The organism is Parapedobacter indicus (assembly GCF_900113765.1).
Taxonomy (GTDB): Bacteria; Bacteroidota; Bacteroidia; order Sphingobacteriales; family Sphingobacteriaceae; genus Parapedobacter; species Parapedobacter indicus.
The window spans coordinates 57,672-115,342 of the sequence record NZ_FOQO01000013.1 but is presented as its reverse complement, the minus strand read 5'-3'; the positions used below and the strand labels follow the sequence as shown (position 1 = coordinate 115,342).

Genomic DNA, 57,671 nt, shown 5'->3' with positions numbered 1-57,671 from the left:
CCGTATGCAGGCCGAAGCGCGGGTAGCTTCTTGGCTGAAAATCGGATTTACCGGCCACTTGAACAATTCCAACCAATTTTCGCCGAATAATGCGGCGTTCCGGCAGGCCTATTTTGCGTCGCCGCTGTATCCGGTGTATGATCCCAGCCTGGAGCTGGCCAAGCCCGTTAAGTTCGGTACCAGTTCTTCCCTTGGCATTCCGACAGGTTTCTGGTTTAACAATCCGATAGCCACGGCCTACTACAATCACAATGAGAGCAAGGGATTCCAGATTCTGCCCAGTGCTTACTTGGAAGCTAACTTTTGGGATAATAAGCTGACCTTTCGGTCACAATTAAGCCAACGCTATCAGTCCGCGCATGCGATCGGCTACACGCCGGTGTATTATATTGACAACGATCAGCGGAGCGATCGCTCTTATTTGCGGTCGGCGCAGACCCGCAATACCAATTACATTCTCGACAACCTCCTCACCTACAGAGATGAAGCCGGTTCCCATCATTGGACCGTATTGCTGGGGCAATCTGCCCGTGAAGAACGCTGGCGCGAAACGTGGGTATCGGCGAACGACGTGCCTGAATCTTCGGAATTCTGGTATGTAGGGCAGGGTGCGCAAGGAACAGGCTCTGCTACCGGATACGGTGAAGGGGGCTTCCGCAATGCCGGAATTTCTTACTTCGCAAGAGGTACGTACGACTACGATAGCAAATACCTGCTTACTGCCACGTTCCGGGCCGACGGTAGCTCCAAATACCAAACCAAGTGGGGGTATTTCCCGTCACTGGGTTTAGGATGGGTACTGAGCCGCGAAAAATTCATGGAAAATCAGTCGCTGTTCGATCTGCTGAAAGTGCGTGGCAGCTGGGGGCTTTTGGGGAACGACGGTATCCAGCCCAACGCCGGCTATGCCATTGTCAACTCAGGCAACAACTACTCCGCGATATTTGGCAGTATGGGATCGACCTATGGAAGCCGCATTCCCGGTTACCGCGTTGGCCGATTTTTTACGCAAGTACGATGGGAAATGGTCGAAGAATGGGATGGAGGTATCGATTTCGCATTGCTTGATAACCGGTTGAGCGGTGCGGTGGACTACTACTACCGCAAGACCAAGGATCTGGCGTTTGATCGCCCAATTCCATTTATGTGGGATCGGGTTTACGGCAACTGGGGAAGTGTAGCAAACAGCGGTTGGGAAATCGGACTCGACTGGAAAGATCAGGCCGGCGAATTCGCCTATTCCATCGGAGTCAATGCGACCACGCTTAAAAACAAAGTCGTTGATCTGGGAGGACTTGCCAACATCATGAATGGCTTTCCGGAATGGTCGGCCGAATTTCCGGCACGCATAGAAGAAGGCCAACCCATTAACTATTACTACGGATACGAGGTAGCCGGTGTTTACCAAAGCCAGGCAGAGATCGATGCCGATCCGATTGCACGGCAATACAATGAGGCAAACCCGGGAAGCCCCATATTGCCTGGATACCTGCGGTATAAGGATCAGAATAGCAACGGAGAGCTGGACGAAGCCGATCGTGTGAACCTGGGAAATTACCTGCCTAAGTTGACCTACGGGCTTAACATCGGGTTGAGTTACAAGCAATTCGATTTCAGTGTGGCCCTTCAGGGAGTTGCTGGCAATAAAATACATAACCTCAACCGGGCTATGCGGCGCAAATATCCGCAGATGAACATGGATCAGGCGTTTTACGAAGGTCTTTGGACAGGCGAGGGATCAACGAACGCGTATCCGTCGGCGCAGGGCAGCGTGGCCTCCTGGAACCTACAAGCGAGTTCTTTCTTTGTTGAAAGCGGTGCTTACCTGCGTGTGCAGAACATCCAGGCGGGCTACCGGTTTAACATCCAGGGAGCGATACCTGTACGCATCTTTGCCACGGCCGATCGGCCCTTTATCTTCACGCGCTATAATGGATTTACCCCCGAAATTACGGGCATGGGATACGATGCAAATGTGTATCCGGTATCGTCCACGTATAGTTTGGGCCTAAACGTTTCGTTTTAATAGTGATGACAGTAAGTAAAATAGCCATGAAGAAATATCAATATATCGTAGTAGGCGGATGCATCGGTATGGCATCCCTGTTAAGTGGTTGTGAGAAATTCCTGGATAAGCCCCTGGAAAACCAACAGCGATCTGAAGAAATCGATTATACCGACCTTTCGTTGATGTATGCGCCGGTGTCGGGCGTGTACCGGGCCGCATCCGATGACAACCTGGTGCACTGGATCGATCTTTCCATCCGTTGCGTGCGCGAGGACGATTATGAACGGGGGGCACCGAGCCCTAACGACAATCCCGAATTGATGGCCATCAAGCATTTCCAGCGGGATGTAACCATCCAATCCTACTGGGGGCTCAACCAATCGTGGATCAGTTATTATAGTTTGGCCATCGCAGCCAATAGCGCGTTGACGGAGCTGGGCCACTTTGCCGAGGCCATACCTTCGGGAAATACAGCGGACGCCGCATTAAACCGGCAATATCAGGCGGAAGTGAGGTTTTTGCGGGCCTACGCCCATTTAATGGCTTCACGCTTATTTGGCGATGTGCCGATCCTGTCGGATAGCGATGACATCGCGCGGCTCACGACCATCGAGAAGAGTACCGTTGCCGAGGTTCGGCAATTCATTATTGACGAAATGGATGCCTGTGCGGCGGATCTGGAGGATGCCCGGCCCAACCAGTCCATCCATGTGGGTGCGGTGACCAAATATTCTGCGCTGCTGTTGAAAGCTAAGGCAGCCGCCGACCTGGCAGGCAATGACAGCGCAAGTCCGTATTGGGATGTAGTGCTGGATGCAACCAACCAGATCATCGAAAGCAATAAGTTTTCGCTCTACCCCGATTTCTATCAGCTGTTCAAGCTTCCGGGCAAATTGTCCGACGAATCGCTGTTTGAATTGCAATTTTCAGACTTCGGACTTCCGGCCGGCGATATTGTGCGTCCGGGAATCGATTGGGGAACCTTTTTCCGGTGGCAGGGGCCGGCCGGTGATCAGCGCGGAAGTGCCATTTCTGGTGCAGGGTGGGTTCCCCCATCTCAAGATATTGTTAATTTTCTTACAAACCGTGGCGATGATACGCGTCTAAAGACAACCATCCTATACTGCGGCGAAGATGGCGATCCGGATACCTATGTCGAGACACCCAGTGGCGACCGTGTGTATGGAAATCCGTTTGGTACGAAGTATTTCAACGGCAAGACCTATCTGCCCGTATCGCAGATGACCGAGGGCCGGCTCGAGTACGGCGCCAACAACAACGTCCGCATCCTGCGTTATGCAGATGTACTGTTGCTGAATGCGGAGGCCAAAGTACGTAAAGGGCAAAATGGCGACGAGCCTTTCCGGTTGATCCGTGAACGGGCAGATATGGAGCCCATTACCGGCGTTACGCTGGATCAGATCCTGGACGAGCGGCGGGCCGAATTTGCCTGTGAATGGTGGGGCGAGCGCTTTAACGACCTGGTGCGCACCGGACGGGCACAGCAAGTGTTCGGATCGGAATTCGTACCCGGACAGAGCGAGTACGTGCCTATCCCGCAGACACAGATTGATGCCAACACGAATTTCAGATAGCCGGAAGGAGCACCGGCACCGGTTGAACGGGCTTGTCGCGGCGCGGTATTTTGACCCATCGCGGCAACCCGGCCCAACCCGGTCTTTTTTTACATAAGAAACGTAACGTAAAATCGATTGCCATGAATTTTTCCAGGTTAGTGAGTTGGATGCTGCCAAGTTTATTCTTAATTGTCCCGGGTGCTTCGGCACAAGCCGACAAACCGATCAAAGTGGAGATACGAAAACAGGATGACGGCTTCGCGCTGCTGCGGGATGGAAAGCCGTATTTCATTAAGGGTGCTGGCGGTACCAATTACATGGATCGGCTGAAAGCCTATGGTGGAAACTCTATCCGCACGTGGAGCACCCACGCGGGGCAGCAGGTGCTGGATGAAGCTCAAAGGTTGGGGCTGACCGTAACGATGGGCCTAGCTGTGGCGACCGAGCGCCACGGATTTGACTATAACGACGAAGCGGCTGTTGCAGCGCAGCTGAAGCGCCTCCGGGCGGACGTGTTGAAATACAAAAACCACCCTGCATTGCTTGCGTGGGGTATCGGCAACGAGCTGAATCTCCATTATTCAAACCCTAAAGTATGGGATGCGGTTAATGAAATCGCGGAGATGATCCATGAGGAGGATCCCAATCATTTGGTTACCACCATGCTGGCTGGGATCAACCAAAAGGAAATCGACTATATCAAAGCGAAATGTCCGGCACTTGATCTGATTTCCGTTCAGGTATATGGCGGGCTTGCCTCCGTACCGGAGAAAATCCGGTCTACGGGCTGGGAAAAAGCCTATATGGTGACCGAGTGGGGGCCTACCGGTCATTGGGAAGGCCCGCAAACCCCTTGGAAGGCCTCGGTAGAAGAAACCAGCAGCGAAAAAGCTGCGGTCTATAAAAGCCGGTATGAAGCTTCCATCGCCGCAGATAAACACTGCCTGGGATCGTATGTGTTTCTGTGGGGGCAAAAGCAGGAGCGCACGCCCACCTGGTATGGGCTTTTCACCGAGGCAGGGGAAGAAAATGAAGTGGTTGATGCGATGCAATACCTATGGACGGGACAGTGGCCGGAAAACCGGGCGCCTCACCTGGATTCCGTGTTGCTGGATGGAAAAAAGGTACTGGATTTTATTTACCTGAAGCCGGGACAGACCTATGTTACCGATGTATACGTCTCTGATCCGGATGGCGATCCCTTGACGGCACGCTGGGAGCTGCTGCCGGAAAGTACAGACTTGAAAGAAGGAGGCGACCGCGAGAGCAGGCCGAAGGCTATTCCCGGACGGGTGCGCAGCGCATCGGTCGATAAAGCGATGTTGACCGCGCCTACCAAAGAGGGAGCATACCGGTTATTTCTGTATGTATCAGACGGCAACAACAACGTGGCAACGGCAAACATACCTTTCTTCGTAAGTAAATAATGTGCTGCAACAACTGGTTTGCCGCGCTGAACGATCAGTTTGGCAGCCAATGCGTAAAACTGTCGGTCGTATCCTGTCATTTTTTCGGTATGGTTAAGGTTTCTTCATGGAATTGTTAAAAAATGCTAAAACTTACTGCCGCATGTAAACACTGCACTGGATTTGCCGTTAACAAAGCGTATGAAGAAACTATTGATGATCCTGACATCCCACGCTGATCTGGCAGACGAAAAAGAACAGACCGGCGTATGGTTGAGTACGTTTACCGATGCATACTATGCATTTATAGAAGCTGGATTTGAAATTACTGTTGCCAGCCCCAATGGCGGCAGGCCCCCCATCGACCCCCTAAGTGAGCAAAATGAGTATGCTACGGACGAAGTAAAAACCTATCGCGATGATTTCATGGCCCAGATGGAAATGGGCAACACGTGGAGTCTGGAAGAAGTGGGATCAACGGTTTTTGATGCCCTATATATAGCCGATGGACACGGAGCATTATGGGATTTGTCGGATAATCGACAATTGGGAAAACTGTTGTATGAGGCCCTCTTAAATGACAGTCCCATCGCAATGGTAGGACACGGTGTAACGGCCATGCTGTCGTTGGCGAAGCTTCGTCCGGACGTATTGAACGGGTTACGGGTTACCGGCTTTACCGATACTGAAGAAGCCTTGTTAAAAAAGCACCGTTACCTGCCGTTCGGCCTCACGGACCGGCTGAAAGCATCCGGTGCCCAGTTCAGCCACGCCATCATACCGTTTACCCCGCATGTTGAGACGGATGGCATCTTTATTACCGGACAGAACCCTGCTTCTGCAGCAATGGCCGCCCATGCGCTCGTCGAGCGGATTGCGGTGGAACAGCTTTGTTACGATTAGGTGGCTTGCTGCATAATGCCGTGTCGGGATACTACTGTTGATTGGTGAATTTTTAGTAGCTTAGCACACCAAGAGCTACGAAATGACCCTAAAGAGACGAACATTCCTGAAATCAGCTGGCTTTGGCGTGATAGGTGCTGCATTGCCGGAGCATATTATTGCCGGCCCCCGGCCTTTTGAAGCCAAAGAAGGCAGCGTTTCATTGACTGGAAACCATGTCCAATGGCACCTCCCGCAATTAAAGCAGCCGGTTAACGTCTTTTTCATTTCAGATACTCATCTCTGGCAAAGCGACGAACGGGAGTTGCCTTTCACGCGGTACAGCGGCCGCATGGCTAAGGCATACAATCGGACTCATCATTTTCAGACCGGGGCGGAGACCTCTCCTCAGGAAGCGTTTGTGTCGACGTTGGCACTGGCCAGGGAGCAAAAAGCCGATATGTTGCTGCTGGGCGGTGATATTTTCAGTTATCCTTCCGAAGCCGCCATCGAATGGGCTGCCCAACAGCTTTCGAAAGCGGCTATTCCATATGTTTATACTACCGGCAACCATGATTGGCACTACGAGGGCATGCCGGGGCCGTTACATACGTTGCGTGATACTTGGATCAATAAGCGTTTACTACCGCTCTATCAGGGAAACAATCCACTGATGCACACGGTGGACGTCCAAGGCATCCGGTTTGTTGTATTGGATAATTCTACCTATGAGATTTTACCGGAACAGCTCGACTTTTTCCGTAAATCCTTGCAGACGGATTTGCCCATTGTATTAGCCATGCATATTCCGTTGTATGCACCCGGAAGATCGGTCGGATTTGGATGTGGCCATCCGGAATGGAAGGCAGAAAACGACCGGAATTTCGAACTGGAACGCCGTGAGCGCTGGCCCGCCGGGGGACATACCGCTACAACCCTGAATTTCCACCGGGAGGTATTTGCTGCCTCCAATATAATCGGCGTCATTGCCGGGCATATTCATACCACATCGGTCGACATGTGGAATGGTGTGCCGCAGGTTGTTGCGCCGGCCAACGCCCTGGGAGGATATTTGAGTTTGGAATTTGTATGTTTATAAAAAGAAGAAATGAAAACAAATGTAACTACACTGTTTCTGATCGTATTGGCCAGCTTTTCACTGCAAGCCCAGCCAGGTATCAACTACGATGAGTCAAAGGTGCCCGATTATGTATTGCCTGAACTCCTGGTTACCCAAAAAGGGGAGATGATAACATCTGTACGCCAGTGGGAGAACGTGCGGCGCCCCGAATTGATGGAACTTTTCAGTTCGCAGATGTATGGCCGTACGCCGGATGATGCAGGTATTAAGGTGCGCTATGAACTGCTGACTGAAAATCCGGCTGCATTGGGCGGAAAAGCTACCAGTAAACAGGTGAAATTTATTTTCAGCAATGGAAAAAAAGAACTGGAAGCGCTGTTGTTTTTATTGATCCCAAATGGAAGTACAGGCAAGGTTCCGGTGTTTGTAGGCTATAACTTCAAGGGCAACCATAGCACCCTCAACGACACGACTATATTATATTCCAAAAACTTCGCGTTGGTCAAAGAGCCGGGGCATCCCGATTGGGAGCGAGGCTGTCAAGCCAGCCGGTGGTCGTATGATGATATTATCGGTCGTGGGTATGCGGTAGCCACGATGTGCTATCACGATATCTTTCCCGATAGGCCGGGCCTTAAGGATTACAGTGTAGTATCCCTGTTTGAGGGTTACGGTACCGGGTCTAAAGCGCCGGATGAATGGCAGGCTATCGGAGCATGGGCATGGGGGTCAAGCCGCATCGTTGATTACCTTGCTACCGAGCCGGTTATCGATACCGATAAAATTGCGATTATGGGCCACTCTCGGCAAGGCAAGGCCGCTTTATGGGCCGGCGCACAGGACACGCGGTTTAAGGTCGTCATTTCCAATGACTCGGGCGAAGGCGGCGCCGCCCTGTCGCGTCGCGAATATGGAGAGAGCATCGCACGGGTAAGCAGCATCCAACCAGCGTGGTTCTGCCGGGCGTTTAATCAATACCGGGGTAAAGAGCAGGAGCGACCGATCGATCAGCATGAGCTGATCGCACTGATGGCGCCTCGGGCAGTCTATGTGGCCAGTGCAGTGAAAGACCAATGGGCAGATCCCAAAGGGGAATACCTGGGGGCCTTTTATGCCGGTCCGGTTTACCAGCTATATGGCCTAAAAGGGCTGGAATCCGATGAAATGCCCGGTATCCATCAACCGATCATGAATGACGTCGGCTACCACATACGCGAAGGCAAACACGATGTGACGCGGTACGATTGGTTGCGCTTTCTGGATTTTGCAGATCAGCATTTTGGAAAACGATAGTCGATGCAACCCCCTACATAAAAATGTAATTGAATACATTTTCATGTAGGGGGGATATGTTTTTAGGAGCCTGATCAATCCACGCCGCCGCCTAAACTCCGATACAGCAACACATAGGCTTCGATCTGCTGGCGTTTCAGGTCAGCCAGTTCCAGTTCGCTTTGCAGTGCATTTTGCTGGGCGGTGATCACTTCCAGGTAAGAAGCCATGCCATTCGTGAATAGCAGCTGCGCGTTAGGGATGGCCTTTTCGAGCTTATTTTTCTGCGACTGGGTGATCTCGATCTGTTCCCTCAGCTTGTCGAGCTGTGCGAGGGCATCCGATACTTCGCCCACGGCATTCAACACGGTTTGCCGGAAACGGATCACCGCATTCTCCCGTTGTATCTTGGCTGCTTCAAACTGCGTTTTCAGTTTGCGGCTATTGAATACGGGCTGCATCACGTTTCCAGCCAGGTTGCCAAACAGGGAGGCAGGCATAACAAACCAGTTGCTAGCCTGAAAGGCATTCAGCCCGCCGGCTGCGGTGATGCGCAACGCCGGATAGCGGTTGGCCTGTGCAATCCCCACCTGGGCATCGGCAATCTCAAGTGCATATTCGCTTTCTTTGACGTCCGGGCGGCGGCTCACCATCGCTGCCGGTATGCCAATGGCAAACCGTTGGGGTATTGCAAAACTTTGCAACGGCGCGCTGGCGGCAATCTCCCGTGGTTCGCTGGCCATCAGGATGCTCAGGGCGTTTTCCTGCATGAGCAGCGCCTGTTCGAGTTTGGGTATCCATGCTTTTGTCTTCTCCAGTTGCACTTCGGCCTGCTGCACCGCCAGGATAGATGCCTGTCCGGCCGTGTATTGCAGGCGGACGGCCCGTAGCGTGCTGTCACTCAGTGCAATATTACGCCGGGTGATGCCGAGCTGCTCGTGCAGCATCAGCAAGGTATAATAAGCGGAGGCCGATGCGGTAATCAGGCGGGTTTGCAGGGATTTTACCGCTTCCGTGCTTTGCAGGTAAGCCGCCAGGGAAGCCTGCTTCTGCTGCCGTATCTTACCCCATACATCCACCTCCCAGCTCACCCCTACGGCCGCGGTATAGTCTTCGATGTGGTTGGTGCCGACAAAATCAGCCAGGTTCAAGCCATTCAGGCTATTTTGTGAGGGCCGCGATGTGTTGGCGGATAGGTCGGCCTGCACCACGGGCAGCCAGGTCGCTTTGGCCTGTTTCAGGTAGGCCTCATTCAGCGTAATGGTGTTCAGGGCCACCTGCATGTCGAAGTTGCGGGCCAATACGCTGTCGATGATTCGTTGCAGGGCTGTATCGGTAAAAAACTGCTTCCATTCCAGCTGGGCAATGCTGGTGGAGTCGGCTGCAGGCAAGTCGCTTGTGGCTGCGTCAGCCGGAGTGGCCGCTACTGTCCGGAACGTATCCGGCACCGCCCCGGTGGTGTGGACGGTCTCCCTGCCGGTGCTGCAGGAGTAGGCCAGGACCGATGCTGCCAGCAGGAGTACAGCCGGTTGCAGGGCCAGTTTGCCGCTGCGTTTGGCACTCACCCGTTCTTGCAGGTATTGGAAAATCACGAAGAGTACCGGGATGGCAAATACGCCTAGCAACACCCCGGTAAGCATTCCACCTACGGCTCCGGCGCCAATGGAGTGGTTGCCCAACGCTGACCCACCCGTTGCGCGCAGCAGGGGAATCATGCCCACGATAAAGGCAAAAGAGGTCATCAGTATGGGGCGTAGCCGCAGCCGCGAAGCTTCCAGTGCCGATTCAAGGAGCCCCATTCCCGCCCTTCGCCGTTGCAGGGCATATTCCACGATGAGGATGGCATTTTTCGCCAGCAAGCCGATCAGCATGATCATTGCTACCTGCACATAAATGTTGTTTTCGATGCCCATCAGGTTGATGAACAGCATGACTCCGAAGATTCCCAGCGGGATGGTGGTAACCACCGCCAGGGGCAGGATGTAACTTTCATACTGCGCTGCCAGCAGGAAGAAGACAAACACCAGGCTCATGATGAAGATAACGGTGAGCTGCGACCCGGCACTTTTTTCCTCGCGGGTCATGCCCGTCCATTCGTAGGCGAAGTTGCGGGGCAGCACCTCGCGGGCCGTTTCTTCAATGGCCACGATGGCATCCCCTGTGCTGTACCCCACGTTTGGCTTGCCATTGATGGTCACGGCATTGTAGAGGTTGTTGCGGGTTACCGTTTCGGGCCCATATACGCGGTTCAGCGTCACCATCGTATTGGCTGCCACCATACCGCCGTCGGCATTTTTTACGTAAATCTCATTGAGTGACGATGCATTGGCCCGGTAGGGAATGTCGGCCTGTGCAATTACCCGGTAGAATTTCCCGAAGCGGTTGAAGTCTGACACAAACGTGCTTCCGAAATAAATCTGCACCGTTTGCAGCAGGTCGCTTACGTTGACACCCAGTTGCTTGGCTTTTTCGTCATCGATTACCAGTTCGTATTGCGGATTATTTGCTGCAAACGTGGTAAAGGCAAAGGCAATTTCCTCCCGTTTCGACAAGGCAGCGATAAACTCCTTTGCGGTGGCGTCGAGTTTTTGCAGCGACCCATTGCCACGGTCCTGCAGCATGAATTCGAAGCCATCCACATTGCCGAAACCGGATACCGTAGGGAAGGTGAAGAATACCGCCTGCGCACCTTTTACCTCGGCCGCCACTTTCTGGGTGAGGCTTGCCGCGATGGCTTCGTAGTCTTTGATGGGACCGCGCTGGTCTTTCGGCTTGGTACGGATAAATCCGGCACCATAGGGTGCAGCATTCGCATTTGAGATGAAGTTGAGACCATCCACCTGGTAGTGGTTGAGGGTAAACGGCTCATTGGCCACGATTTCCTCGATCTGCTTCATTGCCCGTTCCGTCCGGGCCAGCGAGCTGCCCGGCGGCGTATTCACGGCGTACAGTACAAAACCCTGGTCTTCCGTGGGAATAAATCCCGTGGGGGTGCGCTGGATCATGAACACCGTCACGGCAGTCACCAGCGCCAGGCCCGATACCACCACCCATTTGCGGCGCATCAGCAGCTGAAGGGATTTCACATACTTGTCGGTGATGGCTGTAAATGCCACGTTGAAGGCCGAAAAAAACCGTTTCAGGAACCCACCCTTATTGCCGGGTTCAGCACCCGTTTCAGTGCCCTCGCTATGTGGGTTTTTCAGGAACAGGGCACATAATGCCGGGCTGAGTGTGAGGGCGTTCAGCGCCGAGATGCCGATAGCTACCGCCAACGTAAAGGCAAACTGCGTATAAAACACACCGGCAGGCCCCTGCATGAAGGTAACCGGTACGAATACGGCCACCATCACCAGCGTGATGGAAACGATGGCCCCGGATATCTCTTTCATCGACTCCTGGGTGGCGTCCCTGGGGGAGAGACCCGTCCGTTCCATTTTCGAATGGACGGCCTCTACCACCACAATGGCGTCGTCGACCACGATGCCGATGGCCAGCACCAGGGCAAACAACGTAAGTAAATTGATGCTGAATCCGAAAAGCTGCATGAAGAAAAACGTGCCGATGATGGCTACGGGCACGGCGATGGCCGGTATGAGCGTCGAGCGGAAATCCTGCAGGAAGATGAACACAACCAGGAACACCAGGATGAAAGCCTCGATGAGGGTATGGTTCACCTGGCTGATCGATTCATCAAGGAAATCCTTGGCGTTGAACATAACGATCGGCTCAATGCCTTTGGGCAGCGCCTCCTTCAGCACTTCGATCTGCTTTTTCGCTTCGATGAGGATTTCGTTGGCATTGGAACCGGCGGTCTGTAGCAGGGCTATGCCCGAGGTGGCTCCTCCGTTCAGGCGGCTGTTGGCCGCATAGGAAAACGAACCGAATGATACCCGGGCCACATCTTTCAGGCGGATGAGCTGCCCATCGTTGGTGGCCGTGATGATCATGTTTTCGTAGTCCTGGTTTTCGTTGAGCTTGCCCTTGTATTTCAGTACGTATTCAAACATCTCCGGGCTGCTTTGTCCCAGCCTACCCGGCGCTGCTTCCACGTTTTGGTCGGCAATGGCGCGCATCACATCCTGGGGCGACAGGTTGTAAGCCATGAGGCGGTCCGGCTGCAGCCAGATACGCATCGCGTATTCGCGGCCACCGAAAGGCTGCACCTCTGCCACGCCCGGTATCCGTTGCATCTGCGGAATCACGTTTATCTTGAGGTAATTCTGTATAAACGCTTCGTCGTATAGGCTGTCTTTGCTGGTGAGCGCCACGAACATCAAAAAACTGTTTTGCTGTTTCTGTGTGGATATACCCGCCTGGATCACCTCCTGCGGAATTTTGTTGCTCGCCTTGGACACCCGGTTCTGCACGTTTACGGCCGCGATATCCGGATCGGTGCCCTGTTTGAAGAACACGGTCAGGGTCATACTCCCGTCGTTGCTGGAGTTGGAGGTCATGTAGGTCATGTTTTCCACCCCGTTTACTGCCTCCTCGATGGGTGTGGCCACCGAGCGGGCCACGGTTTCTGCATTGGCCCCGGGATAGGACGCCGTTACCACCACGGTGGGTGGAGCGATGTCGGGGAACTGGGAAATGGGTAATGTAAGGGCCGAAATCGTGCCGAGTATCACCAATAAGATGGATATGACGGTCGACAGCACCGGCCGTTCGATAAATTTTTGTAACATCGAATCGCGTTGTTTTAACTAAGAAAAATAAATATGCCCGCGTTATTTTACAGCGCCGCTCGGGCAATCAAGCTGTCCGGAGCCACGGGCTCCGGTATGATGTGCGCACCGTCTTGCAGGCGGTCCAATCCGGCATACACAATGCGGTCGCCCGGCTTCACACCATTTTCGACGAGGTAATACGTACCGCTCCTGCCCGCAATGGGGATAGGCCGGCTCTCTACGCGATTGCTATCCGCCAGGGCAAATACGAACACCTTATCCTGCAGCTCGAAAGTGGCTTCCTGGGGAACAAGGATGACCGATGGCGACACATTCGGAATCCGGATTTTTCCCGTGTTGCCCGAACGCAGCAAACCCGCTTCGTTGGGGAACACCGCCCGGAAGGTAATGGTACCCGTACGGTCGTCAAACTGTCCGGACACGACCTCCACTTTCCCTTTTTGGGCATAAATGCTTCCGTCGGATAATACCAGCTCCACCGGTGGCAGGTGGCTGATTTTGTCAGCAATCGTGCTGCCTTCCACCCGGTTTTTAAACCCGATGAAGTCATTCTCGCTCAGGGAGAAGTAGGCAAATACATTGCGGATTTCCGAAAGCACGGTGAGCGGCTGGGGCGTCGTGGTACCCACCAGGCTGCCCATTTTAAACGGGATACGGCCGATGTAACCTGCTACCGGGGCCGAAATTACCGTATAGCCCAGGTTGATCTGTGCGCTTTCCACCACGGCTTTCGCTTGGAGCACATTGGCTTCGGCCACCCGTTCTGCGGCCAGGGCGGCATCCAGTTGCACGTCCGAGAGCACCTGGTTTTTCACCAGCGGCGTCAGTTTGCCTACATCGATGCGCGCATTGGTCAGGTTCGCCTCCGCCGCGGCCAATGTTGCTTTGGCGTTGTTGAGCTGCTCGGTATATACGCGGGCGTTGATGCGGAAGAGGGGCTGGCCCTGTTGTACATAGGCCCCTTCGTCTACATAAATGTGTTCGAGCTGGCCTTCCACCTGCGGGCGAATCTCGATGTCCTTACTGCCTTCAAGGGCGGCGGGGTATTCGTCGTAAGTGGTCGCTGATTGCGGATGCAGCGTTAGCACCGGCAAACGTTGCGGCGCATTCGCCGGCTGTTCGCTTCCTGTGGACGTGCTGCACGCCTGGGCAACGACCAGCAGGGACAGCCCGACGAGCGGCAATAGGTACCGGACTGGATTATATTTCGCTTGAGTTGGTAAGATACTATTCATGACTTATTTATTATTATTGATGATGTAAACGATTATTGTTATTTAGTTCCTATCGCTATTATATTTCCTAACACTGTTAGGGGGTTAGGCAAAAAAAATTAAGACTTCAGATTTTTGATAAATCCGGTGATGGCGTCGTCGAGCACCAATTTATTGAGCTGCTCGGTATCGTCCGCAGGTGCCACCATCTTGATGGAAATCAATCCGTGCAGGATAGACCAAAAGGTATGGTACTTCAGGCAGGCGTTGGTTTCTGCGTCGCCATGTTTTGCCTTTTCAATGATTTCGATCATCGGGCCCATCACTAGATCCCGGAATACCGAACGTTCCGGCATGCATTTGTCCATTTCGCAGGTGGGAGCGCCCATTCCCCACATCAGCTGGTAGTATTCCTTATTCCGGAAGGCAAATGCCCAATATGCATCGGCGATTGCTTTGAGCTGCTCGGCTGGATCCGTAGAACTGGCCTTTGCCGACTTCAGCTTTTTTATGACCAGTTCAAAACCCTGTTTGCCAAACTCGAGCAAAATAGCTTCCTTATTGTCAAAGTAATCGTAGATCACGGGCACGCTGTACTGGATCGCATCGGCAATCTTACGGATGGATAGCGACTGCCACCCTTCTTCCTTCACGATCTGCCACGCCGTGGTCAGGATGTTGGTCCGCATGGCCTCCTTTTCTCGTATTCTCCGTTCAGCGATAATGCTCATCTGCTTCCTTTACCTAACAGTGTTAGCAAAAGTAACAGGGTTTGGTTTCCTGTGCAAGGAATTTTTGAAAACCTGAAGATTAGGTGACATTTCTTACCAAGCGCAACACATCAGGGTTCAGCAATGAAGCCATGGCTACATGAGTCATCGGGTACCTGCCCACCGAAGCGGAAGGCCAGCGCTATCGTTGTACGGGGAAAAACCTGGTTTTCGAGGGGAGTAGCACTGCTTTCAATGATATGAAACGCCTTGATATAAGGCTACAATAGGGGGCAGGGGATGTAGGTTTCCATCGTCATCTACTTCACCAAAGTAGCAGATTGCTTATCAGTATTAGGAATGGTCATGTAATTTTTCGTTTTTTTTACGGTTTGTGACAATTAGCCTATATTTGCGCCCTAATCAGTCTCATCGCTTCAATATTTTTTAAACATCTACCATGAACAAACAGTTACTGTTAATGCTGCTGATAGGCCTGTGTGCTTTCAGCTCCCCATTCGATTTACAAGCCCAAGTGGGTGTCGGTATCGAGGTGCCGCACGAATCTGCCCAATTGGAAGTGCTTTCCGACAGCAAAGGAATACTGATTCCGCGCATGCCAAAAGTCAATCGACCCGCGGCGCCTGCGGAAGGTTTGCTGATCTACCAAACCGATGACGAACCGGGATTTTATTATTTTACGGGCAGCACGTGGCAACGTCTCGGCGCGGGTGAAAACCCCTTTGCCAACACGGTGGAATTTGATGCCGGCGAAGCAGCTGACTACCAGGCGGGACAGGTGGTGACGTATGGCGGGTCGACGTATGTTGCAGCCACCGATGCACCGACGGGAACTCCGGGGGGTAGCGCTGCATACATGCTGATTGCCGCGCAGGGTTTACCGGGTGTTCCGGGCGCCACAGGTGTGGCTGGACCGGCAGGCCCTCAGGGGTTGCAAGGTAACCCCGGACCACAAGGCTCAATCGGACCCATCGGTCCGCAAGGATTGCAGGGTGACCCCGGCATTCAAGGATTACAAGGCGATCCCGGTCTCCCAGGTCCAGTTGGGCCTATCGGTCCGCAAGGCGTTCAAGGCGACCCCGGCATTCAAGGCGACCCTGGTCCCGCAGGTCCACAAGGGCCAGCCGGTCCTGTCGGCCCACAAGGGGGATTATACAACCTCGTGGTTTTCAATCCAGGGGATGCTCCGACCTATCCAATCGGGCAGCCTGTTTCGTACAATGGATCGACCTATACGGTGAGCGTTGCCGCACCTACCGGAATTCCGGGCACCAGCCCGGATTATGCATTGGTGGCCGCCAAGGGAGATACCGGGCCTGTAGGGCCTGCGGGCACTTCAGGGGGTGGCGCCATCATTCCGTTTGCCTCCGGTGTACCCGTCACGATGACGACTGTGCTGGGTGGTCTTACTGGCACGTCTGCGGCGTTGGGTTTCGGAAATTCCGCATCGGGCATACAGAATTTCGGCGGTGGTATCGATTTGACTGGTGCAAGTGGGACGAACCTAAACATGGCCTTTTCGGTACCACGGGATGGAACCATCACCTCGCTATATGCCTTCTTTAGCACGACAACAGCGTTGTCGCTCGTTGGTAGTACCGTTACGGTGACGGCACAGCTGTACCAAAGCTCTACGCCAGACAACATGTTTCATCCGGTACCGGGTGCAGTGGTCACATTGGCACCTACCTTTACCGGAATTGTATCCATCGGGGCTATCGCTGATGGCAAAACCACGGGTCTCAGCATCCCCGTCACCGCCGGATCGCGGCTGTTACTGGTCTTCTCTACTAATGTTACTGCAGGCATTGATATGGCGATTGCGTTATCCGGCTATGCAAGCGCCGGCCTGGCGATTGACTAACGGAGGATATGACGATGACTAATCAACTCCGAACACTGCACCGACGGCTGCGGGTCTTGGCCGCCGTCGCGTTGCTCGCTTGGCTGGCCCCGCCGGAGGCGCTGGCGCAGGTCAGCGCAGGAAATGAAGGCCTATCCATACGGCCAACCGACTGGTTTTCTTCGGAAGGCTTGGCTTTCCAACCGACAGCGCGGCATCCCGTACCGATTGTGCAGAACCGCCTGTCGCGAAGTGCCACAGCGGTATCCATCGGGCCGGGTTCCTCCTTGCCGCAGGTGTACCGATTTGCTGAGCCTGTAAATTTTTCGGGCACTATCCGCATCCGGTACCGTGAGGCGGACGTAGCCGGCCATGACGAAGCGAACCTGTGGGTGTTCGCGCAATCGGCAACCGATGAACCCTTTCGGCCGCTAGCCAGCATGCGCAATATCGATGAACGGTTTGTACAAACAATACTGAATAACCAGCCACTGCACGCGCTCACGTTGGCAGATCCTACGACGGTAGGCTACGTCCTGAAACCCGAAACGCCCGATGTATCTGCGATCACCCAGCAGGGCTTTACATTGGAGTGGCTACCGGTTGCCGGCACAACGGACTACCGCATAGAAGTAGCTACCACGCCCGATTTCATGACATTGGTACCGGGAATGGATCCGCTCATCGTAGGGGAACAGATCTCAGTAGCCCTCGATGGACTGGAGGCGGGCAGGCAATACCATTTCCGGCTCGTAGCCGTGGATGGAGCGGGTGGTACGCAGGTATCCCCGGCAGGAACAGCACAGACTGAATACTGGAAGCTGGAACGCATCGATCCGTTTGAACCCATTACCGTCGACTATGGCACCCCACTTGGCGACCTGCCCTTGCCAGAAACCGCAGCGGTCTCTCTTGAAAATGGCGATGAACAGCAATGGGCAGTCAATTGGGATGGCGGCACACCCGCTTATCATGCCACAGCACCGGCAACTTATTTGTTTGAAGGCACAGTCGTTCCAACGGATGGCACGTTCAACCCGGACAACATAAAGGCTTCCATTGCAGTAACGGTGGAAAGAGGGTCGCTGGCCGGTGTGACGTTGGAGCCTGCCACGACGGCTTACGATGGCAAAACCCATGCATTGGCGGTACAAAACCTACCAACCGCAGCAACGGTGCGCTATACAATTCAGCTTGAAGGTGATGAACCGACGGCAGGCAATGCCGCTACCGACGCCGGTGTATATACGGTAACTGCGCGTATCGAGCTGGATGGATTTGATGAGCTGACGCTTAGCGCGCGCTTGGTTATCACTCCTGCCGTCCGTACCCTGGATTTCCCGGTCATCGGCGACAAGGTATATGGCGACGATGATTTCAATGCAGGAGCCACCTCCAGCAGTGGGGAGGCCGTGGTGTACACCAGCGACAACACATCGGTAGTGGAGGTAACCGATAACGGGCTGATCCGCATCACGGGTGCTGGTACAGCCACCCTCACGGCGGCGGTGGCAGCAAATGCGAATTACGCCAACCAGCCGTCTTTCAGTCGGGTACTGACGGTTCAGAAAGCCAGGCAGACCATCCAATTCGATGCGCCTGCGGAAGTGAACCGAGACGCGGGTAGTATAGCGCTCAATGTAAGTGCCAGCAGCGGCCTGCCGGTGACATTGAGGTTGGACGATGAGCAGGTAGCAATGCTGGATGCCACTACGCTGACCATCCTCCGGCTGGGCACGGTACGCATCACAGCCACACAGGCGGGCGATGGTAATCACGAAGCGGCCGAGCCGGTAACGGCGACGGTACGTGTGGTGGATCCCTCCTCGGACTTCCCGGTGCGTGTACATCCTGCGGTATCGCGCAATGCAGATGGAATCAACGAATTCCTGATGATTGAGGGAATCCGCGATTACCCTGAGAACCGCGTAAACATCTTCAACCGCAACGGCACGGTGGTATATGAGGCCAGTGGCTACGACAACGACCGCGTGGCGTTCCGGGGTGTCGGAACCGGCCAGCTGCTCTTGCCCGCAGGTACGTATTTCTATATTGTAGAGCTAAAAGACGGCAGCACGTGGAAGTACCGGAAAGGGTATTTCGTGTTGCGGTATTAACGGGCGAATGAATTAAGAATTGACTATTAAAAAGTAAGAATCAGAATAGAATGAAACGATTGTTAATTATACTGATCTGCTGTGCATGGCTGCGGGGGCTACACGCTCAGCAGCCCCTTACACACACGCAGCACGGCCAGCTGCGCACGGTAATCAACCCTGCGGCGAGCCTGATGAGCCCGGGCGGAGAAGTGTCGGTCATTGGCCGGCGGCAGTGGGTAGGTCTGGATGGTGCGCCGACGGCGTTCTGGGGCAGCGGCCATGTGGGCTTTGCATCGTTCGGTGCGACGGCGGGTTTGAACATCCGCCACGAAAGCCTGGCGGTGGAGAAGTTAACGGAGGCAAGTGCCTTTTTTGCCAAGAGCGTGCGGATATCGGAAACGGAATACGTAGGCCTTTCGCTGAATGCAGGTGTCAGCTACATGGACGGTCGCTTCTCGCAGCTGGATCCCATGGATCCGGCCTTCCGGGAGGATGTAAAGGAAACGGATGCGCTGGTAGGTTTCGGTGTGATGCTGTACCGCCCCGAGCGGTATTATGTCGGCCTGTCACTTCCACGGCTGATGCTGGGAAGCCTCGGTGTGGATTCGGACAGCCGCTATAATTTCCGCAACCTGTACCACCTGACTGCGGGCGCGCTGTTTAACCTGGGAACGGACTTCCAGTTCCGGCCGAGTGTGCTGGTGACGTACTCCGAGAGCCTTCGTCCACAGGCGGAGGCTTCGGCACTGGTGTTCATCAAGCGGGTGTTTGGCATCGGCGCGAATGTGCGGAGTTACGGCGAGTTTGCGGGTATTGCGCAGTTCAACTTCGGAGGCTTCGGGCTGGGCTACAGCTACCAGTTCAATCCGGGTAGTCAGCCACTCAACCGGCGCATCAGCAACACCACCCACGAGATTGGGCTGCAATACCGGTTTACCGGGATAAGTAGCCTGCTCTGATACACAGAATTTTTTGGAGACGCGCTCCAGTTTTTGGGGCGCGTTTTTTACAGCGTTTTTATATTCCTACCTTTGTATCATGGCATCTGTACAGGAAGTGGATTTGCATCTCCGTGCATTCATGCGTAATACCTCGGGCCTCAGCGGCGAAGACATGGTACAGCTGAGCATTGAACGCATGCGTACCGCACTGGATAACGCCATCGAAGACGGTCAGCAAGAAATCCGCTTCATCCACGGTCACGGCACAGGCGCATTGCGCGAGCGGGTGTACCACGAATTGCGCGTCTATGAACAAAGGGGCCTAATCGAATCGTTCGAGCCATCGTTTTTCAATCCAGGGATGGTGAATGTAATTATCCGGTATTCATAACGAACGAATTCCCCATCCTGGCGGCGGTATCGAACACTAAATCGCGGTTGAAAATCAATATGCACACAGCCTTGATGCGCCTAAATTGAGCAACCGTTTGCGTGCTGATTCCCCTTGATATATTGGATTTTTTTCCCCATAATTGTCTTGTAATAGCGATATGCACCCATCATAGGTGCGATTTTCACTAATCCAATTAGAACTCGGTTGCATCGTGATCAGCAGGTTGTTTGTTAACGTAAGATAAGCCATGGAAGCACTCAAAAGCCTCACAGATTCCGAGTTGATGGCGCTATTACGCATCGATAATCACCATGCATTTTCAGCGCTTTATGAACGTTATTGGAAAAAGCTGCTGTATTTCGCCGCGCAGCGGACCACTGAGTTTGCTGACGCCGAAAATATCGTACAGGACATTTTTGTGTCCTTGTGGGAAAAACGTGCCACGCTGCAACTTACGTCGACGCTGGATAACTACCTCTACGTGTCTGTCAAATACCGCATCATCAAGTTGCTGGACAGTCAGCGTACACGACGTCTCCATGCGGAAATGCAGGCGGTGAGCGGTGACCTACTTGATGATTCCACGCAGGAATACCTGAATTTCGAAGAACTCCGGCAGCGGCTCGAGGAGTTCATCGGTACCTTGCCGGCGCAGAGTAGGCTAATCTACCTAATGCGCAAAGAGGAAGGCAGGTCCCATCACGAGATTGCCGAAAAACTCGGCTTATCTGAGAAAGCAGTCAATGCCCGACTGGTCCGGATAAAAAAGCAATTACGCACCGGGCTGGATACCTTCCTTACGGGATTTTTGCTTTAATTATCGAATTGTTATCCAGCGAGTTGTATTTTTTTTAAGGGAGTGGTGTGTCATTTGCCGTGTTCGGGGTACCTATTGGTAAAGGCTCGAACAGAAATATGGCAAAACAAGCAGATGCGGTCCGGTTGCAAGAGTTAGCCAATAAATGGCTTACCGGCACGCTCAGTAACGAAGAACAGCAGGAATTTGAGCAGTGGTTTAACGAAGCTAGCGATGCACCCATTGACGTTCCGCCCTTCCATGCCCAAAGTGATGAGGAGCACAAGCAACGGCTATATAGCCGTATTTTAGACCGGATCAATGGCAGGGAGCCTAAGCGGAAAATCATCCGGTGGCTCCCTTATGCCGCGGCCGCAATTCTCGTTGCCACTGCCGTAACGTGGAGTTTCCTAGAGAAAACGCCCAGCAACGTATTGATAACCCTCAACGCGCAGGACGTTGCACCGGGTGGCAATCGAGCGACCCTTACCTTGGCAAATGGACACACGATAAGCCTCAGCGAGGCTCAGTCTGGGATCGTTGTGGGCGACAACGGCATTACCTACCAAAATCAGTCTGAAGAAATCGTAGACCTGACGGCTGGTGTAGTCAAGCAGCTAGCACTGTCTACGCCGAGGGGCGGCACCTATCAATTAACCTTGCCGGATGGTACAATCGTATGGCTAAACGCCGCTTCCACCTTACACTATCCCAGCAAATTCACCGGTGATGAGCGTGTAGTCGAACTTGAGGGAGAAGGGTATTTCGAAGTGACCAAGTCGACGGTGCCTTTCAAAGTAAAAAGCTCGGGTCAGGAAGTAGAGGTACTGGGTACCGCATTCAACATTTCTGCCTATCCAAATCAACAGGAAACAAAAACCACCTTGGTGGAAGGCCGGGTAAAGGTGACGTTACTTAACGGTAATTCCGACAGCGGAACGGGGCCGTCACATATCCTGGCACCCGGTCAGCAAACCACCAAATCCGGTTCGGCCCTGGCACTACATACGGTTGACGCCGACAGCTATACCGCTTGGAAAGAAGGATACTTCAATTTCGATGGTCTTACGCCCGAAGCAGCGTTTACACAACTTGAGCGCTGGTATGATATTGACGTGATTTACCAGGGAAAAGTTCCCACGATGCGGTTTTTCGGTGTGTTCAAGCGCGACAAGCAGCTGTCGTCGGTATTGGATATGTTAAGAGAAAGCGGATTAGATTTTAAGATAACGGAACAAGGCGGCAAAAGGCAGCTGCTCGTCATTAACGAGTAAATTTAATAACCAATAGGTTAAACCAAAATCATAACATATGGAAAGAGAAACTTAACACAAACAAGCAGGAGTAATTAGGCCAAGAAAGCCGGACGGTGCAGCCACACCATCCGGAAAGATGTCTGATATGGCTCCGGCAGTTATTGCAACTGCGACAGAAAACTGAATTATAACCATTCAAACAATACAAATATATGATTTTTATACCATCTGTTAAAGGCATGTCATGGCCTTTGACAATTCGAATATTCATCATGATGAAGTTAGTGGCTTTTTTAATTCTAGGGTTCGTTTTACAGACCTCCGCAGATGTAAAAGCACAACACATTACCTTACATGTGCAAGGTAAGACGCTGCGCGATGTGATGAAGCAGATCCAGGTGCAACAAGGCTATTCGTTTTTTTTCCGTGGAGACCGCATTGCGCAAACCCGGGTCAGCGTACATGTAGAACACGTAAATCTGGAAGAGGCCATGGCCGCTATCCTGGCCGATGAGCAACTGGAATGGGCATTGAAAGACGGCATCATCGTCATCAAGCCGAAAGCCACCACCAAACGCCCGGGTTCAGCCCCTCCAGCAGCGGAACTCCAGCAACGTGAAATCACCGGTAGAGTAGCCGATGCGCAGGGAACGCCCCTTTCCGGTGTTACCGTATCGGTAAAAGGCGGCAACTCCGTCACTACGACAGACGCCCAGGGAAATTTCAGGCTCACTTTGCCGCAGGGCAATTTGACATTGGTGTTCAGCAACGTCGGTTTTGAATCCCAAGAGGTAGACGTTTCCAATCAACGTTCGGTGCAGGTTACGCTGACGAATTCCGTCAGCGACCTGGATGAGGTAGTCGTGGTGGGATACGGTACACAACGAAAGGCCAACCTCTCCGGTGCTGTGGAAATGGTAGACGGTGAGCGGCTTGCAGACCGCCCCATCGGCAATGTGAGCCAGGCGTTGCAGGGCATAAGCCCCGGCCTCAATGTATTTACCAATAATTCAGGAGGCCAGCCCGATGCCACCATGAACTTCAATATCCGGGGGATGGGCAATCCGCTGGTGTTGGTGGATGGGTTGCCGGTAGATATCAACCTGGTCAACCCCGAAGACATAGCGAGCATTTCGGTTATCAAAGACGCCTCTTCAGCGGCTATCTACGGTGCGAACGCACCCTATGGGGTCATCCTTATCACCACAAAAAAAGGGCAATTCAGCGAAGGGAAACCTCGGTTTAACTATAACAACACCCTCTCCATGGGTGCGCCGACGCGGTTGCCGCACCCGGTGAATTCATTGGATTTTTCGACGTACCTTAATGCCGCCACGGTCAATGCTGGCAGCGCTCCGTTATTTTCCGACGAGGTGATTGAGCGAATCAAACAGTACATGCAAGACCCAACCAGTATCCCCGCCGTGGGGCCGGATCCGTTGGACCCATCAAAGTGGGCAAAGCGCGAAAACGCCAATGGCAATACCAATTGGTATGACGAAATCCTCAAGCCCTGGGCATTGCGCCAGAAGCACGACCTCAGCATGAACGGCGGTGGCCAGCATTTCAACTACTATGTTTCGCTAGGACTCTTTGACCACCGTGGACAAATGCGTTATGCCAACGAAGGCTATAAGCGGTATAACATCGATGCGAAGATCAGCGCTACGATCACCGATTGGATGCGCATAAATTTCCTGACCAAGTTTTCCAACAGCGATATAGACTACCCCAACGACGGGTACGGTCTGGACCGCTCGGTGATGTGGCACGATTTCCCGCGGCGGTTTCCAACAGACCCGGTAAGATATCCCAATGGTACCTGGAGTGAAATGTCACGCTTCCAGGTTTTTGAGGATGGGGGAAGGGAAAAGCACGTCACGAACGATTTCTGGACGAAGATAGAGGCCGAATTTGAGCCCATCAAAGGTTGGTTAATCAAGGGCGATTACGGCTGGAACAACAAAGCTTCGACCTCTTCGCTCCACCGTGCCAAAGTGGATGCAGTGGGGCCCGATGGAACGTTGTACACCCATTTTGATACCACGCCCCTCAATAGCCTGACTAAAACTTATGCGCGCAACAACTATTGGAATGCCAATATTTATTCTTCCTATGAAACGCGTGTTTCAGACCATAATTTCAAGCTGCTCGTGGGCCATCAGCGTGAATTCGGCAGATTTGAGGACCTTTCGGGCTATCGCGACAACCTGTTGACGGATTACGTTCCGGCCATATTGCTTGCCACCGGATCGACCCGTTTGTACGATCATATGAATGAGTGGGCGACCATGGGAACGTTTGCGCGGCTCAATTACGATTATCGCGACAAATACCTGTTGGAGTTCAATGGCCGTTACCAAGGCAGTTCCCGGTTCGACGAAGCGTCGCGTTTCGGGTTTTTTCCATCGGTTTCGGTGGCGTATCGCCTTTCCGAGGAAAACTATTGGGCGCCACTTAAGCAGACCGTCAACGAGTTTAAGCTAAGGGCTTCCTACGGTTCACTGGGCAATCACAACGTTGCCAACTTCCTCTACCTTCCCGTCATGCCGGTAAATCCGCAGGTATCGTGGGTAGCCGGCAATACGCCGGTGATCGGAATCAATGCCCCGGGCATCGTGAGTTCCGCGCTCACTTGGGAAACGATCAGTACCACGAACGTTGGTTTCGATGCAGGGTTGATGAACAATCGGATTTTGGTTACGTTCGATTTGTTTAAGCGGGAGATTTCGGACATGATCGGCACACCCAATCCCTTGCCCGCAACGTTGGGCACCGGCGTGCCTCAGGAAAACAATGCCGCGCAAAAGAACACCGGATGGGAGCTCAGCGTTACCTACAAGGGAAAGATACAGGAAGACTTCCACTACGACCTCACGGTTGGCCTTACCGACTACAAGACGGTCATCACCCGGTGGAATAATCCCAACCGTGTACTTTCCCAGAACTACGAGGGCCGCGTACTGGGCGAAATATGGGGCTATCATTCAAACGGGCTGTTCCAATCGGACGAAGAAATTGCTTCGGCACCGGATCAGTCGCGCTTTTTCGGGGTATGGAAGCCCGGCGACGTACGGTATGAAGACGTAGATGGGAATGGTGAAATAGGCCCGGGTCTTAATACGGTTGACAATTCGGGCGACCTGCGCATCATTGGCAATTCGAACCCACGGTATTTATACAGCCTGAATCTGGGCATGAACTATAAACGGTTCGACTTCAATATGTTTTGGACCGGCGTAGGGAAACGGGATGTCGATTTTTCGGGCGGCGGCGATTGGCTTTTCTGGGGCCATGCGGACAATGTATGGGGCACGAGTGTATTTGAGCAACATATGGATTATTACCGGGCGGATAATCCGGATGGCTATTGGCCGAACCCCTATATCAGTGCCGAAACGCATAAGAATCGGCAAACGTCAACGCGATACCTACAGAACGCGGCCTATGCCCGGTTGAAGAACTTGTCGCTGGGCTACACGTTGCCAGCACAATTGACCAATCGGCTGTCCATTTCCCAAACCCGGATTTTCTTCAATGCTGAAAACTTGCTGACATTTTCGGGCATCGAGCGGTTTCTCGATCCAGAAGGTACCGACGGCAATTTCGGCAGGGGCAAGGTTTACCCGATTCAGAAAACGCTCTCCCTCGGGTTGAACATCAATTTTTAACGAAAAGATTATGAAAACAACATACATCGTACTTTTTGCTTTTTTTGCCACGTTGCTATCGTGTGAGAAAAGTGAATTTTTGAATAAAACGCCGCTCGACGCGATTACCGAAGTCAACTTCTGGAAGACCAGCCAAGACCTGGCGCTTTTCCTCAATCCCTTTTACGAGTTATTCCCTGGATGGTCATCTCACGATGGCGGTCCCTTCTGGCGGGACAACAACAGTGACAACATGGTGCCGAGCGTCTACAATACACGGTTAGGTGGCGTCCGGGCCCTGCCGCAGACCGGTGGCGGATGGGCTTGGAACAATGTGCGCAACATCAACGTATTTCATGCCAACTACCAGCGGGTTATCGATAATATGGGTGGGCGGACGGCCGATGTTGACCAATACATAGGCGAAGGATTCTTTTTCCGGGCTTATATTTACTTCGATTTGCTGCAGCGCTTCGGTGGCGTGCCCTGGTATGACCAACCGCTGGGTACGGCCGATGAGGCATTGTACAATCCGCGTGAACCGCGCAATGTCATCGCAGACCGGATATTGGCAGACTTGGACCAAGCCATCCAATACCTGAAGCCAGATGCGCCGGATTTCCGGATCAACAAATACGTAGCGTTGGCGTTAAAATCACGCGTTGCCTTGTACGAAGGTACATGGCAAAAATATCATGCCGGTACGCCGTTTGGCGTCCAGAATGCCACCCCTGAAACCTATTTGCAGCAAGCTGTAGATGCCTCGTTACAAATAATGAATGCCGGAAGGTACCAAGTGGCGGGCAGCAGCGTAGCCGATTACGTTTCGCTGTTCAACCAGAGTGATCTGGGCGCCAATCCGGAGGTGATTTTCTGGAAGCGTTATATCCTGGGTTTCAACGCGCATAACGGGCAGCGTTTCCTTTCCATCATCGGCGGTGCCACGGGGGTAAGCAAATCGCTGGTTGACGCCTACCTGTGTACCGATGGAAAACCCATCGCAGTCAGTTCCTCGTACGAAGGCGATGCGAACCTTACCACTGAGTTCCGGAATAGAGACCCGCGTTTGGATGCCATCGTCTTTGCACCGGGCGATCCGATCAATGAAGACCTGGTTTTTGAGCGAGCGCCCGTACATCTCGGTGGAGAAGCGAATACCACCACCGGGTACCAGATTCAAAAGGGAGCGTTGCCCAACAAGCAATTGCAGCAAGCCGATTTTGGATCGACCACGGCAGCCATCATCTTCCGCTATGCCGAAGTATTGCTCAACTATGCCGAGGCCAAGGCCGAGCTGGGATCGTTAAATCAGGATGACATCAATAAATCGATCAACTTGCTGCGCCGACGCGTACAAATGCCCGATCTGACGATGGGATCCATTACGGTCGACCCCAGGTGGGATTTCCCCGCGCTGACACCGCTGCTGAATGAAATACGCCGCGAGCGGCGCGTGGAGCTGGCCTGTGAAGGATACCGTCTCGCCGATTTAATGCGGTGGCGCGCACACGATCTTTTTGTCAATAAGCGACCCAAAGGTGCTAAATTCAACGCGTCAGACTACCCCGGTTTCAGCAATATCAACCTCGATGAAAACGGGTACATCGACTATTATCAGGATATCCTGCCCAATGGATACCAGTTCAAGGCAGACCGCGACTATCTCGATCCACTACCGGTAAATGAGTTGCTCATCAATGAAAACCTCATCCAAAATCCCGGCTGGCCGAATCAATAACAAGCAATAGGATACTCATCAAATAGCAATAAAATGAAATACTACGTAAATCGAATCCGTTTACTGTTAACATCTTTTGTGCCCGTACTTTTAATTCTTGGCACACTCAATTCCTGCTCTACGCAGGCTGAAAAGAAGGAGGCAAGCCCTTTCAAAACGCGTGGATTGGTGCTTGATGTCAATGACCTGAGTACCGTAGATTGGCCAAGGCGTGCCAAGGAGGCCGGCCTTACAACATTGGCCACGCATATCACTCCCAGTCAGGTTGCCGAATTTATCCAATCCGAGCGTGGCCAGCAGTTTCTTGAAGAATGCAAGACATATGGCATCGAGGTTGAGCACGAGTTGCATTCGATGGGCGATCTGTTGCCGAGGAGCCTGTTTGAAGAAGATTCAACGATGTTTCGGATGAATGCGGAAGGAAAGCGCGTTGCCGACTACAACCTTTGCGTGCATTCCGAAAAGGCCGTCAAGACCGTGTGCGATAACGCGGTGAAATACGCCAAAATCCTTGCCCCTACCACCGGCAGGTACTTTTATTGGATTGATGATGCGGTACCTATGTGCCGATGCCCGGAATGCGATCCCTATTCCGACAGCGAGCAGGCCCTGCTTCTCGAAAATGCAATCGTGAAAGCATTGCGGGAAGAAGTAGATCCCGAGGCTATGCTGGCACACCTGGCATACGTTAATACCCTCGAACCACCCGTGAAGGTAAAACCGGCAGACGGAATTTTCCTCGAATTTGCACCTATCTATCGGAGGTGGGACAAACCCCTGCTCGATACGGGTGCTACCGGCTGGAATGCCACACAAACAATCACCCATGGCGAACACTTGAGGTTACTGGATGAAAACTTAAAAGTATTTCCCGTAGAAACGGCACAAGTACTCGAGTACTGGCTGGATGTATCGTTATTTAGCGGGTGGAAAAAACCGGCTGTCGCACTGCCGTGGCACAATCAGGTTTTTTTGGAAGATATCGATGTTTATGCCAAGCGGGGCATCCAGCATATCACCAGCTTCGGCGTGTATATTGACGGCCAATACATCAAGGACCATCCCGACCTAACTTTTCTTGATGAATATGGAAAAGGATTGGCGCATTATCGGTTAAGTCAATAAGCTCGTCCGGATGCAAAGCCAAATGCGATACCTAACGATGGTGCTTCTGCTGGGGGCCATGCTGGCCTGTTCGCCGCGGGAATCGGATCGATTGCCGTCCGTTCCCGCGGTTGCTCATGCTCCCCTGGCCGTAGATGGATACCTGCAGGATTGGGCGGCGCTCGATACGGTCTTTGAAGTCAGCGACTTCCATTCGCCATGGCGCGCTACGCCGTTCGGCCCCACCCGGTTCCGCGCCATCGCGGACTCCGCGTGGCTTTACTTCAATTTCGAGGTAGCGGACAGCCTGCTGGTAGCGCTTCCCTTTGCTCAGGAATCGGATGTTGCTTCGGGAGACCGGGTGGAAATTTTCCTTTCGGCCGACAGCACATTGGGCAATTATTATTGCCTTGAAATGGGTCCGCGCGGTGACGTGCTGGATTACCGGGCGGCCTACTACCGCCAGTTTGACGACACCTGGGATTTGCCCGCCCTGGCTGTCGCTACACAGGCTACCACCGGGGGGTATGTAGTGGAAGGCCGGATACCCCTCCGTTTTCTTCGCGGGCTGTCCGAGGATATCCCACCTACCGGAACTTTCACCCTCTACATGGGGTTATACCGCGCCGAATACGACAAAGCCCATACCGAAGCTGACCCCGTGCAGTGGCTTACCTGGATTGATCCAAACACCGCCGATCCCGATTTCCATGTGGGCGCTTCTTTCCATCCGATCCAAATCCAAGAACCAGAAAGCAGATAAATCATGACCAATATCCTATCCAGAAGAAAATTTATACGCAACACCACTGCTGCGGCGAGCTTTTCGATTGTTTCCAGCCATGTGCTGGGCAGCGTAACCGGCCACGTGGCGCCCAGTGACAAGCTCAACATCGCTGGTATCGGCGTGGGCGGTATGGGGCGCCGCAATTTAGCCAACATGGCCACCGAAAACATTGTGGCACTCTGCGATGTCGACTGGCGGTATGCCGCCAAAACTTTTGACGACTATCCCCATGCGCGCCGTTTCAAAGACTGGCGGGTGATGTTTGACGAGCTGGGGAAGTCTATCGACGCCGTGATGGTGGCTACGCCCGACCATACCCACGCAGGTGTCACCGCCCATGCCATCACGCTGGGCAAGCATACCTACACCCAGAAACCGCTCACCCACTCGGTCTATGAATCACGGTTGCTGACCAAACTGGCCAAGAAGTACCGGGTGGCCACGCAGATGGGCAATCAGGGAAACTCGTTCGACTGGTGCCGGCGGATCACCGAGTGGATCCAATCCGGCGTAATCGGCGACGTGCATGAGGTTCACTGTTGGACAGACCGCCCCATCTGGCCGCAAGGGCTTATTGCGCCCACCGCAGGCCAACCCGTGCCCAGCACGCTCGATTGGGGCCTGTTTTTGGGGCCAGCCGTTAAACGGCCCTATCATTCGGTATACACCCCCTGGAATTGGCGCGGGTGGTGGGATTTTGGCACCGGAGCCCTTGGCGACATGGCTTGCCATATCATGGATCCAATTTATTGGGCACTTGACCTGCAATACCCGATTAAGGTAAGCGGTAGCTCCACACTTAGTAATCTCTATTCGCCGCCGCATGCGCAGAAAGTACATTATACCTTTCCGGCGCGCCCGGCAAAAGATAAGGTAAACATGCCCGAGGTGAAGGTTACGTGGTACGACGGCGGCTTGCTGCCCGAACGTCCTGCAGAACTTGCGCCCGGCCAGATGATGGGCGACCCCAATGGGGGTATCCTCTTCGTTGGTTCCAAAGGGAAAATCATGACCGGTTGTTTTGGTATGAATCCGACGCTGCTGCCGGTAGCTGAGATGGCCCATTTTGAAGAGCCAACACCGTGGATACCCCGAATACCTGGCGGAAACGGAGACATTTGGGCAACAAATGCCCACGAACAGGATTGGATACGGGCAGCGAAAGAATCTCCACGCCGCCGAAAAGAAGCGTCCTCCCATTTCGGATTCTCAGGTCCTTTCAACGAAACCGTTGTCATGGGCGTATTAGCGGTTAGGTTACAGGGGCTGTACCGTGAACTCCAATGGGATGGTGAGCGCATGGCGTTTACCAATATCGATCCCGGGGAGAAAATCCAGGTAGTCTCCGTCGATAAGTTTGAGGTGATTGATGGCGATCCCCGTTTTGACCGGCAGTTTACTGAACTGAATGCCGCCGATGCCGCCAAGGAATGGATCAACCACACGTATCATAACGGTTTCAGCCTGCCGGCCATGCCGGGGGATTAGCAAGTAAACGATGTGCAACAAGTTTATTATCTCGATGATCACCATGGCGCTATCTGCGTGGTCGTGCGGTAGCTCCCAACAGGGGGTGAGCCGCACGGCAACGGGCGCGCCAGCCATTGGAAAGGACGGGTGGCAGCCGTTGATCGGCAAAACCCCGGCAAGCCATTGGCACAATTACCTGCGGAAAGATGTTGCCGGATGGGAGATTGCCAACGGCATCCTGTTCAGCGGTGGAAATAACGGCGACCTGGTTAGTAACGACCTCTTTGACCAGTTCGAACTATACGTCGAGTGGAAGATCGAAAAAGGCGGTAATAGCGGTATTTTTTATCATGTTTCTGAAGAGGCGCAGTATGCAGGAATGTACCAAACCGGGCCCGAGTTTCAGCTTATCGACAACGACCATTACGCAGAGCCCCTGCAGGCAAACCAAGTTACGGGATCGGCCTCCGACGTGCTGGCGCCTACGCTTAACGCCACGCGCCCAGCCGGATCTTGGAACACGACACGGATCCTCGTAGATCGAGGGAAGGTGGGCCATTGGCTCAATGGAAAAAAGATACTGACATACGATCTGAACTCGGAACACTGGAAGGCTGCCGTTGCCCGTAGCAAATTCCAGGCGTTTGACTACGCCATTGTCCGGAGCGGGCGGCTCGGGCTGCAAGATCATGGTCACCCTGTTTGGTTCCGCAACATTCGCGTGCGGCGCATTTCCAACGTTTGGCCAGGTCCGTAACAGGTTGGCGGCCTAGCGCTGCTGCCACCGAAGGGGGCCGTGAAGTTACCTGTCAGGTAGTTCGTGGCTGGGAAATATGGTAATCCGTTTGAGCAAATCATGCTATTTCTTTAAAATAGACTTGGAATAAACGGACAATAGTTTTACATTGGCTACAATTACACAGATCAATACCCAGTCATGAATAAACGCGAATTCTTAAAAACCAGTGCATTAGGTGCTTTGGGAGTCATGTTGGCACCCTCTTTATTGAAAGCTTTCCCCGCCGGGAAACGTTTACGGACCGCTCATATAGGGGTGGGGGGCATGGGAGCCGAAGACCTGAAGGCCATTTCCTCCCATGCGGATGTGGATGTGTTTGCCCTTTGCGACGTGGATGCCCGGAATTTATCCGCGGCGCATAAACTCCACCCGCGGGCCCGCGTGTTTTCGGATTACCGGGAGATGTTGAAAGAACTGGGCGATGAGATTGACGCAGTTGTCGTGTCGACACCGGATCATACCCACGCCCCGGCGGCCATGCTGGCCATGCAGCAGAACAAACCTGTTTATTGCCAGAAACCGCTTACCCATTACGTGTCTGAAGCGCGGGATATGAAAAAGCTAGCCGCCGATAAGGGATTGGTTACCCAGATGGGTATTCAGGTGCACTCGTTTTACGACTACAAGTTAGCCACGCTATTGATCCAATCCGGCATTATCGGTAAGGTACACACGGTCTACGCGTGGTCACCGAAGAACCACGGGTACGACGGTCCGCGTCCGGTGGGTGAAGATCCGATCCCGGAATACCTGGACTGGAACCTGTGGGCGGGCACCTCGCCCAAGCCGCCCTACAAAGAAGGGGTGTATCACCCCGGCGTATGGCGGAAATTAATGGACTACGGCTGCGGTACCCTGGGCGATATGGGGGTGCATATTTTTGATACGCCCTACAATGCGCTGCAGTTGGATGTGCCGCGCACGATCACCAACGAATGCCGGCCCACCAATGGATTCGGCTTTCCGGAACACAATGCGGTAACCTATGAATTTCCGGGCACCGAATACACCACCCGGTCGTTAAAATGGGTCTGGTATGACGGCCCCGGCGCACCGCCGATGCACAAAGACCTGATGTTGCCGGGCATGGAAGCCAAAACCGACGAAAAGAAGACGGTTAAGGGCGTGGATAGCGAGGGTAAAGTTTCGCTGGATCCGATGGTCGCGGCCGACAACCAACTGCCGGATCAAGGAGCCATGTTTGTGGGCAGGAAAGGCCGTTTGTTGTTGCCCCACTTTATGCAGCTGCCCAAAAAGATTGTCCGGGGTAAGTACGTCGATATTTCCGAGGAAATCGCCGAGGTGAGCAAAGCGAATGGTCTGGGCGAGCCCATCCGCAACTACGATACCGAAGGCCCCAAGCACTACCACCAGTTTGTGGATGCCTGCTTGGGTAAAGGCGAATGCTCGGCACCGTTTGAATATGCCTCACGGCTCACGGAAACCATTCTGTTGGGTACTATTGCCGGGCGCTTCCCGGGCGAAACCCTGCATTGGGATGCCGAAACGGCCAAATTCAAGGAGGAAAAAGCCAATCAATATTTAACCGGCGAATACCGGAAGTTCTGAAGTTGAACCAGCGGAGTTCCTTCCATAAATAGCTTGCAGCTACCACGATAGTTGCAAGCTATTTTGTTTATTGCGGTAAACAAAAATTTAAATATTTGTTCATTGGAGTAAACAAAATTTTTCGTGACGGCATTTTAACACAATTTAACAGTTTATAATTGTAATGACACCGGGTATTTTATAATTTTCGGCCCCAAAAAATTCAGTCTGAATGGAAGAAACAACGATCAACACACCGCCGACCGGCTTACCTACGGATATCCGGGCCTTGAATGAGCGGATACAGCAAGAGAGCGCTTTTATCGACCTGTTGCTCTTGGAGATGGACAAAGTAATCGTGGGGCAGCGTTACATGGTAGAACGGCTGATCATCGGCTTGCTGGCCGACGGACACATCCTGCTGGAGGGGGTGCCGGGCCTAGCGAAAACATTGGCCATCAATACGTTGTCGAAAGCGATTGATGCCGGTTTCAGCCGCATCCAGTTTACGCCGGACCTCCTGCCTGCCGACCTCCTGGGCACGATGATCTACAATCAGAAACAGGAGACCTTTATCGTACGGAAAGGGCCTGTTTTCTCCAATTTCATCCTGGCTGACGAGATCAACCGCGCACCTGCCAAGGTACAAAGTGCCCTGCTGGAAGCCATGCAGGAACGCCAGGTCACCATCGGCGATCAGACGTTTCCGTTGCCCTCGCCCTTTTTGGTGCTGGCTACGCAGAACCCCATCGAACAGGAAGGCACCTATCCGCTGCCGGAAGCCCAGGTAGACCGTTTCATGCTCAAGCTGGTGATCGGCTACCCCAAAAAGGAAGATGAAAAACGCATCATGCGGGCCAACATTGCTCCGCAGGGGATGCCCCAGCCTGCGAAAATCCTGCATCCGGATACGATTCTCAAGGCCCGGAAGGTGGTGCGCGAGGTGTATATGGATGAGAAAATCGAGCAGTATATCATCGATATTGTCTTTGCCACGCGGTTTCCCGACCAATATAACCTGGCCGATTACCAAAACCTGATCGGCTTCGGTGCGTCGCCCCGGGCCAGCATCAGTTTGGCCATGGCCGCCAAGGCGTATGCCTTCATCAAGCGCCGCGGATATGTCATCCCGGAAGATGTGCGGGCGGTGTGCCACGATGTGTTGCGGCACCGGATCGGGCTTACCTATGAGGCCGAGGCCGAAAATGTCACCACCGAAACAATTATTACCGGAATTTTGAATGCCGTAGAAGTACCGTGAGCCCATGGATACGAAGGAGCTGATAAAAAAAGTACGCAAAATAGAAATCCGTACCCGCGGACTCAGCAATCAGATTTTCTCGGGCGAATACCACAGCGCCTTCAAGGGGCGCGGCATGGCATTCAGCGAAGTGCGCGAATATCAGGTGGGCGACGAAATCCGGACCATCGACTGGAACGTGACCGCCCGTTTCAACCACCCCTACGTCAAAGAATTCGAAGAGGAGCGTGAAATGACCGTGATGTTGCTGGTAGACGTCAGCGCGTCGGGCAATTTCGGTACCACGAACCAGCAGAAACGCGAATTGGCTACTGAGCTGTGTGCGGTACTTGCGTTTTCAGCCATTCAGAACAACGATAAAGTGGGCATCCTGTTTTTCAGCGATCGCGTGGAAAAATTCATCCCACCGAAAAAAGGGCGCAGCCACATCCTGATGATCATCCGTGAGCTGATTGATTTCCAGCCGGCACATCCGGGCACCGACATCGCCGAAGCACTGCGCTATTTCACCGGTGTCATCAAAAAACGGAGTACTGCTTTTCTGATGTCCGATTTCATGGGTACCGGCTTTGAAAAGGAGTTGAAAACGGCCAACCGGAAGCACGACCTGGTGGCGTTGCGCCTGTACGACCGGCGCGAGGAGGAGCTGGCCGATCTGGGGCTGATCCCGGTGAAGGATGCCGAATCCGGCCAATTGCGATGGGTGAATACCGGCGACAAAAAAGTCAGGTTGGCCTTCAAAGCAGCAGCCCTGGAGCGCAATGATCAGCTGGATACGCTATTCAGACGTTCCGGGGTCGATTTTGCGCGGCTTGGTACCCACGAACCTTACACGAAACCATTGATGACCTTATTCAAGCGACGTGGAGCGAAACGATAACCGAACGATGCAGATCCTACGAAAACAACTGTTTTCTTACGTTTTGGGCGGGCTGATGCTGCTATCCGCGGGCGGTCCTGCCCAGGCACAGGAAATCCGTGTATCGGCACAGCTGGATACATCGACCATTGCGTTGGGCGACCAGACGACGCTCCGCCTGCGCGCCGAGATACCCGCCGGTACCGACGTGCGCTTTCCGCAACTGGCCGATACGCTCTCGGCAAAAGTACCCATCGTGGAGGCGGGCACCACCGATACCGTGCAGACCGGGCCCGGCCAGCAATCCGTTACACAGACCTATCTCATCACCTCGTTTGATGCCGGCATGCAGGTCATTCCGGAGTTTGAAATTACGGTCGGCGACTCGGCATACCGCACCGAAGCGTTGCCGCTGCAAGTCCAAGCTGTCGCCGTGGATACCACCAAAGCCATCTACGACATCAAGCAGCCGCTGGAAGTTTCCTACAGCTGGCTGGACTGGCTGCGCGACAATCTGTTGTGGGTAGCACTGGCCGTGGTGGTACTCGTGGCCGCAGGCGTGGGTTGGTTCGTCTTAAAGAAACGCAAGAAAGCGCCCGCCCCGCCGCCCGCCGAAACGCTGCCGGATATCCCGCCACACGAGCTGGCTCTGGGAAAATTGCAGGCACTGCGCGACCGGAAACTATGGCAGCAGGGCGCAGTGAAGCCCTATCACAGCGAGTTGTCCGACATCCTGCGCGATTTTCTGGAACGTCGCTACCGCATACCGGCGATGGAACAGACCACCGACGAAATTTTTGTGGCACTGGCCGCCACCGATCTGCCCGACGGGCAAAAAACCCGCTTACGGCAGGTGCTTACGCTTGCCGACCTGGTGAAGTTTGCCCGCGAGCAGCCCCTGCATACTGACAACGAGCAGAGCATGGAGCAGGCCATCGCCTTTGTAAAGGAGGGAGCCGTATGAGCCTGTTTGAGGGAATCACCTTTGCCAACCCGAATCTACTCTGGTTGCTGCTCCTGCTTCCCGTACTGCCGGCTTGGGCCATCTGGCGGCGCAGGAAACAACAGGGAAGCCTGGTGGTATCCACACTGGGCGGCTTGCAGCACATCAAACCGGCCTATCCCATCCTGAGGCATGCGGGTACGGTGCTCCGGCTGCTGGCGGCGGCATTGCTGATCGTTGCCCTCGCCCGGCCGCAGTCTGCGCTGAGCTGGGAAGATTCCACCACGGAAGGCATCGATATCGTCATTGCCACGGATATTTCCGGAAGCATGCTTTCCGAAGACCTGAAACCCAACCGGCTGGAAGCCGGAAAGAACATCGCCATGGAGTTTATCAAAGGGCGACCCTACGACCGGATCGGACTGGTGGTATTCAGCGGGGAAAGTTTCACCCAATGCCCGCTTACCATCGACCACGATGTGCTGATCAACCTGTTCGGCGATATCAGCAACGGCATGATCCGCGACGGTACGGCCATCGGCATGGGCCTGGCCACGGCCGTAAACCGCCTGAAGGAAAGCGATGCGAAAAGCAAAGTGGTGATTCTGCTCACCGATGGATCCAATACCACCGGATCCATTGCGCCGGTTACCGCTGCCGAAATCGCGAAGGAGTTCAATGTGCGGGTCTACACGGTGGGGGTGGGTACCGAAGGTTACGCCCCGTATCCGGTGCAGACACCGTTTGGCATCCAGTACCAACAAGTGCCCGTTACCATCGATGAAGAAGCACTCACGAAAATCGCCGATCTCACCGGCGGCAAATACTTCCGGGCTACGGACAATGAAAAGCTAAAGGCCATCTACGGGCAGATCGACCAATTGGAGAAGGCGAAGATCGCGGTGACGCATTACCAGCAGAAAACCGAGCGCTTTTTCCCGTTTGCGCTGGCCGCCCTGCTGCTGTTGCTGATGGATTTCGCGTTGCGCCAAACGGTGCTGAAAGGAGCGTTGACATGATCCGATTTGAACATCCGGCTATGCTCTGGGCCCTGGCCCTGCTGCCCGTCCTGTTGCTGGTATTCCTGCTGTACAGGCGCTGGCGGCGCAAGGCACTCCGGGGTTTCGGCGACGACCGGCTCGTGAAGCGCATGATGCCCGACGTGGCATTCAGCCGCCCGGGATGGAAGTTTTCGATTTACCTGCTGGCCGTGGCCTCACTCATCATCGGCCTGGCCAACCCGCAGGTGGGCACCGTTGCCGTAGAGGGAGAGCGGAAGGGAGCCGATCTGATGATCCTGCTGGATGTGTCCAACAGCATGATGGCGGGCGACCTGCCGCCGAACCGGCTTGAAAATGCCAAACGCGGGATCTCCCAGTTGATCGATCAGTTGCGGAGCGACCGCATCGGCCTCATCGTCTTTGCCGGCGAGTCGTACGTGCAACTTCCCATCACCTCCGATTATGCAGCCGCCAAGCTATTCCTCAACCACATCAGCACCGATATGGTCCCCACGCAGGGTACCGCCGTCGGTGCCGCCATCGACATGGCGATGAAGACGTTTGATCAGGTGAGCGGCACTAGCAAAGCCATGATCGTCATGACCGATGGCGAGAACCACGAAGACGATGCCGTCGCCGCAGCCAGGCGGGCACAAAGTGCCGGCGTGGTGGTGCACGTGGTTGGCCTTGGATCGCCCGAAGGGGCTCCGATACCGATTTTTCAGCAGGGCAATCCCGTGGGCTTTATCAAGGATGAAAAGGGAGAGACGGTAGTGAGCAAACTGAACGAAAGCATGTGCCGGGAAATCGCTGCGGCGTCGGGCGGTATATACGTACGGGCCTCCACGGGCGGGAGCGGCCTGGATGTGGTGATGGACCAGGTAGATAAAATGGAGAAGAAAGCGGTAGACACCAAGCTGTTCAAAAGCTACGAAGACCGCTTTCAGCTATTTGTCGGCTTTGCCCTGTTGCTCGTGCTGCTGGAGTTTTTCATCTCCAACCGCAAGAGCCGCAAACTGAGTGCGTTGAATTTATTTGAGGTAACGAAATGAGGAACCGAAAACTATTCCTGTTAATGACGATCCTACTGCCCGCTGTTGCGCAGGCCCAGCAGGACAAAAAGTCGATCCTGCAAGGAAACGAATACTATCGCCAGCAGCAATACGACGAAGCTGCGGCGGCCTACCAACGGTCGTTGGGCAACAATGGCCTGGAATCCGTCGTGGGAAATTTCAACCTCGGTGCGGCATGGTATAAACAGAAGAAACTGGACGATGCCGTTCAGCAATTTACCGATATTGCCGGGTCTGCTACCGACAAAACCCTCAAGGCGAAAGCCTACCACAACCTGGGCAATGCCCTGTTGGAGTCGCAGAAACTGGAAGAGAGCATCGAAGCGTACAAAAAGTCGCTCCTGAACAATCCCAAAGACGACGAAACCCGGTACAACCTGGCCTATGCGCAGGAAAAACTGAAGCAACAGCAGCAACAGCAAAACAACCAGGATCAGCAGAACGACAAGAAAGATCAGGATAATAAGGATCAAAACCAGAACAATAAAGACCAAGACAATAAAGATCAGGACAACAAAGACCCGGATCAGGATAAAAAAGATCAAGATCAAAATAAAGACAACCCGAACGACAAAAACGATTCAGACAACGGTAAAAACGATCAGCAGCAGTCCCAACCGGGCCAGTTATCGAAAGCAGATGCCGAGCGTCTATTGGAAGCCATGAACCAGGAAGAAAAGAACACACAGGAGAAGTTAAAAAAGAAAAAAGGCACCGGCCAGGGAAAGGTGGTAAAACAATGGTGATGCGGTACGTCGTCATCCTTTGTTTGCTGTGGGCTCACGCGGCCCGGAGCCAGGAGCTGACGGTAACTGCCTCCGTGAGCCAAACGGCCGTCACGACCGGTGTTCCGTTTGAAGTCCGCTTCACCGTAAACGGACAGGCCGAAAAATTTGACCCGCCGTCTTTCGAAGGCTTCCGGGTAGTTTCCGGCCCCAACCAGTCGACCAGCATGCGCTCCATCAACGGCAAAACCACCGTGAGCACATCAGTGGGGTATGGGTTGGTGGCTGAAAAGGAAGGCAAGTACACCATTCAGCCGGCGGCGGTGGAGGCCGACGGAAAAACGGTTCGTTCCAATGCACTCACCATCACCGTGCAGAAAGGCACTGCCAGCAGTTCGGGTGGCAGTAGTGGTACCGGCGGCAGCAATAGCGACCGTGCGAATGCCCGTCGGTCTGCCAGTGCCAGCAAGCAGATTTTCATCCGGGCCGTGCCCGACAAGCGGGAAGTCTACCAGGGCCAGCAGCTGACGGTTTCGTACAAACTGTACACCAACGTGCAGATCACCGGCAACATGCCCGGAAAAATGCCCGCCCTCAACGGTTTCTGGAGCCGGCCGCTGGAGTCAACCGATCAACGGACGGAATGGACCGAAGAAGTCGTCGATGGCGTGCGTTACCAGGTAACCGTGCTGCAGCAATACATCCTCTTTCCGGAGCGCAGCGGAAAGTTGCAGATCGATCCGATGGAAATGACCTTCGTAATCCGTGAGCCGATTGCGACCAACGACCCCTTCGAACGGTTCTTCGGCGGCTCGTACCGCGAGGTTGAGCAGGACTTAAAAAGCCCGGCCATACCCATCACCGTCCGTCCGCTGCCTACCGACGGCAAACCGGAAGGTTTCGAGGGTGCGGTGGGCAATTTCTCGTTCACCACGGCGGTAGACCGCACGGAACTGAAGGCAAACGAGGCGGTGAACTATACGCTGAAAATTTCGGGATCGGGCAACCTGCAGCTGATCGATGCACCTCCTGTGCGCATACCCGAAACCATCGAGCAATACGATCCCAAGGTCAACGATCAACTCACCGAATCGGCGTCCGGCGTATCCGGCAGCCGGGAATTCACCTACCTGATGATTCCCCGGCATGAGGGGAGCTACCCATTGCCCCCGGTGTCGTTTTCCTATTTTGACCCTGTCGCCAAGCGTTATGTAACCCTGCAGGGCGACCCGTATACGCTGCAGGTAGCCAAAGGCGACGGCTCGCAGCCCACGGTAGGCTTCGCTCCCGGCGCGCAGCGGGATGTGAAGGTACTTGACAACGATATCCGCTACATCAAAACGCGCACGCCGCGGTTCAGCAAAGAGGGCAGTGGCTTCTGGGGGTCGGGCGGGTTCGTGGTGCTGCTGCTGGCAGGGCCGGTACTTTTCGCTGCGGCCTGGGTGTACCGCAACCGGCAGCGCGCGCAAAATCGGGATGCGGGTTTGGTCCGCAACCGGAAAGCCAACAAAGCGGCCGCCAAACACCTGGCCGCAGCGCGCAAGCACCTGAATGCAGGCGACAAAAAGCTGTTTTATGAAGCCGTATATAAGGGACTGTACGGGTATGTGGCCGACAAGCTGAACATCCCCGGCGCCGCACTCAACAAGGCCTACATCTCCGAACAATTGCGCGAACGCGGTGTTGCCGAAGAAATCATCGCACGGGTGGAAGAAACGTTTGATCTGTGCGAGATGACCCGGTTTGCCCCACTTTCGGGTATTTCCGAGGCCGACGTATATGAAAAAGCAAAGCAGCTCATTAATGATATGGAACATGGGAAGATTTAATTGGATGTCCGTCTGGCTGCTCCTGCTACCCGCGTTTGCGGCAGCGGCCGAACACCCGGATTCGTTATTTGCGAAAGGCAACCGCCTGTATGCCGCGGGCGACTATGAAGGCGCGGCCACATGCTACGAAACGCTCGTGACCGACGGCTACCAGGAAGCCGCCGTGTACTACAACCTGGGCAATACCCATTTTAAACTGAGCAACCTTGCCTCATCCATTCTGTATTACGAAAAAGCGCGGAAGCTTGACCCCAGTGACCCGGATATCCGGGAGAATCTTGCTTTTGTAAACCTGGGCATTACGGATCGCATCCAGCCGCTTCCCGAGTTTTTCATCGATTCGTGGTGGCGCGGACTGCTGTTTTCCGCGTCGCTCACTACGTGGTCGGTTGTCGCGGTGGTCTGCTGGCTGGTGGCCTTTGGGCTGCTTATCTGGTACCTATACGCATGGCAACCCCGGGTTAAGCGCGCTTCTTTTTACAGCGGCGTTGCTACGATGGCACTCGCCCTCTTGCTGCTGGTGGTGGCCTATTCGCAGCATCGCATGCAGGTTGATCACAATGGCGCTGTGGTTTTCAGCGGCCAGGCCACGGTGCGGAGCGCCCCGTCGGAAAGTGAAAAGACGCTGTTCGTCATCCACGAAGGAACCAAGGTACAGGTCGTCGGACAGGTGAAGGATTGGCTGCGGGTTTCCCTGCCGAATGGCCATCAGGGGTGGATTAAATCGGAGGCGGTGAAAATGATCTAGTACTATTCCAATCCGCCCCGGCGCTAAACCTAATTGCCGGCATTTTTGCTTTATGAATAGATCAATAGCTGTTAAATATGCTTTATGTGTAGAGCATATTTGTCTAGAATTGTTATATTTGTAGAGCATTATTGGCGATATATGGATGAACTTATCATAAAATCAAGCAAAATTACAGCCGTCCAAGCCCTTGGTTTCAAGCGAACCCTTTATGAAGCGATCGATTGGAACGATCGATTAATCGGGATTATGGGGGCAAGGGGAACGGGGAAGACCACTTTGATGCTGCAACGGCTTAAGACCCTCGGCTTAAGTGGTGCAGAAGCAATTTACCTGTCGTTAGACGATATTTATTTCACCCGGCATAACCTAACGGAAGTGGTAGAAATATTTACATCAAAAGGAGGTAAATATCTTTTTTTGGACGAGGTTCATAAATATCCAGAATGGCATCGCGAAATCAAGAACATCTTTGATTTCAACCGGGAAGTCAATATTATCTTCACCGGTTCGTCTATTATCGATATGCTCCGTTTGCCAGTCGATTTAAGTAGAAGGGCTGTTGTCTATCAATTAACGGGTCTTTCGTTCCGTGAATTTTTGCATTACGATCAGGGGGTTGAATTCAGAAAGCTATCACTTACCGATGTTTTGGAGAATCACGAGCGTGTGGCAATAGATATTATCCAGCAATTAAAGCCATTGCAACATTTTAGTCGCTATCTAAGCTATGGTTATTATCCTTTTTATAAAGAAAACACCAACACGTATCATACACGGTTGGAAGAAGTGATCAAGTTAATCATTGAGTATGACCTTGCCTTCATGGAGCATATCGACTATCAGAATATCCGAAAGATTCTGCAGCTGATGGCTATTTTGGCTGAACACGTTCCATTTACTCCTAATATTACCGATTTGGGAAAGAAACTGGCAATGGGGCGTAACACCGTGATCCAATACTTTCATTATTTGGAAAAAGCTCGGCTAATCAATAATCTGTATGCTGGAGGCAAAGGATATGGTAAACTGGAGAAGCCAGGCAAGGTTCTGCTTGAAAATCCTAATCTGTTTGAAGCATTGGCTATCTCGCATCCAGACCGGGGAAGTGTACGTGAGTCATTTTTTGTTAGCCAATTTCTGGATGGGGGGCATCATATTTCGTTGCATGAGAAAGGCGACTTTGAAATTGATGGCAAATTTGTTTTTGAAGTCGGTGGTAAAAACAAGGGATTCAAACAGATTGCCGGATTAGCCAATTCTTTTATTGCTGCCGATGACTTGGAAGTAGGGACTGGCCATAAAATTCCACTGTGGCTCTTTGGCTTTTTGTATTAGCCTTACGAGCAAGCACCGGCGTAATATCTCCAAGCCATCCAGGCTGCACGCTCCGGATAACATGCCGAGATTGAGTTTCGGCCACAGCCTATCGGCCATGGAGAACCCCCAGCGCGGGCCAATGCCAGGCTCCAGTTTACGGGAAATACGCTGGCCATGGGTTTGGCCGTAACGATTTGCAGGGCCACATCGAGTTCTGCTGCGAATGGCGTATGCTTAGTCCGAGAATAATGCTTATTTCGTTTGCGTTTATCACAACTTTTGTGCTTTTCATGGTTTGAAAGATTTAGGCCCTGACGAAAAAGGCCCGGGTCCATTGATCAAAAGCCGTTAAACCAATGCTTACAACGTTAGCGTGCGATTCGAGGAGGAAGGGTTTTTCTGCTCGCATCATATGATTATCATTTGAATGGATAATGGGAAAAGTTATAATCATAATTATAACTTTGTACAAGTAGCGCCAAAGCACGCCTTCAATACCACTTCCAGCGGGATGCCCGAATACACGGAAAACTCTTCGTACGTGACCGCTTGATGATGTTTTTTACCAAGTTCCGCTAATATCTGTCGTCTATAGCGTTGCGCCTGGCGTATGCTTAGTCCGAGAATAATGCTTATTTCGTGTGCGTTTATCACAACTTTTGTGCTTTTCATGGTTTGAAAGATTTAGGCCCTGGCGAAAAGGGCCAGGGGTCCGCTGATCAAAAGCCGCATCGGCGTCAAAGGTGCCTCCCACCCCCGTTTTACCGCCTTCCCTACGCTTACGTATCGCTATCCTACCGCTTTTTACTTTTTTTAGCGGATATACAGCGGCGCATATGCGGCGCATGGGCGGATAGGGGGCGAATGGGCTACGGCCAAGGGGGGCTTATTCCCCGGATGTACGACGGTTTACTATTCACAAATATAAGCGAGCCATCCAAACCAACCAAGAGACAAAAGCGACAATCGGGTACTCCCGCGGCAATAACGCCAATTGCGCCACATGCGGCGCAGGGCGACATGCGCCAAATCCACTATGCGGAACTTTGTCGTGTTGTTAACAAAGTCATATCATGGCACAACAAGACAGTTTCTTAAAATTAAAAGGAAGAATCGGGGATTTGACCTTTTACAAAACCAAGAACGGGCATCAGGTACGTGAAAAGGGCGGGGTAACCGCCCAGCGCATTGCCACGGACCCGAAGTACCAGCGCACGCGCGAAAACAATGCGGATTTCCGCACGGCCTCGCTGGCGGCGAAGCACCTGCGCGATGCGCTGCGTCCGCTCATCCTGTTTACGTATGATCCGGGTATGCCCAACCGGTTGGGCAGCCGGATGGTGCGCGTGGTGCGTGCCGATTCCGAAAACGTGCGGGGCGAGGGGCAGGTGCAGCCGGCCAACCTGGCCATTCTGCACCGTTTCAACTTCAACGCAGCCACCTCGTTGGCCAACACGCTGTTTGCCAAGCTCTCCACCTCGGTGGATGCCGAGAGCGGCGAGGTGCAGGTAACGGTGCCGGCCATCGATCCGAAGGTGCGGCTGGCCAAGCCCAAGGAGGCTACGCACTTTCAATTCGTTGCGGGTGCCGTAGCGTTGGATTTCAGCGAGGAGGGCGAGTCTACGCTATCCATGGCCTCAAGTGCGGAACTTACCGTTAAAGAGCCGGTTGTGGAGGATACGGTGTTATCGTTGCCGTTGCCACCGGCTGCCGGGCTCCCCATCGCGGTGATATTCGGTGTGGCGTTTTACATTGAAGACCGCGGGGCCATTTATCCGCTCAACAACGGGGCCTACAACCCGATGTCTGTGATTCACTTCACCAGCTGATGACGGAGCTGCGACTTATCCGGACGTATCATCCTGACGGCACCAACGGTGTGCTGCAGCATGACGGGAAGCCGATCTGCCAGACCATCGAGCTTCCCTGGCGCAACAACCGGCGGATGATCAGCTGCATTCCCGAGGGACGTTACCGGCTCATCCGGCGGGAGCACTTCAAGCATGGCGACCAGCTTGCCGTATCCGGCGTACCGGGGCGTGAGGCCATCCTCATCCATCCGGCCAATTTCGCTCTATCCGAGCTGCAGGGATGCATCGCACCGGTAACGAAGGTGATAGCCCCGGGCAAGGGCGTGTTCAGCCGTGTGGCGCTTGAGCGCCTCAAGGACATCGCCTATCCCGCACTGGAAGCAGGTGAGGAAGTGTGGCTTACCATCGTGCAGGAGGGGGTGCTATGAGTGCGGGGGTATCGTGGTACCAGCGGGTCAAAAGCGGGTTGGCCGTGGCCGCGCAGGCCATCCTTGCCGCACCGCTGAAGCTGCCGCCCAAGGTGGTGGCCGGAGCGCGTTACGTAGCCCTGATCATCGGCGTGCTTGACGCTCTGGAGGCGGATCCGCCCGAGCGGCCGCCCGGGGAGCAGCTGTCCGAAGGCAGGGGGGAGGCGCCGCCTGATGCCTAGCGATGGCCGGTTGCTGGCCGGCATCCTGGGAGGCACGCTGCTCAGCGCCTTCCGCTTTCCGCCCTGGGCGGATGTGCTGCACACCGCCGTGCTGGCGGCGGTGGGTGCCACGGTAAGCTTCCTTACCGCCTGGTTGCTGCAACGCCTCGCACGTAGGCGAAGGCGGTAACCCTTAAGGTCGTCCCGATCCGGGGCGACCTTTTTTTGCCATCAACTCTGTGTACCGATCATGCACTTTACGTGCCTTATTTTTGTGTATCTTGATGTAGTACCGTTGCACTTCCTCTTCCGTTCCGGACGGTACTACCTGTATTTGAGGCACCGGTTCGATGCCCGGCTTCAGGGCAATGAGCATTGGCCCATCACCTCCCCGTACAAGATGCGTAATGCCTTCAAGCGCAAAACCGTAGAAGGGCGACAGCCAATAAAATCCATGCGCTTTGGAAAACCCCCGCAGGTCCTCTTTCGTGGTGGGCAACCGGTATTTCCGGCCATCGTAGGTATAGCAGGTGGCCTTCTGTTTTCGGTATTCAATCAGCCCGATCCGGTGTACCGGCAGGGTATGCAGTTCGTTTTTGAAGTAGTGTTGCACCTGGATGGCCGCCACCTCCGGTTGTTCCGGAGCCACCGATGAAGGCTCCACCGTAGGCTGTTCGCTGAGCACCTGCGCTTTGAACGCTTCAAATGCGTAGCGTTCTTCCCCTTCGCTTACCACAAAGCACAGTATATCGAAGCTGCTGTATAGCAGTACAAGACAGAAAACCCCGCCTATTACGAAGAAGAATTCATTGGAAAAATAACCCCGTTGGGCGATGCTGGTATGGTTGAATACATAATATACAGCCACCGCCAGCAATACAAATACCAGCGGCGGCAGGAAATTCCACAGCCATTGCTTTGACAGGCGTTTCAACACCCCGTCATGTATGCCATATTGTTTGCCGAAGCGCACGGTATTGAACTTGATGTAGCCCGTTACGATCAGTGCACATACCCAGGTAAATCCCAACGCTATCCAATAGCCTTTCATGTGCATGAGCTCCCATGCCGATTCGCGTCGATGGAAAACGGTAATGGCATGCGAGTAAAAGGGAAGAAGGATGAAGATTAATACATCGAAGAATACAGGTTTTCTGCATAAGAAATGAATGAAGCGGATCATTTGGTTTTGTGTTTGGTTATGCGTGTTCAACGGGTAAACATGCAAAGCATTCTCAAAAATGCCGTCAAGATTCTCAAAATCCAGCCGATTGCAGTTAGGCGCTTGACGGTTTAGTGAGGCTAATATAGTTTTATTTCCCGAAATAATATGTTTAATCACTTAAAATTATCAACATCATGGAAAAACAACCCTTAACACCTACGGGCGTTCAGGCTTTGCTGGACGAATTGTATGCGCTCCCCGATGAACAATTGCAGCAGGAAGCGCAGGCGCTTGCTGTGGATTTCAGCGGATGGCTGTCCACTCATTTTGAGCTAACGGCCTATCAGGTGCAATTCATCGACGATGAATTATCCGCTTCCTTTATCTCCTTCGTTTCTTCGCGGGTACCCTTTGTGATGGAGCGCCGCTTGCCCATCACCTACAGCGTGTTCAAAAATCCACCCGAAGAAGAAGAGGAGGAGTGGGGCAAAATCGTTACCACTACCGATAATGTTTCGCAGGCTTCTACCAGCGAGGCCTTCACGAGCGGCGCATCCGGATCGTTCCAGTTTGTTGCGCAGTATTACCGGAAATAACATCGTGGTAAGCCTGTGCTATTTCTGTTTATCCCGCTCCGGCGTGGGTGGCCCAGTGCCTCCGGCTTGCCTGCCGGGCGATGTTTACGGGCGGGGACCGCCCCATTGCCTGGCCAGACGGTTGGCCTTCGACTACTTCGATACCCCGAATAAAAAAACCATGGATAACTTCATCCGATTCTGGACCTCCCACGTATCACACCTTTCCGATACTGCCCTGGCGTTCGTGCGGGCCTATAGCAAGGTATTCGTATATCCTGCGGGGATGTACCTCGCGCGGGCGGGCGATTACTGGCCGTATTGGAATTTCGTGGCAGAGGGCGCTGTGATGGCGTTGCGTTATGAAGAAGATGGCTCGGTGGTGGTGCCGTGGCTGGTTACCGCCGGCAGTTATTTTACCGGCACGGTGCATGCCTTTACCGAGCGGCGTGGAGAAGTGTTCATCCAAGCGCTCGATGATACCCGCGTGGTGCAGTTGCCCAATCATCGCCTGCAGGAAGCGCAGCAACTGTACCATGCCTTCAGCGAGCTCATTAACATCCTTAAGCAGCGGCGGTTGGAGCAGGATGGCCTTCTTGACCGTGTATTCCGGCAAACCGAAGGAGAGGTCCGTTTTACTATTTTTTTTGATACCTACCCGCGGCTGGCTCCGCAGTTGCCCATGCAGCAGGTATGCGCCATCCTGCAGATCAGTTCATCTACTTACCAGCGGGCCAAACAACAGTATTACCGAAAGCGGTGAATTTAGCGCTATAAACTCAATCCATCAGATATTCGTGTGCAGGTAAAACCACTATCTTTTTGCCATCCTTTTCGAACAGATCCCGCTGTGCATGGGTAATCAACAACCCGTCGTCCAATTTGAAATATTCAAGGGCTTCGGTCATGCCGTTCAGCTCCCGGTCCAGGTTATCGGCGTTTAAATGGTAGCACACCTGTATCACTGCCTGTATGTTGCTTTTATCGGAAACGATGAAATCACATTCTCCTTTTGCTGAGAAATAAAAGATATCCTTGTATTGCCGTCGGAGGTGCAGGTATATCATATTTTCCAATTGCCTGCCGCTGTCGTCTGTAAAGGAAGCTGAGTTTACGTTTACCAGACCTGTATCTATCGCGTACACCTTTTTGGGGTTTACCATTTGTTTCCGATGCGAATAATCGAATTTCGGGATGAAGTGAACCAGGTAACTATCTTCCAGATAGGATAGGTATTCCGTTATCGTATTGGTAGATCCCACGCCGATTAAACTCTTCAACCGGTTGGCAGTGACGAGCTTCCCTGTGTTGGAAATCAAGTATAATGTAAGCCGCTGCAGGCTATTTACATCACGGATGCCATGGCGCACGGCGATGTCGCGTATCAGAATGTCTTCCAGTACATAGTTTAAGATGTCATCCACACGTTGTTTCACATATTCCGGGAATCCTCCCACCTGTAGGTATTCACTTACGGAATCTGATGATGCTTTCTGTTGCGTGAATGTGATAAATTCCCGGTAGGAAAACGGGAAAAGTTCTTTGGTGATATGGCGCCCGGTAAGCTTTGTGCCTAATTCCCTGCTCAGCAGACTGGCATTGGAGCCGGTAATCACTATTTTGATATTTTCATCAAGCTTTTGGCGTATATATCGTTCCCATTCTGGAATAATCTGAATTTCATCAAACAATAATACATCTGCGCCAGCCTGCCGGATAATTTCGTCAAGCCTTGCAAAATCTTTAATATCAAAACCGTACAGCCTTGGATCTTCAAAATTGAGATACAATGCATCCGGGTACCGTTGCTGGAGAAGCTGGAAGAGCAAGGTGCTTTTTCCGCAGCGCCGTACGCCGGATACAATCAATGCATAGGCGGAGATATCGGGGAGGGTTGCCATTGCTTCCCTTTTCAACCCCACGCCTTTTGCCAACAGGTTATCCCGTTGCGCAGCAATAACCTGTGTGAGTATTTCTTGAGTGACCATCCAACCAATGTTTACATTACAAATGTATAAAATTATATATTACTAATATAAACTTTTATTTCCTACCTCCCGTACAAAAAATATTTGATTTATAACTGCCCACGGTGGGCAATTTTCGGGAGGTACTCCACCCTCCATTTGCCAATACCGAACACGACGGGTAGGAGAGCCGATCGATGGGCATAGGTTTCGGTTCAAGCCGGTAGGGCGGGAGGAAGACCGCCCCACCCGCTTGGAAGAAAAGCAAAAAACGAAGGCAATTATGGAAACCACAGACAGACAAACCTCCAGTATCACCCCGGAAATGATAGACCACTATCGGCAGTTGCTCAGCCTGCGGCACGAAAAGACGGATTGGCTCCGCGGCTATAGCGGCTTCGGCGACCAGTTGCGTGTTCGTACCGTAAGCCATCTTTTTATCATCCGGTTTGATAAGGGCTATAAAAGCAAAAGTGCCGCCTATTTATCGGTGGTAAACGGTGTGGCCGAATGGCGGTATGCGGATGAGGATTGTGGCTATGTGCGGTGCCCGGCGATGCTTGACGCAGAGGGGATACGGCAGCTCGACGAAGTGTTTCTGCGCTACTACCGACAAAACCGACTTCCCGATGCGCTGGGCGACAACAGCCAGCACCTATCCGAGCGGTTGGCCTGGCTGAACGATCATTTCTTTTTGACAGACGAGGCGGTCGATTCCAAGATCACGCAGGATGAAGAGATGATTGGCGAACTCTTTTGCTGGGACGGGGTGTGGATGTTTCTGAGGTACTTAAGTTATAATTTAGGGCGTTACGAGCGCCGGCTTAAGCTAAAGTGGGTAGGGAATGGATCTATCTGGTTGGCTCAGATTCTTTACGGGTTTTTGATATTCAGGATGGTTCTGAAAAACGCATCGCCTATACACAGGGAACGTTTGTCCTTGCTCCCGGCAATCAATCGTATTTTGACGAGCGTCACAATAGGCTTTACAACGTGGTATACCGGGATGGCATTCTCTCGTCTTTCGATTTTAATTCGGGAGCATGGTATCCAGTTTCGTCACCTTTTGCAGAACCGACGATCCGATGGCATTTCAATAAGTTTTATTCCGACACAGACAGCTCATTTTATATCCTAAATGGCTATGGAAAGCTGCATTATAAGAACGAGATAAGGCGTTACAGCCTCGTTTCAAATTCTTGGTCAACCATTCGTACTCCGTTAGATTCCTATACGCCACGATACTTGGCTGCGTTGGGGGAAGCTGAAGGAGGGGCCTATATACTAGGTGGATACGGGAGTAAAGACGGGCAACAGGTAAATAATCCCAAAAGCCTGTTTGACTTGGTTTACCTTGATGTCAATAAGCAGCAAATCACCCCTGTTTACCAGCTAAGCGGGCTGGAGGAAGGCACAGCCTTCGCTAATTCTCTCGTTGTCGATGAGGCTAATCGATCTTATTACGGATTGATTTTCTCCAAACACAGTTTCAACTCCACCTTACAGCTCATCCACGGATCATTGGACTCCGCCTCCTTTACAAGGCTTGGTCATCCGTTACCTTACAAGTTTCAGGATGTAAAATCGTTTGTCGATTTATTCTATTGCAATAGAAGCGGAAAATTTATTACAGTTACCCTTTTTCAGCGGCCTGATAAACAAACAGAGGCTGAGATTTACACGCTGGAATCACCTCCGTTGGTGCTCGAGGAAGTCTTGCCCGTGATGGAAACGAACGGCAACCGCACCTATGTTGGTTCCTGGCTTGCCCTAGTCTTGCTCATCATCGCCGGGGTTGTTTTCTATCGATACCGGTCTAGAACAAAAAAACCGGTGGCTGCAGGTGTCGTTCATGTACCTAAAGATGGGGAGGTCAATATACCAGATGAACTGCCTTCCGAGGATGAAACAAAGGAAGCTGTAGAAAGCGAGGCTGCTGCGGTAAAATCAGTGAACTATGAAAAATCAAGCCCCACCCGCAACAGCATTGTACTATTCGGGGCTACCCAGATATTCGACGATGAGGGGAATGACATTACCAATTTATTTACACCCTTAATTAAGGAGCTCTTCCTGCTCATACTGCTGTATTCACTACGGTGGGAAATCGGCATCAGCTCTGGAAAATTAAAGGAAGTACTTTGGCTTGATAAAAGCGAGGAAAGCGCACGGAACAACCGGTCTGTCAACCTTGCGAAGCTGAAGGGCATTCTAACCAAACTGAATCATTGCGAGATATCCAAGAAAACCGGGTATTGGAAAACAGATATTGATCATGCCCACCTGTATGTAGACTACTACGAATACCTGAACATCGTTAAGGAGACCCGCTTATCCGAAAAGGAAAAGATCAAAAAAATTGCTGAAATCGTTCAACGGGGGAGCTTTTTGTCCGACTTGAATTACGAATGGCTGGACTCATTTAAATCAGAAATCAGCAATGAGGTCATTGATATTTACCTGAAATTTGCCCATTCTGTTAAGGTATCTGAAGATCCTGAATTTCTTATTAAAGTGGCCAACTACATCTTTCACTTTGATGCGGTCAATGAAGAAGCCATGACGCTCAAGTGCAGGGCATTAGCATTTCTTGGTAAGCATTCGCTCGCGAAAGTGACTTTTGAGCAGTTTACAAAAGAATACCATCGGATTTATGGCGAGGAATTTACCAAGGGATTTCAATCCATATTGGAAGATTGAGGTAACATGTGTTCTACAAGAGTAGTTCGATCGGGGCAATTTGAGGCAATCAGCCTTTAGCAAAGCGAGTGACCTAATAATTTTAATAACCACTGGGATCGTCACCAGCACGGTGGGCATACTGGGTAGGGCCTCTACAATACGTCGCACAACTTTCTTGCTATTGTCGGTGATTCCTGTAAATGAAATGAAAAACCGGTTCATGGCCTCCTCTGTGAGAAGTATAACAAATTAGCTAAAGATTTTTAGGTTTCTTTAAAGATACTAAAAGCCTGTGGCTGAACAGAAAGTGTTAAATGCCGTTGCATTGGGGGTGGATTACATGATCTCGACCGAACTATCCTGCCTCATGCATTTGGATGCATATATCCAGAAACACAAATGTCCCATTAAAGTAGTTCATATTGTCGATCTGTTGGCTTTCGAATATGTATAATCCCGTTTAAGCAGTCCGGTAACAGGTTGCCAACTGACGAGCTTCACCAGTGTTCTGTTGTTCTTCCGTATGTCGGCGTAGGCAAACGGGAAGGTAAAGGCTACCTGATCGGTACTAATTTGGGAGGAAAGAAGCGGGTAGGGATGAGAATGGGGAAAGAGAAAAGGTGGAGTCTTTCCCGCCTGACAGCGCACTTTGGCAAGTTGTTGGAAGAAGGAGCCATTCTCAAAGAAGGAAGCCGAGGGACCGGATAGAAGTTGCAAAATGAAACTTTGGATAAAAAGGAAACTATGGTGATTTTGTTCTCATTTATTATCCCGTTAGGATAGCGTACCACACTTAATCGGGGTGTTCTTCTAAAACAAACACACCTAAGTACCAGCGCACATTTGCAAGGCAGATGATTGCTTGTTCGGGCGGAAATTGCCCGATCTTCAGTATAACGGTTTGCCCTTCACGGTAATTTCCTGTTAGATTGACTGCAGACGCAATCGGACGCTCACCGTACGCTTCTGCAAATTCCATATCAATCAACCGTGACAACCGATCGATATCTTTTTTCTCAAAACGGACCAAAGGCCAGCTCGGACAACCATCGGACGGCCCCAGGTAAGTGGTACGGAAAACATCTTCGCCCAAATGCTCGGCTTTATCGCACGCTTGAAATGTGAAGAATAGCGATAGGATGGCTAAGGAAAACAAGTTGACTTTCATAATTGGTTATTTTGGTATGTAAAGATAAACTATGTTTATCAAAAGACGGAAGAGAATAACGAAGTGCTACATGGAGCATATGTATTGAAATGGCAAATAGATTGCTAAAGATAGTTGCTTTTTGATTTCGGGAATGTACCTTTGCGATATAACCAAATGGCGACCTACCCATGCACAGATGGAAGTCTGTCGGGATTCCGGATATCGGCACTTTAACGAAGAAAAGCAGTAGCAAGACAGGAAGAAAAATATGACTTTACTTTTTTTGAACCTTGGAACCACGGAACTTATCATCGTACTGCCGTTTTTGGCATTCATGTTTTACAGTCTCTTCCATGCGGCTACGAACATGGCGATACCCGGCACACATCGGCTGATCTGGGGGCTGTTGATTTTAGCTGTTCCCCTGCTCGGCAGTATTGCGTATTGGGTGGTGGGAAGGAAGCCTGCCAAGGCAACTAGAAAATGAAGCGTTATATATCTTTTGTATTGCTGTTGGTCGCAACCACTTCATGTAAGAAAGGCGACCTGGATATCGTGGAGAAATTCGTACGGGAGGTAAAGGCCGACAAAGGAGATCCCCCCAATTCGCTTCCCGATTTCCAAATAGATGTCATTGATGCGTTACTGAAGCATACCAAAGATGACCAAATCGTGTCACGTTATCCGCGCCCTCCACACTCTTCTGTAAAACCCATCCGTTGGTGGGATCGGGTTTGACATGGCACGGGATTCCGATAAGCACCTACTGACCTCTTGGCGCTTCTCTCCGCTGGCAAGCGACCTCACCGTGATCCTGCTGGACGAACGGCCCAGATGATGGAGAAGCCGAAAAGCAATCCTATATTTGGAACCGTAAAACGGTAAGTAAAATGAAGTCGAACCTTATCCTGCTGATGGCAGCTGCAATGGCAACGACTGCCTGTAGCAAAGATGGCAGAATGGTGACCGAGAGTGCTTTCCCGATTGAGCTGAAAGCGGTAACCTTGGAGCGTCAGGGCAGCGTTAAACTGTACACGAAATCCGGTGAAGTAACGGATGAGGCGGTCATCGCGAACTTCATCGCCAGCGAGCGTGGATTCAATGCGCCGTTTGCACCAGAGCCCAGCAACACCATCACGTTTACGACGGACAGCACAGCACAGCTTGGGATTTCGGCGGTACTTTACAGGGTATCCCGTGAAGATAATGATGCTGTGGTCTTCCGCTCGCCTTTTATACTTGGACCCTATGCGACGGGTGCGGTACAATGGACGGCACTGGACACCTATCGACTGGGCAAGCACAACGGTCGGCTGGAAACGTTCCATTCGGGGGGCCAATTGCTGTATAAAGGGGAGGCGGTGATTTATTGCCAGGGAACCTACCAATCCCTGTTGTTTCCCATTATGATCTACAAGCTTTACCGCCATTCCGGAACCGAAGGACAGGCAAGCGAAAGCATGATTTCCGGCAAGTTATTCAACGAATTTGATGAGGATTTCTTGACGACACTGGGCGATAGGGATACGGTTGCCTACCAGCAAAGCTATGTGAGGTTTAGCAAATAGCATAGAGCTGGATCTATCGGAATAAATGTACTTTGTTGCCTTTCGTTCACCTATTTTGACTAGCATTATAAAGATTCCAAACATACGGATGACGTTATTAGAAACTGGCTAAGGAATAGAAATACAATCGAACTCTTAGGTTTTTGGGAAATCTTAAATAATCCGGATTTTAAACCCGTCGAATTTGACGGGTTTAGAAAGGGAAAAATAATAATCAGGTCAGATGTTAAACTTACCCGCTATGCTTGTTACCCATTGTCCCAGAATTTCAAAACTGAGGGAAGCACGGCTACGTCTGTTAATCGGAAAAATTCCTATATTTGTCTTAATTAGTTTTAAAAATCACCCAACGCAAAGATGGTTTACTTGATTTAATTAGAAAAATTCCCCTAAAAGTAAAGCGGTATGGATAAGAATGTTCCCCTTCATTTACAGGATATTATTTTCTCGTCTAGTGACAAAGCGATCAGTAGGACGATATCTATCCTCCTGAAAGAAGGGAAAATCCGAAAGATTGCGCCGAGAATTTACACACCACAGCTAGATGGGGACCCGGCCGATATCATACGCCCCCATATCTTTAGGATTATCGGACATCTCTTTCCGGGGATTTTACTAAGCCACCGATCCGCATTGGAATATAGGCCGACATCTACCGGCGATCTATTCTTGACATACACGTATAGCAGAAATGTGAAACTGCCAGGCATAACCTTGAATATAATGAAAGGTGTAGGCGCCATAGCAGGTGATAACCTATTTACTGAAGGCTTGTACGTTTCTCAATCGGAACGTGCTATTTTGGAGAATTTGCAGGAATCAAGGCGGCCGGGGCCGCAATCAAAGGTATTACCCCTCCCGCAGATAGAGGAACGTCTTGAACAGATCGTAGTTGCCAAAGGAGAAGAAGGTTTAAACGCGCTACGGGATAAGGCACGAACAATCGGGCAGTCGGTCGGAATGGAAAAGGAATTCGAGAAGCTGGATAAATTAATCGGTGCATTATTAGCAACCAAGCCTTCGGGTATCTTGACATCCCCTGTCGCCATGGCGAGGGCCTTCGGGCATCCCTATGATTCGGAACGGATAAGTCTTTTTGAAACCCTGTTTGTGGAATTGCAAAACCGGGTGTTTAGTGAGGTTCCGGAGAGGAACCTGACGGCGACGGCATTTAGAAACGTTGCCTTTTTTGAAAGCTATTTTTCCAATTACATTGAGGGTACCAAATTTGAAGTGGAAGAGGCGTTGAAGATCATTGAAACGGGAAAACCAATGCCAACACGTGATGAAGATTCACACGATGTGCTTGGTACTTACCAAGTGGTGAGTAACCGCATGGAAATGTCCATAACCCCGGAGCGTGCAGACCAGTTGCTGGATATCCTACGATACCGCCATAAAGTTATGCTGAGTGGAAGGCCATCCAAGAATCCCGGTGAATTCAAAGATAGGAATAACCGTGCAGGGAATACGGAGTTCGTCGACTTCTCGTTGGTAAGGGGAACTTTGATACGGGGCTTTGAATTCTATCGTGCAATTGAAGATCCATTTGCAAAGGCAGCTTTTATGATGTTCATGGTAAGCGAGGTACATCCCTTTCTTGATGGGAATGGCCGTGTGGCCAGGGTGATGATGAACGCTGAACTGGTCAAAGCGCAACAGACGAAAATCATTATACCAACGGTATTCCGAACGGATTATTTGGGTGCCCTACGGCAATTGACGCGCCGGCGGCTTCCCGACACCTATATTAGGATGCTACAACGGGCGCAATTATTTAGTGCAACGCTAATCGGAGAAAACGTAGAAGTGATGCAGGACGTGCTGACAAAAAGCAATGCATTCGAAGAAGGAGATGACTATATTTTAAGGATTGTCGCTCCTTAGTTGGGGTGTCATCGGGACGATGTAATCTGAGAAAATTTCCAAATCTCCTGAGGTATTCGGAAAAATTCCTATTTTGCTTCATCGTTTAGGAATTAAAGTGTTTTTTTCCCTTGTTCCAGATCACGCACAAATTTCAATCCCCACTCCTGGATATATTTCAATTACTCTGACTTTATCCGCGACTTCTTACTGCCCAAAAAGGAAGCATTGTGGACGCTGAGGCGGGATTAACAGGGTCGGAATTGCAGATTTCTTGAAGCTAGAGTGTTTTGCTAAGAATTTTTGCTTTTTGTTTAACAAAATGTATCTTTGTCATATAAACCAAAACAACAACCTGCTCATGGCAAAACGATTACAAGCACAAAGTGTTTTCGAACAGATTAATCAGGTCGATGCTGATGGAAATGAGTTTTGGAGTGCTCGGGATTTAGGCAAGGTGCTTGGGTATCTAGAATATAGAAATTTTAAGCCCGTCATTACTAAAGCCAAAGAGGCATGCAAAAACAGCAATCAAGACGTATTAGACCATTTCGTGCAAGTCCACGAAATGGTTAAAATAGGACTGGGCGCGGAAAGAAAAATCGAAGATATAAAGCTCTCCCGCTATGCTTGCTATCTCATTGTCCAAAATGCAGACCCCGGAAAAGAAGTGGTTGCTCTGGGGCAGACTTACTTTGCTGTACAGACGCGTATACAGGAAATCCAACAGATGGAAGCCTACAATAGGCTGGCAACGGAAGAAGAGAAGCGATTATTCCTACGCAACGAGTTGAGCAGACACAACACACAGCTTGCTGCAGCGGCAAAAAATGCCGGTGTGGTAGAACCGGTGGATTATGCGATATTCCAAAACCATGGTTACAAAGGGTTGTACGGTGGGTTAGACGCTAAAGCAATACACACACGAAAAGGACTTAAGAAAAGCCAACAGATTTTGGACCATATGGGCAGCACTGAGCTGGCAGCAAATCTTTTCCGCGCCACGCAAACAGAGGAGAAGTTGCGGCGGGAGAATATCAAAGGGAAGACCGCAGCCAACCAGACGCATTATGAAGTGGGCAAAACCGTCCGCAAAACGATAAAGGAATTGGGAGGTACGATGCCTGAAGATCTCCCAACGGCGGATAGTATTAAAAAACTGGAAAAAGGAAAAGAAATTAAAAAGGTTAAAGGGAAAAAGCCTTAATTTAAA

The 57,671-nt window shown here is 52.2% G+C and carries 49 protein-coding genes (1 of these 49 only partly in view); 41 read left to right on the top strand and 8 right to left on the bottom strand.

Going from position 1 to position 57,671, the window contains the following annotated elements; all coding sequences use genetic code 11:
- The 6 genes from BMZ56_RS22460 to BMZ56_RS22435 form a co-directional block, all read left to right on the top strand.
- Positions 1 to 2,026 carry the 3' portion of a SusC/RagA family TonB-linked outer membrane protein gene (locus BMZ56_RS22460; RefSeq protein WP_090631257.1) on the top strand. 1,031 nt of this gene lie to the left of the window's left edge, so the window shows 2,026 of its 3,057 coding nt (coding positions 1,032-3,057); the start codon falls outside the window, past its left edge; the stop codon is at positions 2,024 to 2,026.
- Positions 2,027 to 2,052: 26 nt separating this feature from the next.
- Positions 2,053 to 3,603 (top strand): RagB/SusD family nutrient uptake outer membrane protein, encoded by a 1,551-nt coding sequence (locus tag BMZ56_RS22455; RefSeq protein WP_090631254.1) that lies wholly within the window; start codon positions 2,053 to 2,055, stop codon positions 3,601 to 3,603.
- Between the two features lie 122 nt (positions 3,604 to 3,725).
- The gene (locus BMZ56_RS22450; protein WP_218146642.1) at positions 3,726 to 5,012 is read left to right on the top strand and encodes a glycoside hydrolase family 2 TIM barrel-domain containing protein; all 1,287 of its coding nucleotides are present in this window, start codon (positions 3,726 to 3,728) and stop codon (positions 5,010 to 5,012) included.
- A 180-nt stretch (positions 5,013 to 5,192) separates the two neighbouring features.
- Positions 5,193 to 5,894, top strand: a complete 702-nt coding sequence (locus BMZ56_RS22445) for a type 1 glutamine amidotransferase domain-containing protein (protein ID WP_090631249.1) — start codon at positions 5,193 to 5,195, stop codon at positions 5,892 to 5,894.
- 82 nt (positions 5,895 to 5,976) lie between these two features.
- The gene (locus BMZ56_RS22440; protein ID WP_090631247.1) at positions 5,977 to 6,972 is read left to right on the top strand and encodes a metallophosphoesterase family protein; all 996 of its coding nucleotides are present in this window, start codon (positions 5,977 to 5,979) and stop codon (positions 6,970 to 6,972) included.
- Positions 6,973 to 6,981: 9 nt separating this feature from the next.
- Positions 6,982 to 8,247, top strand: a complete 1,266-nt coding sequence (locus tag BMZ56_RS22435) for an alpha/beta hydrolase family protein (protein WP_090631244.1) — start codon at positions 6,982 to 6,984, stop codon at positions 8,245 to 8,247.
- Positions 8,248 to 8,321: 74 nt separating this feature from the next.
- Here BMZ56_RS22435 and BMZ56_RS22430 read toward each other — a convergent pair whose 3' ends face one another.
- The 3 genes from BMZ56_RS22430 to BMZ56_RS22420 all read right to left on the bottom strand — a co-directional run bounded on the left by BMZ56_RS22430 (position 8,322) and on the right by BMZ56_RS22420 (position 14,862).
- On the bottom strand, positions 8,322 to 12,914 hold the full coding sequence (locus BMZ56_RS22430) for an efflux RND transporter permease subunit (RefSeq protein WP_177195272.1): 4,593 nt from the start codon (positions 12,912 to 12,914) through the stop codon (positions 8,322 to 8,324).
- A gap of 47 nt (positions 12,915 to 12,961) precedes the next feature.
- Positions 12,962 to 14,152, bottom strand: a complete 1,191-nt coding sequence (locus tag BMZ56_RS22425; protein ID WP_090631241.1) for an efflux RND transporter periplasmic adaptor subunit — start codon at positions 14,150 to 14,152, stop codon at positions 12,962 to 12,964.
- A 98-nt stretch (positions 14,153 to 14,250) separates the two neighbouring features.
- Positions 14,251 to 14,862, bottom strand: a complete 612-nt coding sequence (locus BMZ56_RS22420; protein ID WP_090631238.1) for a TetR/AcrR family transcriptional regulator — start codon at positions 14,860 to 14,862, stop codon at positions 14,251 to 14,253.
- Positions 14,863 to 15,301: 439 nt separating this feature from the next.
- On the opposite strand from BMZ56_RS22420, the gene BMZ56_RS26055 reads away from it, so the two are divergent.
- The 22 genes from BMZ56_RS26055 (at position 15,302) to BMZ56_RS22305 (ending at position 43,064) form a co-directional block, all read left to right on the top strand.
- Positions 15,302 to 16,726 carry an exosporium glycoprotein BclB-related protein gene (locus tag BMZ56_RS26055; protein ID WP_090631235.1) on the top strand — a complete coding sequence of 475 codons (1,425 nt, stop codon included), beginning with the start codon at positions 15,302 to 15,304 and terminating at the stop codon, positions 16,724 to 16,726.
- Positions 16,727 to 16,740: 14 nt separating this feature from the next.
- Positions 16,741 to 18,822: a T9SS type B sorting domain-containing protein gene (locus tag BMZ56_RS22410; RefSeq protein WP_177195271.1), complete on the top strand. Its 2,082-nt coding sequence runs from the start codon at positions 16,741 to 16,743 to the stop codon at positions 18,820 to 18,822.
- A 50-nt stretch (positions 18,823 to 18,872) separates the two neighbouring features.
- Positions 18,873 to 19,763: a PorP/SprF family type IX secretion system membrane protein gene (locus BMZ56_RS22405; protein WP_090631229.1), complete on the top strand. Its 891-nt coding sequence runs from the start codon at positions 18,873 to 18,875 to the stop codon at positions 19,761 to 19,763.
- A 79-nt stretch (positions 19,764 to 19,842) separates the two neighbouring features.
- Positions 19,843 to 20,136, top strand: coding sequence for a Smr/MutS family protein (locus BMZ56_RS22400; protein ID WP_090631226.1), 294 nt, complete (start codon positions 19,843 to 19,845; stop codon positions 20,134 to 20,136).
- Positions 20,137 to 20,386: 250 nt separating this feature from the next.
- Positions 20,387 to 20,956 (top strand): RNA polymerase sigma-70 factor, encoded by a 570-nt coding sequence (locus BMZ56_RS22390; protein WP_090631220.1) that lies wholly within the window; start codon positions 20,387 to 20,389, stop codon positions 20,954 to 20,956.
- Between the two features lie 98 nt (positions 20,957 to 21,054).
- Positions 21,055 to 22,209: a FecR family protein gene (locus tag BMZ56_RS22385; protein WP_143072999.1), complete on the top strand. Its 1,155-nt coding sequence runs from the start codon at positions 21,055 to 21,057 to the stop codon at positions 22,207 to 22,209.
- A gap of 254 nt (positions 22,210 to 22,463) precedes the next feature.
- The gene (locus tag BMZ56_RS22380; RefSeq protein ID WP_177195270.1) at positions 22,464 to 25,862 is read left to right on the top strand and encodes a TonB-dependent receptor; all 3,399 of its coding nucleotides are present in this window, start codon (positions 22,464 to 22,466) and stop codon (positions 25,860 to 25,862) included.
- 10 nt (positions 25,863 to 25,872) lie between these two features.
- Positions 25,873 to 27,579 carry a RagB/SusD family nutrient uptake outer membrane protein gene (locus BMZ56_RS22375; RefSeq protein WP_090631212.1) on the top strand — a complete coding sequence of 569 codons (1,707 nt, stop codon included), beginning with the start codon at positions 25,873 to 25,875 and terminating at the stop codon, positions 27,577 to 27,579.
- A 33-nt stretch (positions 27,580 to 27,612) separates the two neighbouring features.
- On the top strand, positions 27,613 to 28,704 hold the full coding sequence (locus tag BMZ56_RS22370) for a DUF4838 domain-containing protein (RefSeq protein WP_090631209.1): 1,092 nt from the start codon (positions 27,613 to 27,615) through the stop codon (positions 28,702 to 28,704).
- Between the two features lie 10 nt (positions 28,705 to 28,714).
- The gene (locus BMZ56_RS22365; RefSeq protein WP_090631206.1) at positions 28,715 to 29,446 is read left to right on the top strand and encodes a carbohydrate-binding family 9-like protein; all 732 of its coding nucleotides are present in this window, start codon (positions 28,715 to 28,717) and stop codon (positions 29,444 to 29,446) included.
- A 3-nt stretch (positions 29,447 to 29,449) separates the two neighbouring features.
- Positions 29,450 to 30,958, top strand: a complete 1,509-nt coding sequence (locus tag BMZ56_RS22360) for a glycoside 3-dehydrogenase (protein ID WP_090631203.1) — start codon at positions 29,450 to 29,452, stop codon at positions 30,956 to 30,958.
- Between the two features lie 10 nt (positions 30,959 to 30,968).
- A complete protein-coding gene (locus BMZ56_RS22355) occupies positions 30,969 to 31,697 on the top strand; it encodes a 3-keto-disaccharide hydrolase (RefSeq protein WP_090631200.1) in 729 nt (242 codons plus the stop codon).
- Between the two features lie 180 nt (positions 31,698 to 31,877).
- Positions 31,878 to 33,308, top strand: a complete 1,431-nt coding sequence (locus BMZ56_RS22350) for a Gfo/Idh/MocA family protein (RefSeq protein ID WP_090631197.1) — start codon at positions 31,878 to 31,880, stop codon at positions 33,306 to 33,308.
- 211 nt (positions 33,309 to 33,519) lie between these two features.
- A complete protein-coding gene (locus BMZ56_RS22345) occupies positions 33,520 to 34,548 on the top strand; it encodes an AAA family ATPase (protein WP_090631191.1) in 1,029 nt (342 codons plus the stop codon).
- Positions 34,549 to 34,552: 4 nt separating this feature from the next.
- Positions 34,553 to 35,428: a DUF58 domain-containing protein gene (locus BMZ56_RS22340; RefSeq protein WP_090631187.1), complete on the top strand. Its 876-nt coding sequence runs from the start codon at positions 34,553 to 34,555 to the stop codon at positions 35,426 to 35,428.
- Between the two features lie 7 nt (positions 35,429 to 35,435).
- Positions 35,436 to 36,371: a BatD family protein gene (locus BMZ56_RS22335; protein ID WP_090631184.1), complete on the top strand. Its 936-nt coding sequence runs from the start codon at positions 35,436 to 35,438 to the stop codon at positions 36,369 to 36,371.
- Entirely contained in the window at positions 36,368 to 37,369 is a 1,002-nt protein-coding gene (locus tag BMZ56_RS22330) for a vWA domain-containing protein (RefSeq protein WP_218146641.1), read from the top strand. Before BMZ56_RS22335 ends, BMZ56_RS22330 begins: the two co-directional genes overlap by 4 nt.
- Positions 37,366 to 38,403: a VWA domain-containing protein gene (locus BMZ56_RS22325; protein ID WP_090631181.1), complete on the top strand. Its 1,038-nt coding sequence runs from the start codon at positions 37,366 to 37,368 to the stop codon at positions 38,401 to 38,403. Before BMZ56_RS22330 ends, BMZ56_RS22325 begins: the two co-directional genes overlap by 4 nt.
- A 23-nt stretch (positions 38,404 to 38,426) precedes the next feature.
- Positions 38,427 to 39,170 (top strand): tetratricopeptide repeat protein, encoded by a 744-nt coding sequence (locus BMZ56_RS22320; RefSeq protein ID WP_245893350.1) that lies wholly within the window; start codon positions 38,427 to 38,429, stop codon positions 39,168 to 39,170.
- On the top strand, positions 39,170 to 40,978 hold the full coding sequence (locus BMZ56_RS22315) for a BatD family protein (RefSeq protein WP_177195269.1): 1,809 nt from the start codon (positions 39,170 to 39,172) through the stop codon (positions 40,976 to 40,978). Before BMZ56_RS22320 ends, BMZ56_RS22315 begins: the two co-directional genes overlap by 1 nt.
- Entirely contained in the window at positions 40,965 to 41,726 is a 762-nt protein-coding gene (locus BMZ56_RS22310; RefSeq protein ID WP_177195268.1) for a tetratricopeptide repeat protein, read from the top strand. The genes BMZ56_RS22315 and BMZ56_RS22310 overlap by 14 nt, the downstream gene beginning before the upstream one ends.
- Positions 41,727 to 41,867: 141 nt before the next feature.
- Complete coding sequence (locus tag BMZ56_RS22305) at positions 41,868 to 43,064, top strand: ATP-binding protein (protein WP_177195267.1); 1,197 nt, start codon at positions 41,868 to 41,870, stop codon at positions 43,062 to 43,064.
- A 438-nt stretch (positions 43,065 to 43,502) separates the two neighbouring features.
- Here BMZ56_RS22305 and BMZ56_RS22295 read toward each other — a convergent pair whose 3' ends face one another.
- Entirely contained in the window at positions 43,503 to 43,718 is a 216-nt protein-coding gene (locus BMZ56_RS22295) for a hypothetical protein (protein WP_090631165.1), read from the bottom strand.
- 401 nt (positions 43,719 to 44,119) lie between these two features.
- On the opposite strand from BMZ56_RS22295, the gene BMZ56_RS22290 reads away from it, so the two are divergent.
- On the top strand, positions 44,120 to 44,875 hold the full coding sequence (locus BMZ56_RS22290; protein ID WP_090631162.1) for a hypothetical protein: 756 nt from the start codon (positions 44,120 to 44,122) through the stop codon (positions 44,873 to 44,875).
- On the top strand, positions 44,875 to 45,285 hold the full coding sequence (locus BMZ56_RS22285) for a DUF5675 family protein (protein ID WP_090631159.1): 411 nt from the start codon (positions 44,875 to 44,877) through the stop codon (positions 45,283 to 45,285). Before BMZ56_RS22290 ends, BMZ56_RS22285 begins: the two co-directional genes overlap by 1 nt.
- Positions 45,286 to 45,408: 123 nt before the next feature.
- On the opposite strand, the gene BMZ56_RS25495 is transcribed toward BMZ56_RS22285, so the two are convergent.
- Positions 45,409 to 45,648: a hypothetical protein gene (locus BMZ56_RS25495; protein WP_143072998.1), complete on the bottom strand. Its 240-nt coding sequence runs from the start codon at positions 45,646 to 45,648 to the stop codon at positions 45,409 to 45,411.
- Positions 45,649 to 45,678: 30 nt separating this feature from the next.
- The gene (locus BMZ56_RS22275) at positions 45,679 to 46,668 is read right to left on the bottom strand and encodes a hypothetical protein (RefSeq protein WP_143072997.1); all 990 of its coding nucleotides are present in this window, start codon (positions 46,666 to 46,668) and stop codon (positions 45,679 to 45,681) included.
- A 176-nt stretch (positions 46,669 to 46,844) separates the two neighbouring features.
- Here BMZ56_RS22275 and BMZ56_RS22270 point away from each other — a divergent pair, with 176 nt between their 5' ends.
- Positions 46,845 to 47,246: a hypothetical protein gene (locus tag BMZ56_RS22270; protein WP_090631151.1), complete on the top strand. Its 402-nt coding sequence runs from the start codon at positions 46,845 to 46,847 to the stop codon at positions 47,244 to 47,246.
- Entirely contained in the window at positions 47,224 to 47,988 is a 765-nt protein-coding gene (locus BMZ56_RS22265) for a Crp/Fnr family transcriptional regulator (protein WP_177195266.1), read from the top strand. The genes BMZ56_RS22270 and BMZ56_RS22265 overlap by 23 nt, the downstream gene beginning before the upstream one ends.
- Positions 47,989 to 48,004: 16 nt before the next feature.
- Here the strand turns inward: BMZ56_RS22265 and BMZ56_RS22260 are convergent, their stop codons facing one another.
- Positions 48,005 to 49,213, bottom strand: a complete 1,209-nt coding sequence (locus BMZ56_RS22260; protein WP_090631145.1) for an ATP-binding protein — start codon at positions 49,211 to 49,213, stop codon at positions 48,005 to 48,007.
- A 262-nt stretch (positions 49,214 to 49,475) separates the two neighbouring features.
- Between BMZ56_RS22260 and BMZ56_RS22255 the strand changes: the two genes are divergently transcribed.
- The 4 genes from BMZ56_RS22255 to BMZ56_RS22245 all read left to right on the top strand — a co-directional run bounded on the left by BMZ56_RS22255 (position 49,476) and on the right by BMZ56_RS22245 (position 52,582).
- Positions 49,476 to 50,330, top strand: a complete 855-nt coding sequence (locus BMZ56_RS22255; RefSeq protein WP_090631143.1) for a hypothetical protein — start codon at positions 49,476 to 49,478, stop codon at positions 50,328 to 50,330.
- A 107-nt stretch (positions 50,331 to 50,437) separates the two neighbouring features.
- Complete coding sequence (locus BMZ56_RS22250) at positions 50,438 to 51,892, top strand: hypothetical protein (protein ID WP_090631140.1); 1,455 nt, start codon at positions 50,438 to 50,440, stop codon at positions 51,890 to 51,892.
- A gap of 274 nt (positions 51,893 to 52,166) precedes the next feature.
- The gene (locus BMZ56_RS25710; protein WP_177195265.1) at positions 52,167 to 52,328 is read left to right on the top strand and encodes a hypothetical protein; all 162 of its coding nucleotides are present in this window, start codon (positions 52,167 to 52,169) and stop codon (positions 52,326 to 52,328) included.
- Between the two features lie 26 nt (positions 52,329 to 52,354).
- Positions 52,355 to 52,582, top strand: coding sequence for a hypothetical protein (locus BMZ56_RS22245; RefSeq protein ID WP_090631137.1), 228 nt, complete (start codon positions 52,355 to 52,357; stop codon positions 52,580 to 52,582).
- An 85-nt stretch (positions 52,583 to 52,667) separates the two neighbouring features.
- On the opposite strand, the gene BMZ56_RS22240 is transcribed toward BMZ56_RS22245, so the two are convergent.
- Positions 52,668 to 53,042, bottom strand: a complete 375-nt coding sequence (locus tag BMZ56_RS22240) for a hypothetical protein (RefSeq protein WP_090631135.1) — start codon at positions 53,040 to 53,042, stop codon at positions 52,668 to 52,670.
- 250 nt (positions 53,043 to 53,292) lie between these two features.
- Here BMZ56_RS22240 and BMZ56_RS22235 point away from each other — a divergent pair, with 250 nt between their 5' ends.
- The 5 genes from BMZ56_RS22235 to dinD all read left to right on the top strand — a co-directional run bounded on the left by BMZ56_RS22235 (position 53,293) and on the right by dinD (position 57,665).
- Positions 53,293 to 53,511, top strand: a complete 219-nt coding sequence (locus tag BMZ56_RS22235; protein WP_090631132.1) for a PLDc N-terminal domain-containing protein — start codon at positions 53,293 to 53,295, stop codon at positions 53,509 to 53,511.
- A complete protein-coding gene (locus BMZ56_RS22230) occupies positions 53,508 to 53,762 on the top strand; it encodes a hypothetical protein (RefSeq protein WP_090631129.1) in 255 nt (84 codons plus the stop codon). Before BMZ56_RS22235 ends, BMZ56_RS22230 begins: the two co-directional genes overlap by 4 nt.
- Before the next feature lie 152 nt (positions 53,763 to 53,914).
- The gene (locus BMZ56_RS22225) at positions 53,915 to 54,592 is read left to right on the top strand and encodes a hypothetical protein (RefSeq protein WP_090631127.1); all 678 of its coding nucleotides are present in this window, start codon (positions 53,915 to 53,917) and stop codon (positions 54,590 to 54,592) included.
- A 405-nt stretch (positions 54,593 to 54,997) separates the two neighbouring features.
- Positions 54,998 to 56,479: a Fic family protein gene (locus tag BMZ56_RS22215; protein WP_090631125.1), complete on the top strand. Its 1,482-nt coding sequence runs from the start codon at positions 54,998 to 55,000 to the stop codon at positions 56,477 to 56,479.
- A gap of 340 nt (positions 56,480 to 56,819) precedes the next feature.
- Entirely contained in the window at positions 56,820 to 57,665 is an 846-nt protein-coding gene (gene dinD, locus BMZ56_RS22210) for a DNA damage-inducible protein D (RefSeq protein ID WP_090631389.1), read from the top strand.
- Positions 57,666 to 57,671: the final 6 nt, after the last annotated feature.

Bases quoted from the DNA above. Each gene is read 5' to 3' on its own strand.
- BMZ56_RS22255 (WP_090631143.1), top strand. From the start codon at position 49,476: ATGGAAACCACAGACAGACAAACCTCCAGTATCACCCCGGAAATGATA.
- BMZ56_RS22450 (WP_218146642.1), top strand. From the start codon at position 3,726: ATGAATTTTTCCAGGTTAGTGAGTTGGATGCTGCCAAGTTTATTCTTA.
- BMZ56_RS22440 (WP_090631247.1), top strand. From the start codon at position 5,977: ATGACCCTAAAGAGACGAACATTCCTGAAATCAGCTGGCTTTGGCGTG.
- BMZ56_RS22435 (WP_090631244.1), top strand. From the start codon at position 6,982: ATGAAAACAAATGTAACTACACTGTTTCTGATCGTATTGGCCAGCTTT.
- BMZ56_RS22240 (WP_090631135.1), bottom strand. From the start codon at position 53,042: ATGAAAGTCAACTTGTTTTCCTTAGCCATCCTATCGCTATTCTTCACA.
- BMZ56_RS22455 (WP_090631254.1), top strand. From the start codon at position 2,053: ATGAAGAAATATCAATATATCGTAGTAGGCGGATGCATCGGTATGGCA.
- BMZ56_RS22330 (WP_218146641.1), top strand. From the start codon at position 36,368: ATGAGCCTGTTTGAGGGAATCACCTTTGCCAACCCGAATCTACTCTGG.
- BMZ56_RS22270 (WP_090631151.1), top strand. From the start codon at position 46,845: ATGGAAAAACAACCCTTAACACCTACGGGCGTTCAGGCTTTGCTGGAC.
- BMZ56_RS22295 (WP_090631165.1), bottom strand. From the start codon at position 43,718: ATGAAAAGCACAAAAGTTGTGATAAACGCACACGAAATAAGCATTATT.
- BMZ56_RS22325 (WP_090631181.1), top strand. From the start codon at position 37,366: ATGATCCGATTTGAACATCCGGCTATGCTCTGGGCCCTGGCCCTGCTG.
- dinD (WP_090631389.1), top strand. From the start codon at position 56,820: ATGGCAAAACGATTACAAGCACAAAGTGTTTTCGAACAGATTAATCAG.
- BMZ56_RS22345 (WP_090631191.1), top strand. From the start codon at position 33,520: ATGGAAGAAACAACGATCAACACACCGCCGACCGGCTTACCTACGGAT.
- BMZ56_RS22365 (WP_090631206.1), top strand. From the start codon at position 28,715: ATGCAAAGCCAAATGCGATACCTAACGATGGTGCTTCTGCTGGGGGCC.
- BMZ56_RS22425 (WP_090631241.1), bottom strand. From the start codon at position 14,152: ATGAATAGTATCTTACCAACTCAAGCGAAATATAATCCAGTCCGGTAC.
- BMZ56_RS22315 (WP_177195269.1), top strand. From the start codon at position 39,170: ATGCGGTACGTCGTCATCCTTTGTTTGCTGTGGGCTCACGCGGCCCGG.
- BMZ56_RS22340 (WP_090631187.1), top strand. From the start codon at position 34,553: ATGGATACGAAGGAGCTGATAAAAAAAGTACGCAAAATAGAAATCCGT.
- BMZ56_RS22380 (WP_177195270.1), top strand. From the start codon at position 22,464: ATGATGAAGTTAGTGGCTTTTTTAATTCTAGGGTTCGTTTTACAGACC.
- BMZ56_RS22355 (WP_090631200.1), top strand. From the start codon at position 30,969: ATGTGCAACAAGTTTATTATCTCGATGATCACCATGGCGCTATCTGCG.
- BMZ56_RS22215 (WP_090631125.1), top strand. From the start codon at position 54,998: ATGGATAAGAATGTTCCCCTTCATTTACAGGATATTATTTTCTCGTCT.
- BMZ56_RS22370 (WP_090631209.1), top strand. From the start codon at position 27,613: ATGAAATACTACGTAAATCGAATCCGTTTACTGTTAACATCTTTTGTG.
- BMZ56_RS22390 (WP_090631220.1), top strand. From the start codon at position 20,387: ATGGAAGCACTCAAAAGCCTCACAGATTCCGAGTTGATGGCGCTATTA.
- BMZ56_RS22350 (WP_090631197.1), top strand. From the start codon at position 31,878: ATGAATAAACGCGAATTCTTAAAAACCAGTGCATTAGGTGCTTTGGGA.
- BMZ56_RS22285 (WP_090631159.1), top strand. From the start codon at position 44,875: ATGACGGAGCTGCGACTTATCCGGACGTATCATCCTGACGGCACCAAC.
- BMZ56_RS22400 (WP_090631226.1), top strand. From the start codon at position 19,843: ATGGCATCTGTACAGGAAGTGGATTTGCATCTCCGTGCATTCATGCGT.
- BMZ56_RS22225 (WP_090631127.1), top strand. From the start codon at position 53,915: ATGAAGTCGAACCTTATCCTGCTGATGGCAGCTGCAATGGCAACGACT.
- BMZ56_RS22405 (WP_090631229.1), top strand. From the start codon at position 18,873: ATGAAACGATTGTTAATTATACTGATCTGCTGTGCATGGCTGCGGGGG.
- BMZ56_RS22275 (WP_143072997.1), bottom strand. From the start codon at position 46,668: ATGATCCGCTTCATTCATTTCTTATGCAGAAAACCTGTATTCTTCGAT.
- BMZ56_RS22310 (WP_177195268.1), top strand. From the start codon at position 40,965: ATGGGAAGATTTAATTGGATGTCCGTCTGGCTGCTCCTGCTACCCGCG.
- BMZ56_RS26055 (WP_090631235.1), top strand. From the start codon at position 15,302: ATGAACAAACAGTTACTGTTAATGCTGCTGATAGGCCTGTGTGCTTTC.
- BMZ56_RS22375 (WP_090631212.1), top strand. From the start codon at position 25,873: ATGAAAACAACATACATCGTACTTTTTGCTTTTTTTGCCACGTTGCTA.
- BMZ56_RS22260 (WP_090631145.1), bottom strand. From the start codon at position 49,213: ATGGTCACTCAAGAAATACTCACACAGGTTATTGCTGCGCAACGGGAT.
- BMZ56_RS22420 (WP_090631238.1), bottom strand. From the start codon at position 14,862: ATGAGCATTATCGCTGAACGGAGAATACGAGAAAAGGAGGCCATGCGG.
- BMZ56_RS22430 (WP_177195272.1), bottom strand. From the start codon at position 12,914: ATGTTACAAAAATTTATCGAACGGCCGGTGCTGTCGACCGTCATATCC.
- BMZ56_RS22385 (WP_143072999.1), top strand. From the start codon at position 21,055: ATGGCAAAACAAGCAGATGCGGTCCGGTTGCAAGAGTTAGCCAATAAA.
- BMZ56_RS22410 (WP_177195271.1), top strand. From the start codon at position 16,741: ATGACTAATCAACTCCGAACACTGCACCGACGGCTGCGGGTCTTGGCC.
- BMZ56_RS22305 (WP_177195267.1), top strand. From the start codon at position 41,868: ATGGATGAACTTATCATAAAATCAAGCAAAATTACAGCCGTCCAAGCC.
- BMZ56_RS22230 (WP_090631129.1), top strand. From the start codon at position 53,508: ATGAAGCGTTATATATCTTTTGTATTGCTGTTGGTCGCAACCACTTCA.
- BMZ56_RS22235 (WP_090631132.1), top strand. From the start codon at position 53,293: ATGACTTTACTTTTTTTGAACCTTGGAACCACGGAACTTATCATCGTA.
- BMZ56_RS22320 (WP_245893350.1), top strand. From the start codon at position 38,427: ATGACGATCCTACTGCCCGCTGTTGCGCAGGCCCAGCAGGACAAAAAG.
- BMZ56_RS22360 (WP_090631203.1), top strand. From the start codon at position 29,450: ATGACCAATATCCTATCCAGAAGAAAATTTATACGCAACACCACTGCT.
- BMZ56_RS22335 (WP_090631184.1), top strand. From the start codon at position 35,436: ATGCAGATCCTACGAAAACAACTGTTTTCTTACGTTTTGGGCGGGCTG.
- BMZ56_RS22290 (WP_090631162.1), top strand. From the start codon at position 44,120: ATGGCACAACAAGACAGTTTCTTAAAATTAAAAGGAAGAATCGGGGAT.
- BMZ56_RS22445 (WP_090631249.1), top strand. From the start codon at position 5,193: ATGAAGAAACTATTGATGATCCTGACATCCCACGCTGATCTGGCAGAC.